Origin of the sequence: Salinisphaera sp. G21_0 (assembly GCF_017744115.1) — a bacterium.
Lineage (GTDB): Bacteria > Pseudomonadota > Gammaproteobacteria > Pseudomonadales > Endozoicomonadaceae > Endozoicomonas.
In genome coordinates this window covers 1-57124 of record NZ_JAGHQW010000016.1, presented here as the reverse complement: position 1 = coordinate 57124, position 57124 = coordinate 1, and the positions used below count along the sequence as shown (strand labels likewise).

Annotated in this window: 54 protein-coding genes, 2 tRNA genes and 1 pseudogene; 30 read left to right on the top strand and 27 right to left on the bottom strand. The window is 48.2% G+C overall.

The window, feature by feature from the left end; translation table 11 throughout:
* Positions 1-157: 157 nt before the first annotated feature.
* The 6 genes from J7439_RS09455 to J7439_RS09430 all read left to right on the top strand — a co-directional run bounded on the left by J7439_RS09455 (position 158) and on the right by J7439_RS09430 (position 4090).
* Positions 158-427, top strand: a complete 270-nt coding sequence (locus tag J7439_RS09455) for a hypothetical protein (protein ID WP_209201580.1) — start codon at positions 158-160, stop codon at positions 425-427.
* Positions 417-1445 (top strand): Tle-like phospholipase domain-containing protein, encoded by a 1029-nt coding sequence (locus J7439_RS09450; RefSeq protein WP_209201579.1) that lies wholly within the window; start codon positions 417-419, stop codon positions 1443-1445. The genes J7439_RS09455 and J7439_RS09450 overlap by 11 nt, the downstream gene beginning before the upstream one ends.
* Before the next feature lie 130 nt (positions 1446-1575).
* Positions 1576-2856 carry an ISKra4 family transposase gene (locus J7439_RS09445; RefSeq protein WP_209201578.1) on the top strand — a complete coding sequence of 427 codons (1281 nt, stop codon included), beginning with the start codon at positions 1576-1578 and terminating at the stop codon, positions 2854-2856.
* 371 nt (positions 2857-3227) lie between these two features.
* Positions 3228-3467 carry a type II toxin-antitoxin system Phd/YefM family antitoxin gene (locus J7439_RS09440; RefSeq protein WP_209201577.1) on the top strand — a complete coding sequence of 80 codons (240 nt, stop codon included), beginning with the start codon at positions 3228-3230 and terminating at the stop codon, positions 3465-3467.
* Complete coding sequence (locus tag J7439_RS09435) at positions 3460-3798, top strand: hypothetical protein (protein WP_209201576.1); 339 nt, start codon at positions 3460-3462, stop codon at positions 3796-3798. The genes J7439_RS09440 and J7439_RS09435 overlap by 8 nt, the downstream gene beginning before the upstream one ends.
* 58 nt (positions 3799-3856) lie before the next feature.
* Positions 3857-4090, top strand: a complete 234-nt coding sequence (locus J7439_RS09430; protein WP_209201575.1) for a hypothetical protein — start codon at positions 3857-3859, stop codon at positions 4088-4090.
* A 31-nt stretch (positions 4091-4121) separates the two neighbouring features.
* Here the strand turns inward: J7439_RS09430 and J7439_RS09425 are convergent, their stop codons facing one another.
* Together J7439_RS09425 and J7439_RS09420 are read right to left on the bottom strand one after the other, a co-directional pair.
* Positions 4122-4406: a type II toxin-antitoxin system RelE/ParE family toxin gene (locus tag J7439_RS09425; RefSeq protein WP_209201574.1), complete on the bottom strand. Its 285-nt coding sequence runs from the start codon at positions 4404-4406 to the stop codon at positions 4122-4124.
* Positions 4406-4690 carry a type II toxin-antitoxin system RelB/DinJ family antitoxin gene (locus J7439_RS09420; RefSeq protein WP_209201617.1) on the bottom strand — a complete coding sequence of 95 codons (285 nt, stop codon included), beginning with the start codon at positions 4688-4690 and terminating at the stop codon, positions 4406-4408. Before J7439_RS09420 ends, J7439_RS09425 begins: the two co-directional genes overlap by 1 nt.
* 418 nt (positions 4691-5108) lie before the next feature.
* Between J7439_RS09420 and J7439_RS09415 the strand changes: the two genes are divergently transcribed.
* The gene (locus J7439_RS09415; protein ID WP_209201573.1) at positions 5109-5717 is read left to right on the top strand and encodes a hypothetical protein; all 609 of its coding nucleotides are present in this window, start codon (positions 5109-5111) and stop codon (positions 5715-5717) included.
* Positions 5718-5775: 58 nt separating this feature from the next.
* Here the strand turns inward: J7439_RS09415 and hutG are convergent, their stop codons facing one another.
* Positions 5776-6747, bottom strand: coding sequence for a formimidoylglutamase (gene hutG, locus J7439_RS27040; protein ID WP_353623031.1), 972 nt, complete (start codon positions 6745-6747; stop codon positions 5776-5778).
* Between the two features lie 6 nt (positions 6748-6753).
* Positions 6754-7995 (bottom strand): annotated as a pseudogene (gene hutI / locus J7439_RS27035) (imidazolonepropionase); the annotation flags it as partial.
* Between the two features lie 194 nt (positions 7996-8189).
* On the opposite strand from hutI, the gene hutC reads away from it, so the two are divergent.
* The 3 genes from hutC (at position 8190) to hutH (ending at position 12296) form a co-directional block, all read left to right on the top strand.
* Positions 8190-8900, top strand: a complete 711-nt coding sequence (gene hutC, locus J7439_RS09405) for a histidine utilization transcriptional repressor HutC (protein WP_209201571.1) — start codon at positions 8190-8192, stop codon at positions 8898-8900.
* A 137-nt stretch (positions 8901-9037) separates the two neighbouring features.
* Positions 9038-10771 carry a urocanate hydratase gene (gene hutU / locus J7439_RS09400; RefSeq protein ID WP_353623030.1) on the top strand — a complete coding sequence of 578 codons (1734 nt, stop codon included), beginning with the start codon at positions 9038-9040 and terminating at the stop codon, positions 10769-10771.
* Positions 10764-12296: a histidine ammonia-lyase gene (hutH, locus tag J7439_RS09395; protein WP_209201569.1), complete on the top strand. Its 1533-nt coding sequence runs from the start codon at positions 10764-10766 to the stop codon at positions 12294-12296. Before hutU ends, hutH begins: the two co-directional genes overlap by 8 nt.
* 146 nt (positions 12297-12442) lie before the next feature.
* On the opposite strand, the gene J7439_RS09390 is transcribed toward hutH, so the two are convergent.
* Positions 12443-12901, bottom strand: a complete 459-nt coding sequence (locus tag J7439_RS09390; RefSeq protein WP_209201568.1) for a hypothetical protein — start codon at positions 12899-12901, stop codon at positions 12443-12445.
* Positions 12902-13287: 386 nt separating this feature from the next.
* Between J7439_RS09390 and J7439_RS26420 the strand changes: the two genes are divergently transcribed.
* The gene (locus J7439_RS26420; protein ID WP_286198269.1) at positions 13288-13779 is read left to right on the top strand and encodes a pilin; all 492 of its coding nucleotides are present in this window, start codon (positions 13288-13290) and stop codon (positions 13777-13779) included.
* Between the two features lie 175 nt (positions 13780-13954).
* Here the strand turns inward: J7439_RS26420 and J7439_RS09380 are convergent, their stop codons facing one another.
* The 4 genes from J7439_RS09380 to J7439_RS09365 form a co-directional block, all read right to left on the bottom strand.
* Complete coding sequence (locus J7439_RS09380) at positions 13955-15664, bottom strand: DNA ligase LigA-related protein (protein WP_209201567.1); 1710 nt, start codon at positions 15662-15664, stop codon at positions 13955-13957.
* 68 nt (positions 15665-15732) lie between these two features.
* Positions 15733-16752: a UDP-glucose 4-epimerase GalE gene (gene galE / locus J7439_RS09375; protein ID WP_209201616.1), complete on the bottom strand. Its 1020-nt coding sequence runs from the start codon at positions 16750-16752 to the stop codon at positions 15733-15735.
* Between the two features lie 32 nt (positions 16753-16784).
* Positions 16785-17681 (bottom strand): carboxylating nicotinate-nucleotide diphosphorylase, encoded by an 897-nt coding sequence (gene nadC / locus J7439_RS09370; protein ID WP_209201566.1) that lies wholly within the window; start codon positions 17679-17681, stop codon positions 16785-16787.
* Positions 17682-17718: 37 nt separating this feature from the next.
* A complete protein-coding gene (locus J7439_RS09365; RefSeq protein WP_209201565.1) occupies positions 17719-18669 on the bottom strand; it encodes a ketopantoate reductase family protein in 951 nt (316 codons plus the stop codon).
* Positions 18670-18780: 111 nt separating this feature from the next.
* Here J7439_RS09365 and J7439_RS09360 point away from each other — a divergent pair, with 111 nt between their 5' ends.
* The 3 genes from J7439_RS09360 to J7439_RS09350 all read left to right on the top strand — a co-directional run bounded on the left by J7439_RS09360 (position 18781) and on the right by J7439_RS09350 (position 21348).
* Complete coding sequence (locus J7439_RS09360; RefSeq protein WP_209201564.1) at positions 18781-18996, top strand: dodecin; 216 nt, start codon at positions 18781-18783, stop codon at positions 18994-18996.
* Positions 18997-19138: 142 nt separating this feature from the next.
* Positions 19139-19624: a YajQ family cyclic di-GMP-binding protein gene (locus J7439_RS09355; protein ID WP_209201563.1), complete on the top strand. Its 486-nt coding sequence runs from the start codon at positions 19139-19141 to the stop codon at positions 19622-19624.
* A 167-nt stretch (positions 19625-19791) separates the two neighbouring features.
* Positions 19792-21348: an AmpG family muropeptide MFS transporter gene (locus J7439_RS09350; RefSeq protein ID WP_209201562.1), complete on the top strand. Its 1557-nt coding sequence runs from the start codon at positions 19792-19794 to the stop codon at positions 21346-21348.
* Between the two features lie 420 nt (positions 21349-21768).
* On the opposite strand, the gene J7439_RS09345 is transcribed toward J7439_RS09350, so the two are convergent.
* Both J7439_RS09345 and J7439_RS09340 read right to left on the bottom strand, forming a co-directional pair.
* Positions 21769-22002: a hypothetical protein gene (locus tag J7439_RS09345; protein ID WP_209201561.1), complete on the bottom strand. Its 234-nt coding sequence runs from the start codon at positions 22000-22002 to the stop codon at positions 21769-21771.
* Positions 21992-22270: an MGMT family protein gene (locus tag J7439_RS09340; RefSeq protein ID WP_286198267.1), complete on the bottom strand. Its 279-nt coding sequence runs from the start codon at positions 22268-22270 to the stop codon at positions 21992-21994. The genes J7439_RS09345 and J7439_RS09340 overlap by 11 nt, the downstream gene beginning before the upstream one ends.
* 182 nt (positions 22271-22452) lie before the next feature.
* Here J7439_RS09340 and J7439_RS09335 point away from each other — a divergent pair, with 182 nt between their 5' ends.
* Positions 22453-23505, top strand: coding sequence for a DUF481 domain-containing protein (locus J7439_RS09335; RefSeq protein ID WP_209201559.1), 1053 nt, complete (start codon positions 22453-22455; stop codon positions 23503-23505).
* On the opposite strand, the gene J7439_RS09330 is transcribed toward J7439_RS09335, so the two are convergent.
* The 8 genes from J7439_RS09330 to J7439_RS09295 form a co-directional block, all read right to left on the bottom strand.
* Positions 23493-23789 carry a hypothetical protein gene (locus tag J7439_RS09330; protein ID WP_209201558.1) on the bottom strand — a complete coding sequence of 99 codons (297 nt, stop codon included), beginning with the start codon at positions 23787-23789 and terminating at the stop codon, positions 23493-23495. The genes J7439_RS09335 and J7439_RS09330 overlap by 13 nt on opposite strands.
* A 226-nt stretch (positions 23790-24015) precedes the next feature.
* Positions 24016-24309, bottom strand: coding sequence for a GDCCVxC domain-containing (seleno)protein (locus J7439_RS09325; protein ID WP_286196386.1), 294 nt, complete (start codon positions 24307-24309; stop codon positions 24016-24018).
* A gap of 311 nt (positions 24310-24620) precedes the next feature.
* Positions 24621-26711, bottom strand: coding sequence for a phosphate acetyltransferase (gene pta, locus J7439_RS09320; protein WP_209201557.1), 2091 nt, complete (start codon positions 26709-26711; stop codon positions 24621-24623).
* A gap of 81 nt (positions 26712-26792) precedes the next feature.
* Positions 26793-27983, bottom strand: a complete 1191-nt coding sequence (locus tag J7439_RS09315) for an acetate kinase (protein WP_209201556.1) — start codon at positions 27981-27983, stop codon at positions 26793-26795.
* A gap of 414 nt (positions 27984-28397) precedes the next feature.
* Complete coding sequence (locus J7439_RS09310) at positions 28398-29216, bottom strand: DUF805 domain-containing protein (RefSeq protein ID WP_209201555.1); 819 nt, start codon at positions 29214-29216, stop codon at positions 28398-28400.
* Between the two features lie 147 nt (positions 29217-29363).
* Positions 29364-29783, bottom strand: coding sequence for a protoporphyrinogen oxidase HemJ (gene hemJ / locus J7439_RS09305; RefSeq protein WP_209201554.1), 420 nt, complete (start codon positions 29781-29783; stop codon positions 29364-29366).
* An 84-nt stretch (positions 29784-29867) separates the two neighbouring features.
* Positions 29868-30953, bottom strand: a complete 1086-nt coding sequence (locus J7439_RS09300; protein ID WP_209201553.1) for a hypothetical protein — start codon at positions 30951-30953, stop codon at positions 29868-29870.
* Positions 30954-31500: 547 nt separating this feature from the next.
* Positions 31501-33258: a chloride channel protein gene (locus tag J7439_RS09295; protein WP_209201552.1), complete on the bottom strand. Its 1758-nt coding sequence runs from the start codon at positions 33256-33258 to the stop codon at positions 31501-31503.
* Positions 33259-33620: 362 nt separating this feature from the next.
* On the opposite strand from J7439_RS09295, the gene J7439_RS09290 reads away from it, so the two are divergent.
* The 4 genes from J7439_RS09290 (at position 33621) to argC (ending at position 36093) form a co-directional block, all read left to right on the top strand.
* Positions 33621-34001, top strand: a complete 381-nt coding sequence (locus J7439_RS09290) for a CidA/LrgA family protein (RefSeq protein WP_209201551.1) — start codon at positions 33621-33623, stop codon at positions 33999-34001.
* Positions 33994-34722: an LrgB family protein gene (locus tag J7439_RS09285; protein WP_209201550.1), complete on the top strand. Its 729-nt coding sequence runs from the start codon at positions 33994-33996 to the stop codon at positions 34720-34722. Before J7439_RS09290 ends, J7439_RS09285 begins: the two co-directional genes overlap by 8 nt.
* Positions 34723-34741: 19 nt before the next feature.
* The gene (locus J7439_RS09280; RefSeq protein ID WP_209201549.1) at positions 34742-34960 is read left to right on the top strand and encodes a DUF3820 family protein; all 219 of its coding nucleotides are present in this window, start codon (positions 34742-34744) and stop codon (positions 34958-34960) included.
* A gap of 89 nt (positions 34961-35049) precedes the next feature.
* Positions 35050-36093 (top strand): N-acetyl-gamma-glutamyl-phosphate reductase, encoded by a 1044-nt coding sequence (gene argC, locus J7439_RS09275; protein ID WP_209201548.1) that lies wholly within the window; start codon positions 35050-35052, stop codon positions 36091-36093.
* 224 nt (positions 36094-36317) lie between these two features.
* Here the strand turns inward: argC and J7439_RS09270 are convergent, their stop codons facing one another.
* Positions 36318-36695, bottom strand: coding sequence for a hypothetical protein (locus J7439_RS09270; protein WP_209201547.1), 378 nt, complete (start codon positions 36693-36695; stop codon positions 36318-36320).
* Between the two features lie 80 nt (positions 36696-36775).
* Between J7439_RS09270 and J7439_RS09265 the strand changes: the two genes are divergently transcribed.
* Positions 36776-37825 carry a hypothetical protein gene (locus J7439_RS09265; RefSeq protein ID WP_209201546.1) on the top strand — a complete coding sequence of 350 codons (1050 nt, stop codon included), beginning with the start codon at positions 36776-36778 and terminating at the stop codon, positions 37823-37825.
* Positions 37826-37967: 142 nt separating this feature from the next.
* Here J7439_RS09265 and J7439_RS09260 read toward each other — a convergent pair whose 3' ends face one another.
* The gene (locus J7439_RS09260) at positions 37968-38969 is read right to left on the bottom strand and encodes a hypothetical protein (protein ID WP_209201545.1); all 1002 of its coding nucleotides are present in this window, start codon (positions 38967-38969) and stop codon (positions 37968-37970) included.
* A 361-nt stretch (positions 38970-39330) separates the two neighbouring features.
* Between J7439_RS09260 and J7439_RS09255 the strand changes: the two genes are divergently transcribed.
* The gene (locus J7439_RS09255; protein ID WP_209201544.1) at positions 39331-40314 is read left to right on the top strand and encodes a M48 family metalloprotease; all 984 of its coding nucleotides are present in this window, start codon (positions 39331-39333) and stop codon (positions 40312-40314) included.
* Between the two features lie 93 nt (positions 40315-40407).
* On the opposite strand, the gene J7439_RS09250 is transcribed toward J7439_RS09255, so the two are convergent.
* Positions 40408-41340: a LysR family transcriptional regulator gene (locus J7439_RS09250; protein ID WP_209201543.1), complete on the bottom strand. Its 933-nt coding sequence runs from the start codon at positions 41338-41340 to the stop codon at positions 40408-40410.
* 180 nt (positions 41341-41520) lie between these two features.
* Between J7439_RS09250 and metE the strand changes: the two genes are divergently transcribed.
* Positions 41521-43812 (top strand): 5-methyltetrahydropteroyltriglutamate--homocysteine S-methyltransferase, encoded by a 2292-nt coding sequence (metE, locus tag J7439_RS09245; protein ID WP_209201542.1) that lies wholly within the window; start codon positions 41521-41523, stop codon positions 43810-43812.
* A gap of 121 nt (positions 43813-43933) precedes the next feature.
* Here the strand turns inward: metE and J7439_RS09240 are convergent, their stop codons facing one another.
* Entirely contained in the window at positions 43934-46615 is a 2682-nt protein-coding gene (locus J7439_RS09240) for a GAS domain-containing protein (protein ID WP_209201541.1), read from the bottom strand.
* Positions 46616-46916: 301 nt separating this feature from the next.
* Between J7439_RS09240 and J7439_RS09235 the strand changes: the two genes are divergently transcribed.
* The 3 genes from J7439_RS09235 to J7439_RS09225 all read left to right on the top strand — a co-directional run bounded on the left by J7439_RS09235 (position 46917) and on the right by J7439_RS09225 (position 49948).
* On the top strand, positions 46917-47738 hold the full coding sequence (locus J7439_RS09235) for a M48 family metallopeptidase (RefSeq protein WP_209201540.1): 822 nt from the start codon (positions 46917-46919) through the stop codon (positions 47736-47738).
* A gap of 406 nt (positions 47739-48144) precedes the next feature.
* Positions 48145-48267, top strand: coding sequence for a hypothetical protein (locus J7439_RS27030; RefSeq protein ID WP_353623029.1), 123 nt, complete (start codon positions 48145-48147; stop codon positions 48265-48267).
* Positions 48209-49948: an ankyrin repeat domain-containing protein gene (locus J7439_RS09225; protein ID WP_209201538.1), complete on the top strand. Its 1740-nt coding sequence runs from the start codon at positions 48209-48211 to the stop codon at positions 49946-49948. Before J7439_RS27030 ends, J7439_RS09225 begins: the two co-directional genes overlap by 59 nt.
* 15 nt (positions 49949-49963) lie before the next feature.
* Here J7439_RS09225 and J7439_RS09220 read toward each other — a convergent pair whose 3' ends face one another.
* Both J7439_RS09220 and J7439_RS09215 read right to left on the bottom strand, forming a co-directional pair.
* Positions 49964-50869, bottom strand: coding sequence for a sulfurtransferase (locus J7439_RS09220; RefSeq protein ID WP_209201537.1), 906 nt, complete (start codon positions 50867-50869; stop codon positions 49964-49966).
* Entirely contained in the window at positions 50862-51551 is a 690-nt protein-coding gene (locus J7439_RS09215; protein ID WP_209201536.1) for a TVP38/TMEM64 family protein, read from the bottom strand. Before J7439_RS09215 ends, J7439_RS09220 begins: the two co-directional genes overlap by 8 nt.
* 372 nt (positions 51552-51923) lie before the next feature.
* Between J7439_RS09215 and J7439_RS09210 the strand changes: the two genes are divergently transcribed.
* Positions 51924-53441: a hypothetical protein gene (locus J7439_RS09210; RefSeq protein WP_209201535.1), complete on the top strand. Its 1518-nt coding sequence runs from the start codon at positions 51924-51926 to the stop codon at positions 53439-53441.
* 43 nt (positions 53442-53484) lie between these two features.
* Here J7439_RS09210 and J7439_RS09205 read toward each other — a convergent pair whose 3' ends face one another.
* A complete protein-coding gene (locus tag J7439_RS09205; protein WP_209201534.1) occupies positions 53485-54033 on the bottom strand; it encodes a carboxymuconolactone decarboxylase family protein in 549 nt (182 codons plus the stop codon).
* 178 nt (positions 54034-54211) lie between these two features.
* Between J7439_RS09205 and grxD the strand changes: the two genes are divergently transcribed.
* Entirely contained in the window at positions 54212-54547 is a 336-nt protein-coding gene (grxD, locus tag J7439_RS09200) for a Grx4 family monothiol glutaredoxin (RefSeq protein ID WP_163369941.1), read from the top strand.
* A gap of 273 nt (positions 54548-54820) precedes the next feature.
* On the opposite strand, the gene J7439_RS09195 is transcribed toward grxD, so the two are convergent.
* Positions 54821-55510, bottom strand: coding sequence for a hypothetical protein (locus J7439_RS09195; protein ID WP_209201533.1), 690 nt, complete (start codon positions 55508-55510; stop codon positions 54821-54823).
* A 462-nt stretch (positions 55511-55972) separates the two neighbouring features.
* Between J7439_RS09195 and J7439_RS09190 the strand changes: the two genes are divergently transcribed.
* The 3 genes from J7439_RS09190 to J7439_RS09180 all read left to right on the top strand — a co-directional run bounded on the left by J7439_RS09190 (position 55973) and on the right by J7439_RS09180 (position 57080).
* A complete protein-coding gene (locus tag J7439_RS09190; RefSeq protein WP_101746706.1) occupies positions 55973-56575 on the top strand; it encodes a peroxiredoxin in 603 nt (200 codons plus the stop codon).
* Between the two features lie 316 nt (positions 56576-56891).
* A tRNA-Asn gene (locus tag J7439_RS09185) sits at positions 56892-56967 on the top strand.
* Positions 56968-57004: 37 nt separating this feature from the next.
* Positions 57005-57080, top strand: a tRNA-Lys gene (locus J7439_RS09180).
* The last annotated feature ends 44 nt before the right edge of the window (positions 57081-57124 follow it).

Below are 57124 nucleotides of genomic sequence, written 5' to 3'. Positions count from 1 at the left end.
TGGCAGCAGTCAGGCAGAGTTTTGGGATGACTAATCAATTACCGTGAAGGAAAATCCGTTAGTGTTGGGTAAAAAGTGGTTGTTCAAAATGAATAGATAAAACGAATCACACCTATTCTGACACAGTACAAGGTTGAAGTATAAAGGAAATCAAGGAATGGTTCAGAGTGTCAATGGTTCTACACCAATCCCATCAAACATTGAAAATAATAGACCTGCATCTGCACCAGTTTATGCTGAAAAAAAATTTGGCCGATTTAACGTATCAAGGAGCTCCATAAAACGCTGTTTCAGTGGAGTCAAAACATCTGGCAAAGCTCCCAAAAAGCCTATTAAAGATCGAAAAATTGCAGCACAAAACGTCATTGAAGCAAAAATAAGAGTTTCAAAAAATCAAAGTGCCGTTGTAAAAAAAAATGCTGAATAGTGAAAAGCCGGATGCTGGTAAGGGCGTCTTTGAAAAGAAGTTTGCAAATAATTTTATTAACAGTCTTCGTAAAAAAGGTTTAATAGGCGTAAAAGGGGCTGACGCTTTATCAAAAAAACAGTTTAACAAACAAGTTAAACAGGCAATAAAGCTTAATGCTTCACTGATAAAACAGCGTGGCCAGGCAGTTACAAACGGAGATAAATCCAAAGATATAAAGCAAGTTGAAAAAGCACCGCACACGAACATACAACAATCTGATGATTTCTCAAATATGGCTACTAACGAACAGAAAAACATCCAAAGCCATATTATGCTCGGAGCGGCAGCATATAAAGGGTTTCAGGAAGCTGATAAAATTCCTCCTGATTGCTCACTTTTGACTCGTGAGGAGTTACCCGTTGAATTGCAAATGCTTTACGATGATAAAACCGGACTGATTCATACAGCTGATAATGCAAAAGCATTGATCGTGCGCAAAGGAGACGAAATCGTGCTGTCATTTGCCGGGACCGAACCCGGCTCTCAACAAGTAACGGGCCGCAGCGGAACAGTAAAAACAGACCTTACTCAGTGGCTGGGCATGGAATCCCCCATGTACCAAAGTGCAGCAGCTATTTTCGATCTTCTTCTCTCACACGAACCTCTATCAGATGCAAAATTCTCGGTTGCCGGACATTCATTGGGGGGTGGCCTGGCACAATTTGCCTACACTGCTGTGCAGGGCAAGCATAACCCTGACCGTTTGGCAGGAGCGATTACGATTAATCCTGCCGGACTTTCACAGAGTACGTTAAACAAGTTAGGTGATGATCGTGTAAATATGGCAAAAGATAATATTCAGAATGTTCGAATCGAAGGTGATCCAGTTTCTCCCAGCGGAAATGGAAAAGCAGGTCTTATTTTAAAAGGTAATTTGATCGGCTCAATTATGACATTACCGGACCCTAAAGGCAGAGGTATGGGAGTTCACAGTAGTGACGTAGCTGTTGAAGTTGTAAATAATCTTATTTCCTAAAAAAGCTGAAGGTCTTTTTGATGACATTAAGGCCAAGAATGGCGGGTGTTCTCTCTGAATAATTGAAACCTATGTGCACCCCAATCACGACTATTATGGGAACCATCTTTCACAGTCTTAATCTGTCGCCATGCCTGCTTCTGTCGTTGCCCATAAACCAAAAACCATTGTGTTGCAAATTGAAGTACCCATTGAATCTGGCAACATGCTGGATCTTGAAGATGGGCTACAGCGAGCATTGAATGAAGCAGGGCAGCTCGGAACAAAAGAGTTGCTTGAACTGTTTGAACCACCCAACAAAGACCCCATTGTCGTAAACCAGCAGAAGTGGAGTTACAAGGGAAAGGTACTGAAGCGATATGAAACCATGTATGGATGTGTGCCTATGGAACGTTCTGTTTATCAGGGGGTCAGAGGTGGTGTTACGCTGGTGCCTCTTGATCTTCGCACTGGTATTGTCGGCTCAGCTACCCCCAAGTTTGCCAAAACACTCGCTTGGAAATACAGCCAGATGCCCGCTCCTGCTGTTAAAGAAGACTTTGCAACCAACCATCAAAGAACTCTGTCTAACTCGTATATCAAGCATTTATCCGACAAGGTAGGTGCATTAATTGAAGACCAGAAAGACATCGAATATGACTTGCCGCTCCTGCCAGAACCTGTCGAAACCATTGCCATAGGTCTGGATGGCACCTGCATGTTGCTCTGTGAACACGGCTGGAGAGAAGCGATGTGTGGAACCCTGAGTCTTTACTCGGCCAATGGTGATCGATTGCACACTATTTATACCGCCAGCTCACCTGAATATGGCAAGCAAAGCTTTATGGGCAAACTGGACGAGGAGATTGCAAAACTAAAACGCCTTTACCCACAAGCGACTTATGTGGGTGTCGCTGATGGGGCTAAAGAAAACTGGCGCTATCTGACGAAGCATACCTCTGCTCAGATACTCGATTTTTATCATGCCTCGGAATACTTGGCCGGGGCAGCAGAAGCATTATTTCCGGACAGTAAAACCAGGAGAAAGCTCTGGTTAGAAGATAGGCTCCATAACCTGAAACACACATTCGGTGCGGCCAGGAAAATACTGAAGGAAATTGAATCAGCAGAACTCCCAAAAAAGACGACAGCACTGATAGAAAAGCGTTACAAGGCAGTGACCTACTTTACCAACAATCATCACTTAATGAAGTATCAAGAGGCTCTGGAGCACAACTGGCCGATCGGTTCCGGAGTCACAGAAGCAGCATGCAAGACATTGGTCAAACAACGGCTATGCGGTTCAGGAATGAGGTGGAAATTAGCCGGGGCAGAAGTACTGCTGGAAACAAGGTCTCTTATCCATAGCAAGGGGCGCTGGGAACAACTGTGGTCTAACGTTATGTCAGGCAAAGTTCTACTTGATTGCTGAGTGAGCTATTAACCTGAGAGAGCACCCTCTGCACAACTCATTCTATCTTGGCTCATTTGAAGCCGTTTTGGGAGCGGGGCGGACCATTCCATTAGGTCTTTATTTTTGAACACATTCAAGATTCAAGACCTGACACCGGTTTTATGTAGATTCAAAGACACCGGTTTTTGACACCGGTTTTGGGAAACAACTGGCGACTGGCGGGCGTTGTGCTTAAGAGCAAAGATCAGCACAACAGCTGCTGGCGCGGTCCTCCAGTCCCTTGAATTGGAGAGGCATTTTTAACGTTAACGGTCGCCCAGCATAACCTGAACTTTTGGGCGCAGTGGTCTATAATCAGACCATTAATAGACCGACAAAAGAGAGAATCCATGGAAACACAAACATTAAGCTACCTGAAACAGAATGCGGCCAAACTGGATGTAGAGGACGGGCCATTACGCATTACCCAGCATGGTTTACCGGTATATCGAATATATTCCGAAAAGGAAGCCTCAATGCGGGATGAGGCAATTGCCCTGCTCAAACTTGCCAATCGTGCTGAGAGAGATATTCGAAACGGGAACACCATGTCACCGGAAGAGGCTCTCCAGAGGTTGCGGAATGAGTAAGCCTGTCACCGTCGAAATCACTGAAACCGGCTTTCTGACCCTGAGCTTGCTTAAAGGGTATATGAGCGCATTTTATAGTGGGGATGACTTGAACCAGTTGTTGACTGAGCTGATTGAGACATCGACAGCGCTGATTCAGGATGTTGCCATAAGACCTGTTTGCCCGGAGCTGGCTCTGGTTGGAATTCACGACTACCGTCAGTTAAATCTAATGAAACACTATAAAGTGTTATACCGATTCGATGATCAATCCGGTAAGGGTTACGTCATTGCTTTTATGAAACAAAAACAGAGTGCAGAAAAGTTGCTGGTTGACCTGGCTTTGATGTAATGCCCGCCATTGCTTTTTATAGCAAGTATTAGCAGCCGAATTACGAGGATAAAGAGCCATGGCTACCACCAATATCTGGCAGCAGTTTAAATCACTCATTCCCGAAGGGGGGCGAACCATCGTTACAATTACCCTCAATAGCGGTGACGGAACCAGCACTGCTACATTTCGAGATGGTACAGTTATCAGAGTTCAGGGAGAGAGTGTACCAGCAGGGAACAATGCACTGATACAAGACCGGGTAGTTAAGGCAGAACTACCAGCGTTAGCGACTTATGAAGCCGAAGTTTGAGTTGGTATAGATATTCATATATGCCCAGACATCAACCCGGATCACTTGAGAATTTTTGTTTCTGATGAAGAACTCGCATTACACGAATATCTTTACCATCCACCCAGGATGAAACAATCATGGATACTTCCGGAATGATCAGCAACCTGCCACGGATGCCTTCACGCTGAACCCCCATAAGCGGTTGTTCTAATAAGTTTTCAACTTTCGTTTCAATGATCAGATCAGTCTTTTCTGCGGCTTCAGGATTAAAATCATAAAGAAACTCAAAGATCTTTTCCCGATCATTCAGAGACTCTTCTTCCCATAAAATCATTAATGGCTGCCTCTGTTGCGAATTTTTGCTTTGCGCTTAGCCATCTCGTCTTTGGCTTTATCGTGTTCAACAAAATCCGCTGCTCCAGAGTCCAGTTTCTCAAATGCCTGGTTGACTTGTTGGGTTAGCCATTGATCGTGGGAGGATAACTTGCGCTGTTGTTCCGCCAGTTGCTCAGTAAACTCCCGGCATGCATCACTGATAGTGCGACCCTGACTTTCAGCCATTTTTTGAGCCAGGCGTTTTGTTTCTTCATCGACTCGAAATTGTATTCTTGTTTCCATCATGGCCCCCTTATTACTGTGAGTACAAATGTTAGCGCGATATAGGGTGGCTCACCAAAAACGAGTTAGGTGATTTGGCTATATCAGCATGGAACACGGTAAATCCAATTAGCCCATCAAACGCCCCTCGTTTGGAAACTCAAAAATTATATGCAGAAAAAATAAGGGCTTATTTAGTTGATGTATTCCTGATAGGGGTTGAAAGGCAGGCGAACTCTCTGTAAAACTCGCTGGTCTTCGACTTATGACTATAATGCTGGACAGACGTAAAGCCTATGACCAGAAGTCGGCATAGATGAAACAACGCTATGCAAAGAAAACCAACCACGGGCAGTGGTTGAGGCCCCGGTAACCAGCCATCAATTTGTTCTGCCTTCGGGATCAAACATCCATAACCAAATCATGGTACTGACTACTAATGAATAACAGTAACCCCCCCGCCAAACCAACCATGGATTATGCCCAATTGCTGGAAGCTCTCAATCAGGCCAGCACCTTTGATCTGTTCCGGCTGAATGCCATGATTGATCGTGAGCTGGAGTCTTCAGAGCGTATTGGCCGGATCAAGGCGGCACTGACCGTTGGACAGAAGCTGAGCTACTTTGACCGAAACAGCAACTCGCTGCGTGACTGCGAAGTGTTGCAGCTTAAGCAAAAGCGGGCACTGGTCCTGGATTTTACCGATGGCAAACGCTGGACGGTGCCCTACTACATGCTCAATCTTGAAGGTGCCGATGCCCGCGTTAATCATGAAACTCAACAAGGCCTGAGTCGCCATGCCATTGCTGTGGGAGATCTGCTGGGTTTTAAAGATAAGCATGGGGAAGAACATTTTGGACATGTCCTTCGTCTGAATACTAAATCAGTCACCCTGCAGGTGGCTGAAGGACAATGGCGGGTCGCTTATTCTCTGCTCTACCGGGTTCTGGATGGGCAGGGTGACCAGGAAGGGGAGCTGTTGATTGACGGTGAAAGGGCAGATCAAAGCGGTGATACTGTTCAGGGTTCATTGCTTGAGCTCAAATAAAATGAAAATCAAAATGAATTCATCAAAGCACTGCTGGCGATGATGCATTCTGAATAATCTACCGGGGTTGCCCAGCCAGCTGATGAATTAACCGCGCCGCAAGCCGGGCCGTGTGTGCATCAATATCATGTTTCGGGCAAGTTTCAGCGATATCAAAGAGTTTCAGCTTGCCGCAGTGTTTGATGATATCCAGCAAAGGTTCAACAACCTCCGGTGGAATGCCTCTGGCAGCGGGTGCGCTTACCCCGGGAGCCAGGGCGGCTGGGAAGGCATCAATGTCGATGGTCAGGTAAATATGATCTACCCGGCCGACAAACTGCTGGAGATCTTGCTGTAACGATGCCAGGTTCAGCAGTGTCATTTCTTTATCGAGTCGATAGGCGACACCCAGTTCATCAGCTCGATTAAAAAGCGCCTGGGTGTTACTGCTTTCACTGATGCCAAAACAAAGATAGTTGAACGGGATGTTGTGCTCCCGGGCGTATTCAGAAGCCTGCCAGAATGGAGTTCCTGAGCTGGGACCCACTTCGGGTAAACGAAGGTCAAAGTGGGCATCAAAATTGATGATGCCGACATTGATCGGGTCTTTACCCTTCCCCAGTTTTTCCAGATGCATCATAAGTCCCTGGTAAGAGGCCCAGCCAATTTCATGACCTCCTCCCAAACCAATCACTAATTGACCATTGTCTAATAGTTGGCACATCTGCCCGGCATATTCCTGCTGTGCCTGTTCAAGGTTGGTGCCATAGCAGCGAATGTTGCCTGCATCCCAAACCGGGGCAGTGCGATTCCAGGGAAGGTTGGTCAGTGCCTGTCGAATATGGTCGGGCCCTTTGGCGGCTCCGGGTCGTCCCTGATTTCTCCGGACGCCTTCATCAGACTCAAACCCCAGTAAAGCAACCCCTTGTTCGCCCCCCGGTGCATAAGGGCGAACTTTCTGGTGCCAGCGCTGTGCAGCCTGTGGATCGGTTTCCTGATCGATACGGCCAGACCAGGAGAATGGTGGGTTTCCGGAGATGGTTGATTGCACAATTTGGCCACTTTTTATGATCAGGGAAGGGGAGATGCCCGTGAGCCCGGCCGCCAGAGAGGCAGGATGGCTGACAGGCCAGAGTAACAGGTCGGCATCCAGTCCTTTTCTGATTCTGCCGGTTTTGTCCTGAAGACCCAGTGCCTGTGCCGCATGGCGGGTACAACCGGCCAGTGCCTCGGAAGGTGTCATACGAAACAGGGTACAGGCCATATTCATCATCAGCCGTATAGAGGCGAAAGGGGAGGTGCCAGGGTTCAGGTCGGTAGCAATGGCAATTGGAATTCCAGCCTCTCTTAATGCTTCAATAGGTGGCAGCTTGGTTTCCCGAAGAAAATAGAAGGCTCCCGGCAACAGAGTGGCTACTGTGTTGCTGTTTTTTAACGCTTCAATACCGGACTGGCTGAGGTATTCCAGGTGATCCACGGAAAGCGCCTGATATTTTACCGCCAGTTGGGTGCCGCCGCTGTCAGAGAGTTGTTCGCCATGGAGTTTGATGTTCAACCCATGGGCTTTGGCTGCCTTAAAAACCCGTTCGGTCTGTTCCGGTGAGAAGGCAATGGTTTCGCAGAACACATCCACGGCATCGGCCAGCTGTTCTCTGGCCACCGCAGGCATCATCTCAGTGCAAACGTAGTCAATATAATCGTCAGCCCGGTTTTTGTATTCCGGTGGCAAAGCGTGGGCACCCAGAAAAGTTCGAACGACAGTGACAGGGTACTCACTGGCCAGCAGACTTGCCGCGCGGAGCATTTTGGCTTCGGTTTCCGTATCCAGACCATAGCCGGATTTGATTTCCAGTGTGGTGACCCCTTCAGCCAGTAGTGCCTCAAGTCGTGGGCGGGAGTCGTCAACCAGTTCTTCAACCGTGGCTGCCCGGGTGGCTTTGACAGTGGAGAGAATACCGCCTCCCTGTTTGGCGATGGTTTCATAGCTGACGCCTTCAAGTCGCTGTTCAAACTCTCTGGAGCGGTCCCCGGCATAGACCAGGTGCGTGTGGCAGTCGATCAGCCCGGGTGTTAACCATTGCCCTTGTCCATCAATGGTCTCTTTGGCCTTGCTGCCTGGTGGTAAGTCGGATTCTACCCCTGCCCATACAATCTTTCCGTCCTGCACCAGAACGGCTCCCTGACGGATGCTGTTATAGGGGCAGGTTGACGTGTGAGCCGGATCCATGGTGGCCAGGTGAATATTCCGGATGAGGAGGTCGCAGGAGGTCAATGATGCGTCAGCGTGACTGTTGTTCATGGTGTCCGGCCGCTATTGGTTGACTGAGTGATGAACGATTGCTTCAAGAATAATCGGCATTTTTAGCAGAATCGCACAAATTGGATTATTATTAGGTTGTATATACAACTATATACAATAAAACTATATGAGCAAGCTGCGGTTCCCCGGGATCGCCGGAACGTCTGAAAAGCCCCAATTGGCACAAATAAATTATGAATCAGAGCCTGTTACCCCGTTATCAGCAGATTAAGCACTTTATTCTGGACAAGATTGAGTGCGGTGAGTGGACAGAATCCCGCAAGGTTCCTTCTGAGAATGAGCTCTGCCAGCAATTTTCGGTAAGCCGGATGACCGCCAGAAAGGCGCTGCAGGAGCTGACGGCTTCGGGCGTGCTGATGCGCCAGCAAGGGCTGGGTACTTTTGTGGCTCCTATTGAGCCACAATCGTCAATACTGACGGTGAAAAATATTGCCGACGAGATCAGGGGGCGAGGGCATGGTTACAGCAACCGGGTATTGCTTCTGTCTGAAGAAAAGGCGTCCGAGGCCATTGCGGTTTCTCTTGAGTTACCGGAGTCAGCGACCGTTTTTCATTCCATTATTGTTCACTATGAAAATGGCCTGCCACTGCAGTGGGAAGAACGTCATATTAATCCGCGGTTTGCTCCGGATTACCTGAAACAGGATTTTTCAAGGGAAACGCCCAATGTTTATCTGAACAGGGTTGCAGCGCTTACAGAAGCGACACATGTCGTGGAAGCGGTATTGCCTTCGGAAGAAGTGGCCGAAGCACTGGCTATGGAAGGTGCTCCCTGTCTGAGAATCACGAGAAGAAGCTGGTGTCGGCACGGTGTCGTCAGTCTGGCCAGGCTAATGCACCCCGGTGACCGATACCGCCTGGGAGACCACTTACAGTTTTCCTGATGACCTGCCGACAAGTCGGATCACAGGAATAACACCGAGAGCCTCCCGGGGCAATAATAACGACTGTGCAGGTGACAGTTCCACAATAAAGCAGCGTAACGTAGAGGACGGTGAATATGGCAAGTGAACAGGCGAAGATGCTTATAGCCGGTGGTAAAGAACCCGTTGGCAAAACCGGCAGTAAAGGGCATCAGCGATTTGATCCGGACCGAATCATTCGGGCTCCCAGAGGTTCTGAGCTGAATACCTGCAGCTGGCAGGTAGAAGCCCCTCTGCGTATGTTGATGAATAATCTGGATCCGGAGGTGGCAGAGCATCCTGAACAGCTGGTGGTTTATGGCGGTATTGGCCGGGCCGCCCGGGATTGGGCTTGCTACGACCAGATAGTGGCCACTCTGAAACGTCTGCAAACCGATGAAACATTGCTGGTCCAGTCCGGAAAACCGGTCGGGGTATTCAAGACCCACCCCGGTGCTCCCCGGGTGTTGATTGCCAACTCAAACATTGTGCCTTACTGGGCAAACTGGGAGTACTTCCATGAGTTGGATAAACAAGGGCTGATGATGTATGGCCAGATGACCGCTGGCTCCTGGATCTACATCGGTTCCCAGGGCATTGTGCAGGGTACCTACGAAACCTTTGTGGCCATGGCCAAAACTCACTTCAATGGTGATGCTTCGGGCAAGTGGATTCTTACCGGTGGTCTTGGCGGTATGGGGGGCGCGCAGCCTCTGGCGGCGACCATGGCCGGTTTTTCCATGCTGGCCTGTGAAGTGGATGAGTCTCGAATCGATTTTCGCCTGAAAACCCGTTACCTGGATAAAAAAGCGGCAACGCTGGATGAAGCGCTGGCGATGATTGAACAGGCCAAATCGGAAGGTAAGGCGATTTCAGTGGGCTTGCTGGCGAATGCGGCGGATATATTCCCCGAGCTGGTTGAACGCAATATTACGCCGGATGTGGTGACGGATCAGACATCAGCCCATGACCCATTGAATGGTTATCTGCCCAAAGGGTGGACGTTGGCACAGGCCTGCGAACGCCGTCAGGCGGATGAAGCAGCTGTTACCCGTGCTGCACGAGAGTCTATGGCTGTTCAGGTGCGGGCCATGCTGGAGCTGCAGAAGCGGGGGGCGGCAACTGTTGATTACGGCAACAATATAAGACAGATGGCGAAAGAGGTCGGGGTTGAAAATGCGTTTGACTTCCCCGGTTTTGTACCCGCTTATATTCGTCCACTGTTCTGTCAGGGGATTGGTCCTTTCCGCTGGGCAGCCCTGTCCGGTGACCCAGAGGATATCTTCAAGACGGACCAGAAAGTCAAAGAGCTGATTCCCGACGATGCACATCTTCATAACTGGCTGGATATGGCCAGAGAGCGCATCGCTTTTCAGGGACTGCCAGCCCGTATCTGCTGGGTTGGTTTGCAAGACCGGGCCCGCCTTGGGCAGGCCTTTAACGATATGGTGGCCAGTGGTGAGCTGAGTGCGCCAGTGGTGATTGGCCGCGATCATCTGGATTCCGGCTCGGTTGCCAGCCCTAACCGGGAAACTGAAGGTATGCTCGATGGCAGTGATGCCGTCTCTGACTGGCCGCTGCTGAATGCCCTGTTGAATACGGCCTCGGGGGCAACCTGGGTGAGTCTCCATCATGGTGGTGGTGTAGGGATTGGTTACAGCCAGCATTCGGGTGTGGTGATTGTTGCTGATGGTACCGATGAAGCCCGGGAAAAACTGGGTAGAGTGCTGTGGAATGACCCGGGAACCGGGGTGATGCGCCATGCCGATGCAGGGTATGACCTTGCCTGTGAGTGTGCTCAGGAGAACGGTCTGGATCTGCCCATGCAGTCGGGAGGGCACAAATATGACTGAGTTAGTGATTTCCCCCGGAAAATTATCGCTGAGTGACCTGCACAGAGTTAGCCGTCACGAGGTTCAGATCAAGCTGGCCCCGGACTGTTATGAGGCTATCCATCAAAGTGTGGCCTGCGTGAATCATGCGCTGGCAGAAAATCGGGTTGTGTATGGTATCAATACCGGTTTTGGTCTGCTGGCCAATACCCGGATTCCGGATCAGGAGCTGGAGGATTTGCAAAGGAGCATCGTGCTTTCTCATTCGACAGGTGTCGGACAGTTTATGGATGAAAGTACTGTCCGCCTGATGATGGTATTAAAAATCAACAGCCTTGCCCGGGGATTGTCTGGAGTGAGGCTGGAATTGATTGAAGCACTGATTCAACTGATTAACCTGGGGGTTTATCCCTGTGTACCCGAGAAGGGGTCGGTAGGGGCCAGTGGTGATCTTGCGCCGCTGGCTCATATGAGCTGTTTATTACTGGGTGAAGGTCATGCCCTGTTGGATGGTCAGCAGTTGACGGCCATGGAAGCCCTGACCTATGCCGGTATGGAGCCAATGAAGCTGGCACCGAAGGAAGGGCTGGCACTGTTGAATGGCACTCAGGCCAGTACGGCCTTTGCCTTGCAGGGACTGTTTGGTGCAGAAGATTTAATGGCATCAGCCATCATCGCCGGAAGCCTCTCCATTGAAGCAGCCATGGCCAGCCGTCGTCCTTTTGATCCTCGCATTCACGAGGCACGTGGGTTACAAGGGCAAATTGATATTGCTCATGCCTACCGTACCATGCTGGATCACAGTGACATTGAGCAGGCACACATAGATTGTGACAAGGTTCAGGACCCCTATTCACTAAGATGCCAGCCCCAGGTGATGGGAGCCTGCCTGGAGCAGATGCGTTATGCCGCCGGACTGCTTGCAGTGGAAGCCAATGGGGTTACCGATAATCCCCTGGTCTTTGCTGAACAGAATGAAATACTTTCCGGTGGCAACTTTCATGCTGAGCCAACCGGTATGGCTGCCGAAGCATTGGCTCTGGCCATTGCAGAAATCGGTGCCATCAGTGAACGACGCATTGCGTTGCTGGTGGATCAACACCTGAGCGGATTGCCGCCATTTCTGGTGAAGAACAGTGGCGTTAATTCCGGGTTTATGATTGCCCATAACACGGCGGCTGCCCTGGCCAGTGAAAATCGTTGCCTGTGTCATCCTTCGGTTGCTGATAGTCTGCCCACTTCTGCCAACCAGGAAGACCATGTCTCCATGGCAACTTATGGTGCCCGTCGTTTACGGGAGATGAACAGTAATACGGCGTCTATTGTGGGTATTGAATTGCTGGCCGCGGCACAGGGAGTGGATATGAGGAAACCCTACAAAACCTCGGAAACGTTGCAGCGGGTGATGAAAACAGTGAGAAAAGATATACCGTTCTACGATCAGGACCGGTATTTTTTTCCTGATATCCAGAATGCATCCGAGCTGGTGGCCAGTGGTGAGTTGAGCGTTTATATGCCAGCAGAGCTGTTGCCAAGCCACTCTTAGTTTGTGCAGGTGGCTAAATCCAACATATGGTTAACCCATTCACGAGTCGGCTCCCTTCGGGGATCGACCTGAGCGCGAGACCAATTTGCGCTATCCCTGTCTATTTTGGAGTTTTTGTTCTGGAACGTGTCAAAACACATGAATAGTTAATTAATCCTTACCTGTCTCGCAACAAGCTTTGTTGACAACAGCCCCTTGAAGAGAAAGGTTTCTTCGCTTACGCCATGCTCATACTCAACTTCATAAAGCAGCGTAAATGGTAGCCCGTCATTGCTGCCCAGCCAGTCGCTAAAACTGGAAAACCAGCCAACGTATTGATGACTTTTATAATTGCCCAGCTCTTTCGCTAACAGCGGCTTGTAGGTTTCCCGGTGCTGACCGGTAGTGGTAATCCAGTGATCTTTGGTTTGGATAATCAGCGCAGACTTATCGGTTGAGAGATTGTTGATAGCCAGATTCGAGAAATAGCTGTCAACTTTCTGCTGATAAAAGAACTGCAGGCTAATAAAGCCAGTGATAAAGGCTGACAGAGCAATGATGGATGCAATACCAATCCGTGCCAGCCATGAGCCTAACTGGTTATTTACCAGGGTTTTATTTTGCATAGCCATGCCTGCCTGTTTTGAACCGTTCTTGAATAAACAGCGTCATTACTTTGGCTATCGGACGAATGGCAAAAAAAAGTAGCTGATCTGTCAAAAGAAGCGTGGCCGGGAGTATTGCACGATAAGCGGCATAGTAGTTTCACTCTATAAAAAGCCGGGTTTAGTGGTTTTATTATTCTAATCAAAGGGATATGTCGTATTTGTGGTGAATTTTCCCTGTCAGCAAAATGACCTGCTGGGTTTTGCTGTCACCGGGTTTGTGAGTGGGTAGCACTGCACCATTACTGAACTTAACTATCCTGTTTAAAGAGCTGCAGGACGGTGCCGAAAGATTGAGCAATGGACTTCAGCGCGCTGTCAAAAACTCATTGGTCGAGGAAAAAATTATGAAGACAAGGATGTCGGAAATCCGTAAGACGTCGGGTTTTACTCTGATAGAATTGATGATCGTTGTGGCGATCATTGGTATTTTGGCATCGGTGGCGATTCCACAGTATCAAGCGTATACCAGGAACTCAACTGCTCAGGCGGCACTGAGTGAAGTGAAAGCATTTCAGACAGCTATAGCGATTTGCGCACAGACAGCTACCATTCAAGCCTGTGTACCTGGTGCCGCCGGCAGTGGTGTACCCACGACGGATGGTACCAGAGTGTCCGTTGGTGCTTATCAAGACAATACTTATGCAGAGTTGATAGTGACGCCAGCGAGTTCATTTGGTACTCAAACTCTGATTTTCCGATCTGATGCTACCGGTGGTAGCTGGGTAATGTCTTGCAATAATGGCGGAGATGATACGGCAAACAATCTTTGTGCTACAGATGCCGTCGTGAAGTACAAGCAATATAATGGCGATACCGGTGGTGCTTTTCCAAACTAACGCTTGCTTCGTTCCCACGCTCTGCGTGGGAACGCCTGACAACAACAGTCCCCCGTCCCCAAATAACCTGAACGCAATCCACCATAACTCCTGAAAAACCGACAGCTCAACATTCGGCTGGTCCGGTATGTATTTCCGGGACCCTCAGGACCTGAAAGCATGACTAACTGTGATTTCACCTGGTTTCCCCAATACTACGCTCATCCAGGAACTCAATTAAGTTTCTGACTTCCTTTCTGTTCACATAACCCTGTAAATCTTCCATCCGTTTACTGCCAATCATGGGGCACCAAACCGACAGCTGCCTGGATAGCAATCCTTGTAAATCCGTTATACACCCAGCCAGCTCACGAGCATTGCTTTTCCCGATACCCGGAATACTGAGCGCACGGATCTGCTGCTCCAGGGGTTTTGGTCGTCGAATGGATTCGAAGTATTGTTGAATTTCATGCGGATGAATACCTGCCGATTGCAGTGAATGGGGTGTCAGCTGCAGAATATCGACCAGTGTCTGGATTGTTCCCGTTTGAACCCATTGATGAATAGCTGGCTTGCTGATCGCTGCAATATCGAGCCCCTGCTTACCGGTTAGCCATATCAGACGGGCGGCAAATTGTTGTTCACAACCTGGTGCAATAGTGAGGCAGGTAAAGGGGGTATAGCGGCTTGTATCCGGGCGTTCCGGGCTTACTCTGTTGGCAGGGCGAAACAGCACCTTACCAAAGACCGGTATGGCATTCCCTTTGAGTTTGATGCTGATTCGATCCCCAACGGCAAGCTCTTTCTTCTCCAGGTTCTGAATACTCCCCAGTGAAAGGGTTGAGATAGTTCTGTTTTTAAGCGTCACAGGTTCAATATGAACCACGGGTGTGATATTGCCGGTTCGCCCAATGGTAAATTCAATCGCCTCCACTTTTGATGTGGTGGTTGCTGGTGGAAACTTCCATGCCATGGCCCAGGCTGGTGTATTACCTGCCCAGCCCAGCTGCTTTTTGAGTGTTTTGCTGTCGACCTTAATCACAATTCCATCCATCAAAAATATGGGTTTTTTGATAGACGCGTAGTGCTCAAGGCGCTGTTTGATTTCAGGGTAGGATGTCGTTCTGTGGGTATGCTCCAGGGTCAGAGGAAAGCCCATGGCTGCTAAAGCTTTTATTGACTGTAAACCGCTATTAAACGGGCTGTTAACCCAGCGCCATGGGAAAAAATCAAAGGCTTTTACGGCTTCCGTTTCTGGATCAGACCGATTGAGCTGACCAGCAACCAGATGCCGGGCACTGGCATACTGCTCAAGCATTGATGGAGAAATAATATCAAGCCGCGCAAATAGCTCTCCATGAAGAATGAGTTGGTTTATTGCATCATTACTCAGTGTTTCAGGGATCAGTGGCATTTGCCGGATATGATGGAGGATATCGACTCCAACCTCGCCATTCCCCCGGGTGGAAGCCTGGATTAACAGTCCGTTTTTATAGACCAGCTCCACCGCAACGCCATCAATCTTCGGCTGTACTAAAAAACCACTGTCAGCTATTCGCTGTAAAAAAATTTTTACTTCTTCTGCAGACTGAGCTTTTTTCAAACTGCCCATTGGAGCCTGATGGTGAATCGTGTACTTACTGTCAGGTGTTTGGGAAAGGGGTTTCTCTGATGCTATGGAAGGGAAGCACGCTTGCCAGTATTTCAGCCTGGCAAGCAAGTCGTCGTATTCACTATCGCTGATGATTGGGGCGTTCTGGTTGAAGTACAGTTCATCATGGTAAGCCACTTCATCCGAAAGCCTGCTGATCTGCTCAGTGGCTTCTCCTTGATCCCACTGAGGGCAGTTCTCTGCCCACGCTGGTAGAAGAAAGGTTATCCACAGGAGAGGTATTATTTTTTTCATGCTTCGATTAAAGCATGAAAAGGCCGGTGGTACCCTTCCTTTTAGCTTTTCAGTCGCCCCAAAGTTGGTTAACTGTGATAACCGTTTGGATTAGCCGACTGCCAACGCCAGCTATCAGACACCATATCTTCCAGCCCTTTTTCCGCTTTCCAGCCCAGTTCACTGAGGGCTTTGTCCGGATTGGCATAACAGGCGGCAATATCACCGGAGCGTCTTGGGGCGATCTGGTAAGGTACTGGCTTTTGTGATGCCTGTTCAAAAGCGGCGACCATTTCCAGCACGCTGTAGCCTGTACCAACCCCCAGGTTCCAGGCATGGATGCCCTCGGTTTTTTGCAACTTTTCGATAGCACGCACATGGCCAATAGAAAGGTCAACTACATGGATATAGTCCCTGACTCCGGTTCCGTCATGGGTTGGGTAGTCGTTACCGAAGACACTGAGCTTGTCCAGCTTACCAATGGCAACCTGAGCGATATAAGGCATCAGGTTGTTGGGAATATCATTCGGGTCTTCACCAATTCTACCGGAAGGATGTGCACCAACCGGGTTGAAGTAGCGTAGCAAGGCGATTCGCCAGCTATTGTCCGATACATAAAGGTCCTGAAGGATTTCCTCTATCATCAACTTCGAACGACCATAAGGATTGGTGGCCGAGGTCGGGAAGTCCTCGCTGATGGGGAGGCTGGCAGGGTCACCATACACCGTGGCAGAAGAGCTGAACGCCAGGGTTTTCACATTGGCCTGTTTCATGGCTTCCAGCAACACCAGTGTTCCGTGCACATTGTTATCGTAGTAAGCCAGGGGCATGGAGACGGATTCACCAACGGCTTTCAGACCGGCGAAATGGATAACAGAGGATATCTCATGGTTGCTGAACAGCGAGTTCAGCAGTTTATGGTCGCGAATATCTCCCTTCACAAACTCCAGTGTCTTGCCGGTGATCTCCTGAACCCGCTTCAGGGATTCCTCACTGCTGTTACTGAGATTGTCCAGAACAATGATTTCATAACCATCGTTAAGGAGTTCGACGCAAGTGTGGCTGCCAATATAGCCAGCGCCCCCGGTTACCAGAATTTTTTTGTTCATTGTGTTGTTGCTCAAGGCTGCCTCCGTGTGGTTTAAAGCTGCTCAACGATCCGCATGGACAGATCCACAGACTGGCAGTCTTTGGTTAGTGTGCCAATAGAGATAAAGTCGACTCCGGTTTCGGCAATGGGTACCAGCGTCTGATCATTAATACCACCGGACGCTTCCAGTTTCGGGGCTTTGCCGGGAAGTTTCCGGTTCAGCCGGACGGTTTCGGCTAACTGGGTCAGCGGGAAGTTATCGAGCATGATGATATCGGCTCCAGCCTCTCTGGCAATATTGAACTCTTCCATGCTTTCCACTTCGATCTCTACCGGTTTGCCAGGGGCGATTTCGTGAGCTTTGCCGACCGCCTGGGCAATGCCACCACAGGCGGCAATATGATTTTCCTTAATTAAAAAGGCATCAAAGAGTCCGATTCGGTGGTTGTGGCAGCCTCCGGCAGCGACGGCGTATTTCTGGGCAACCCGCAGGCCCGGCAGGGTCTTGCGGGTATCCAGCAATTTGACGCTGGTACTACTGACCAGACTAGCATAGCGCTGGCAGCGGGTTGCGGTGCCGGAGAGGGTCTGCAGGAAATTCATGGCGGCCCTTTCGCCGGTCAGAAGGCTGCGAGCAGCACCTTTCAGAACTACCAGCACCTGGTTCGGCTCAACTCGTTCACCTTCTTCAATATGCCACTCCAGTTGGACATTGGGATCAATCTGACGAAAGACCTCGTCAAACCAGGGGCGTCCACAGATGATGGCATGGTCTCGACAGATAATTCTGGCGACAGATTGTTGGGTTCTTGGAATCAGGGATGCCGTAATGTCTCCGGAGCCTATATCTTCAGCCAATGCCTTGCGAACATTGGTTTCTACGGCACCTTGAAGCTGGTCTCGCAGAACCGGGCTCAGGTTTTCAGGCAGTGTATAGGATTCTTTCATGGTCATTCCGGAGGTTGCAGGTGTTCTTTGGCGAGGATTATATACACAAAGAAGAAGCCGTTGCAGGCTGCCCTGTTTTGACGCCTGTAGCATTTAACTGGTCCATCAGTTGGTGATGGCTGTTGACGGTGACTCCCAGGGAATTGGCCTGTTGGATCAGAAAACCGTTAATAAAGGAGAGTTCCGTGGCTCTTCCCTTTCGTGCGTCCTGACAGGTTGATGATAGGTTGCTGGCGGTGATCTGGCAGACACCGTAAACGCTCTCTTTGAGTGCGTTGGCAGGCATCCCCAGCGCAGCCAGAACCTCGCTGGTCTCGGTAATTAATTGATCCAGCCAGACCTGCTTTTCGCCATTATCCAGCAGCTCGCCATTACGGCAGTCGAACAATGCCGTGAGGCCATTGATACAACTGTTAATGGCCAGCTTTTCCCATAACTTCTGCTCAATGGGATCGCACTGGCTGACCTTTAATCTGAAATTGTTGCAAAGGTCATAAAAGCCTTGTTCGGATTGTTGATGACTGCTGAGGGGGCCAATCCAGGTCTGACCCTGGCCAGCTTGACGTACCTCAAAGGGGGCTGACAGATAAGCACCATCGGTACTGGAACCTGCCCAAATCGCTTGTGTTGGTAAAGCGTCCCTGATGGCCTGCTGGCTCCCCATGCCATTTTGCAGCAACAGTATTTGGCAGTTATCCGCCAGATGTGGCTTTACGCTGTTCAGTGCGGACAATGAATCCTGTGCCTTGGTACAGACAATCAGCCGGTTGATTGGGCTGTGGATCGTTTCAGGCGAGACAATATCCACAGCAAACCGGGAGGTCTGCTCTGGCGTTAACAACTTGAGTGGAATGCGTTTCTGGTCAAATTGCTGATAGCTGCTTTCTCTCAGGATCAGGCGGGGGCTTTCCCCCTTATGGCAAAGGCTGGCGGCCCAAAGGCAACCGATGCTGCCTGCGCCCAAAATATACCAGGGATCATTGTGCATGAATGTCTAAAATCTATCAGAGGATGAAGATACGCCGAGTCTACCATTTGCTGCCTATACTCAAACAGCTGGTGTTTTACAGCTTTTCTAAACAAGAGTGGGAGATAGACAATGAGTCATACCTATAAAATGACTGAACTGGTAGGCAGTTCAACGGTCAGTAGTGATGATGCTATTCAAAATGCCATCGCCGCCGCTGGCATGACCCTGGATCATATGGGTTGGTTTGAAGTGGTGGAACAGCGTGGCCATATCGAGGATGGCAAAATTGCCCATTGGCAGGTGACGGTAAAAATTGGCTTCAGGCTTAAGGGTAAAGATCAGTAGTCGCCGTTAAAGGGCCCTGATCCTGCATATTCACCTGAACCTTGTCGCTGGTGTATTGATTTTCTCCATGGTCTTTCCAATACAATCATGGATACAATAGTTGTTAATTGTTTCTTTCGATTTCTCAAGGAGATCATTCGCTATGCCTTCATTTGACATTGTCTCTGAAGTGGATATGCATGAGCTGGCCAACGCTGTCGACCAGGCAAATCGTGAACTGACTACCCGCTTTGACTTTCGGGGTGTTGCTGCCAGCTTTGAGAAAAGTGGTGAAAAACAGATTGTTATGACCACCGATGCCGACTTTCAGCTGGTTCAAATGGTAGAAATGCTGAAAACCAAGATGGTCAAACGGGGTATTGATGTTAAATGCCTTGAAGTAAAAGACCACTACGGTTCTGGCAAACAGGTCAAGCAGGAAGTGGTGGTTCGGCAGGGGCTGGATAAGGATGTGTCCAAAAAGATCGTGAAAATGATCAAGGATGCCAAGCTGAAAGTTCAGGCCGCCATCCAGGGGGATCAGGTTCGGGTGACCGGCAAGAAAAGGGACGATTTGCAAACTGTGATTGCCTTTTTGCGGGAAGCCGATTTGGACATGCCGCTGCAGTACAATAATTTCAGAGATTGATTGACTGCTTGTGACACAGAAAATGTGGCACAGAAAACCGTTTTCATTGGATGGTGGAAACGGTTTTTTATTTCCCGGTTAAGCTGATATCTTCTTTTTTAAAATAGAATTTTTATTTCAAGAAGCATGGCGCTGTAAAATTTCATATTTGCGATGGAGCATATTGCATGGGGCTGGCAGCAGATTCTTCGAAGAATTGGGGTGACGCCTGTAAAAGCTTTTTTAATCGTCGGGTGATTGCACTTCTTTTTCTAGGTTTTTCAGCAGGCCTGCCCATTCTGTTGATTTTCAGTAGCCTTTCCCTCTGGCTTCGTGAGGCTGGGGTAGAACGCAGTGCCGTCACTTTTTTCAGCTGGGCAGCGTTAGGTTATTCCTTCAAGTTTGTCTGGGCACCGCTGGTTGACCGCATTCCATTGCCGGTTTTGCACGGTCTGCTTGGGCGTCGCCGGTCATGGTTATTGTTATCCCAGGCCTCGGTTATTGCCGCACTGTTGTTTATGGCAGCCCATAACCCTGCTGATGGTCTGTTCTGGATAGCCTGTGGTGCGGTAATGCTTGGCTTTTCCTCGGCCACACAGGATATCGTTATTGATGCCTATCGAATAGAAGCGGCGGATGATGACCTGCAGGCCATGATGTCCTCTGCTTACATTGCCGGATATCGAGTTGGTATGCTGGTGGCCGGGGCTGGTACCCTGGCACTGGCCAGCTGGTTTACCATGACGGACGAAGGCAACTACGACTATTTGGCCTGGGCCTGGGCCTATCGCTGTATGGCCGTGTTTATGCTGATTGGGGTTGTTACCACGCTGATGGTTGCTGAGCCGGATGTTGATCGTACTTCCGAGTCGTCGCACAGTACCGTTGATTATCTGCGTTTTCTGTTGCTCTTTGCCCTGGCGGCAACCGTATTTGTCATCTCTTTTACTCAGCTGGCTGATGCTTTTGGTGCTCTGAAAACCTTTTTGGTGGAGACCGGGTTGTCTGTGCCCATTGCTGCTTTTCTGGCCGGTGCCGGACGATTTGCAATCAGTGTAGCTGCATCAGGGGTTACCGCCTGGTTGCTGGTGAAAGCTCATTTTGCGCCAAGGGCAATGGTGAAGGAGACTTACGTCGCACCCTTTGCTGACTTCTTTGACCGTTATGGCAAAGTAGCTATCTATATACTGCTATTGGTAGGGACCTACCGTATTGCTGATATTGTTATGGGCACGATAACCAATGTGTTCTACAACGATATGGGCTATACCAAAGAGCAAATCGCCACCATCACCAAAACCTTTGGCCTGATCATGACCATTGCCGGTGGCTTTTTGGGCGGAGTGTTGGCTATTCGCTTCGGTGTGTTGCGAATTCTCTGGGTAGGTGCATTGCTGGCGGCATTGTCGAATGTGCTGTTTGCGTTTCTGGCCAATCTTGAACCATCCAGCCTCTATTTAAGCCTGGTGATTGCGGCAGATAATCTCAGTGGTGGCATGTCGTCCGCCGCGTTTATTGCCTTTTTGTCCAGCCTGACCAACCGGGCCTTTACGGCCATGCAGTACGCTATTTTCAGCTCCCTGATGACGTTGCTGCCCAAGCTGCTGGCCGGTTATTCAGGCACCTTTGTGGATTCCCTGGATTATCCGGTATTCTTTATTGGTTCAGCGTTGCTGGGGCTGCCAGTTTTATGGCTAGTGTCGTATGTAGGACGGTTGCTGGAACGTCATCAGGCGGGTAACTAAGGAGGCTGTCCGAGAATAGACTGCCCTACTGCGGCGACAGCAAATTGGTCTAAAAATCCGCTTTTGTTCGGCAAATAGCCCCGCTATTCACCTCACAAAACCGAATTTTTATCCTCAATTTTCTGCCGTCCTCGCTACGGGCGCTATTCTCGGACAGCCTCCTAAGGAACTGTCCTGAAATAACTTCTACATCCGATGTTGCCCAGTAAAGAAAAAACCTTGCCACGGAGTCACGGAGGCACGGAGAAAAGAAAAAATCTTTTCCTCTGTGACTCCGTGCCTCCGTGGCGAAAAAGAGGAAGTTGTTCAGGGACAATTCCTAAAACCTGGTGAGGGCTGCATCCTGAAGAGGATAGCTATTCCTGCGGCAAAAATTCAGAGTGTGTTGCAAAATGCTTTTCAGCCTTTTGCAACATCCTGTTAATGGGGTTCAGCAGGCTTGTCGTTTGATGTGTCCATGAGTTCGGCAATCAGTCTCTGCCGCCAAAACTCCCGGGTTTCATCGTTGGGCAGTTTGTTCAGAGTATCCTGGCAGATATGAACCATCGCCTTGAGAATATTTTCTTCAGGGTAATTCAGATTTTCCAATTGGCGAATAATTTCGACGGCCAGGGCAATATCTTCCGGCGCTCCATCCATGTATTTACTCTCCATGCCATTGATGCGCTTTCAGGTTGATTTTTCCGGATGAGATGGTCACTCCCTCCTGCTCCAAACGCTGTTTTTGCTGGCTGTATCGACTCGACCCATCAGGGAATGAAATCTGACCTTTGCCGTTAATAACCCGGTGCCAGGGAAGGTCGGTCCCGGCGGGCAACTGTTTCAGGATATTACCCACAACACGCGCATAACCGGGGGCTCCTGCCATATCTGCCAGTTGGCCATAGGTTACCACACAGCCTTTCGGAATCCTGCTGATCAAATACCATATTTCCGAAGGAGTAAAGGGGGCGGTCAATGTTGGTTCTCCACGATACTTTCTATGATGATCGCCATGATACTCTTCATCATAAGACCGACCATAAATAATAGATTTCAGGATATTTGAAAAGTTTGGAATGGGAAAGGAAATTGTGGATTCTGTCGTATTTATGAATTTTACAGGTGGATAATCTGTCCGGGAGAAATCCTTTTATGTTGCTCCAAAGGAGCCTTCTATCCGGGCTGCTGGGAATATTGTGTCTGTTTTCTATCAGTATGACATGGGCTGATACCGTCTGGATGAACAATGGTGATGTGCTGTCTGGCGATATTGTCAAGCTGGATTCTGGCAAGCTGAGTCTACAAACAAAGTATGCAGGTACTATTGAGTTGGACTGGCGCTATGTCACGGCCCTGGACTCGGATAAAACATTCTGGGTTAGCCTGATTGGTGAAGAGAAGGCCAGATTGCGGCGGTTTGAAGGCCAGCAGACAGGCGTTGCGGTTATTGATGAGAGTGGTCGAAAGCGCTCTTTCTCAGCAGTATGGCCGGTTGCCGCTATCCATATTGAAAAGCCGGTGATTGCTGATACCTGGGCGCTGGGAGGTAAGCTTGTTGCCACGCTGGACAGCAAGTCCGGCAACGATGATGAGTTGTTGGTTGGTGTTGAAGGCAAGCTCAATATTGATGACCAGTGGAATAAAAATGCTTTTTACTGGGATATTGAAGTGGAAGATGATGACGGCGTTGAAAGCTCCGAGTGGCAGGTTGGCTACTCATACAGCCGTTACCTGGATGAGCACTGGTTTGTGCAGGGAGCGGCAGAACAGGAATATGACTCGGAAGAAGATCTGAGAACACGTACATCAGTGGGTGGTGCCTTGGGCTATCGTTTTTGGGAAACCGCTGAAAGGGCGCTGAAAACCAGTGGGGGTATCAGTCAGCTCTGGGAGGACTATATTACCAATGAATCGCAGCGGGATTATGCCTTGACCTGGATCTTTAACTACCGAACACGGCTCATTAACAACTGGGAATATTTTGCCAACAGCAGAACGTTCTTCCGGCTAAAACAGTCTACGACGCTGGTTAATGTTAATCAGGGGTTAAATATTGGACTGACTGATCGCATTACCTGGAATCTGACGCATATTGTTGATTACGACAGTGACCCGGTTGATAAGACCCGGAATGTCGACAGCCGAATCAAAATGGGGATTGGTTACCAATGGTGAGGTCCGGGGCGCTGCAGATGGGTGCACACTGGCAGTCGTCCTCTTATGGGCATAAAAAACCGGGTTCTTATCAGGCAGCGCCTGAACGGGTACTGCCTTGAGAGTGGGAAGGCCGGTTTCTGTTGCTCCGACTGCTCAGTAAGTTGCTTCTCTTCACGCTGTTCCTGTAAAGCCCGCATAGTGGTTTCCAGCCAGTTGGCTGCACGATAAAGCAGCGAATGTCTGGTTAAATTATCACAGTGTTGATGTTCAAGGGGAAAAATCAGGGTTTTTCTGACTTTCATTGCTACCGGGTACTTTTTCAGAATTACTTCTGTTAATAGCGGCAGCAGGGCGTTTTGATTGATGACAGATTACAGTTTTTTGCCCTCTCGCCTTTGGCAATGTACAGTTACGCTAGGCGGGCTCCCGGAAGTAAAGAGGTGCTGCCCATACAGTAAGCAGACACTCCAAAACCTCGGGCTGTTAAAAGACGGGATCGTCAATTTGGCATAGTACGGGCTATTGGGGTCATAAACCTGAGGCAGAGACGCTTTCAGCCACTTCTTCACCGTGGGGCGTCATTTCAGCGTAGGCTTTTCTATCCCGTTGTGATGTAGGGCAGGGTTGATTTCCGTGTGAACAGAAAACACAGCAATCGCCTTCCTGTGGGGTAATCAGTTTCTGGCAGTTTCTGCATTCGTAAAGGTAAACACAGGCATCCTGAGGCATGGTTTCAACCGCATGGTGAAGACAGTCCGGGCAGGTGATGATGGACGTAGATACAAGAGTTTTGGCGCTTAAGGTATAGTTTTTACTGGACATACTCTTTCTCCTGGCACTTCCTGTGCCGTTCGTTGCATTTTTCTCTTTGGGCATAGGATAGAGTTATCGGCCTCCGTGTTGGTTTATTGACAATGAATACTTAAATCAAGGTGCACTGTCGTTTTTTGACGGACAAATACGTAACAAAAGCACCTCTTTTCAAACTACCCTATCTGACTTTTTATAAAAAGAGCAGCATGAATCAGGCCAGTTACGATACAAGCATAAAAGGGAAATATGACCGTTTACTGACAGCCATAAAAAAACCGGACATTTCTGTCCGGTTTTTTTATGGGAACAATTAAACGAACTTAGTCGTTTTCAGCCTGAATAGCAGTCAGGGCAATGGTGTAAACGATATCGTCGACCAGTGCACCACGGGAAAGGTCATTCACTGGCTTGTTAAGACCCTGAAGCATTGGACCGACACTGATAACATCTGCACTGCGCTGTACCGCTTTGTAGGTAGTGTTACCTGTGTTGAGATCCGGGAAGATAAACACGGTCGCACGACCCGCAACGTTACTGCCGGGAGCCTTGCTCTGGGCTACCGACTCAACGGAGGCCGCATCGTACTGCAGAGGACCATCGATAATCAGGTCAGGGCGTTTGGCTTTAACGATTTCAGTTGCCTCGCGCACCTTCTCGACATCGGCACCGATGCCAGAGGTTCCAGTGCTGTAACTGATCATCGCAATACGTGGCTCAATACCGAACGCAGTGGCTGAGTCGGCGCTCTGAATGGCGATATTGGCCAGCTGTTCTGCATCCGGGTTTGGATTAACGGCACAGTCGCCGTATACCAGAACCTGGTCAGGCAGCAGCATGAAGAAGACGGAGGAGACCAGCCCGCCAGCATCTTTCTTCGTCTTGACCAGCTGGAATGCCGGACGGATGGTGTTGGCGGTGGTGTGTACTGCACCAGAAACCAGACCATCTACCTCGTTCAGAGCCAGCATCATGGTACCGAGGACTACGGTATCTTCCAGCTGAGCTTCCGCCATCGGGGCGGTAAGGCCTTTGTTCTTGCGCAGCTCGACCATCGGGTCAACATAACGGGCGCGGATGCTATCAGGTTCCATGATGATCAGGCCATCCGGCAGGGTGATGCCGTTGTCTTTAGCGACCTGTTCAATAACGCTGCGCTGCCCGAGAAGGATACATTGGGCGATACCACGCTCCTGACAGATAACGGCAGCCTGAATAGTGCGTGGCTCATCGCCTTCTGGCAGAACAATACGCTTATTGGCACCCTGGGCTCTCTGCACCAGCTGGTAACGGAAGGCAGGAGGGGAGAGTCTGCGCTCTGCCAGGGCAGAACATTGTTGCTTAAGCCACCCGGTGTTCAGGTTGGCCGCGATGGTGTCCATGACCAGTTCAACACGAGCAGCGTCGTCAACCGGCAGTTCGTTATGGCGACGATCCAACATGGTTGCCGTGGTGTAAGAGTCTTCTCCGGTCATCATGACAGGAAGACCTGTACCAATGGCCTTGCTGCACAGTTCCATCACAGGTTTGGAGGGCGTGATACCACTGGTCAGCAGAAGACCTGCCAGGGGAACACCGTTCAGGGCCGCCATACAGGTGGCCAGAATGATGTCATCACGGTCGCCCGGAGTAATCACCAGATTACCTGGCTTCAGGTGATGAATCATATTGGTGGGCGTTCTGGCACTCAGGGTGTAAGAAGTCACCCGACGGGTATCCATCTCACCGGCATTGATGATGTCTGCTTTCAGGTGCTCGGCAATATCCATGGTTCTTGGTGAAGCCAGGTTATTGTCAAACGGAATATAGCCCAGTGGCTGGAATGGCTTGCGGGCAAATTCTGGCAGACTCTGGAAATGGCCATCTTTATTCAGACTGGCAACCGCTTCCGGCGTCAGTTTATTCAGGGCATAACCGACAACATTCGGGTTCTTGATGCCACCAAAGCTGTCGGCAGCGATTTCCAGTTTGTCGGCCAGGTCTGCCAGAGAGTCATTACCGGGCTCAGACACCAGAATGATGTCAGCATTAATGGTTTTGGCAATGTTGCTGTTCAGGCGATTGGCGTAGGGCATTTCCCGGGTCGGAACCAGACCTTCTACCACCATCACGTCACAGTCCTGAGAAGCCTGTTCAAACAGGGCTACGATCTCTTCCATCAGGACATCGCCCTTGTTGTCACCAAGCAGGTCTTCAGCACGATGGGAGGCAATGGGGGTAGGTGGCTCATGGTCCATGATTCGCTGAACCAGTTTGGTGGAACGCTCTGGTCCAGTGTCGCCTACATGCAACTGGGCAATAGGCTTGAAGAACTTGACTCTGAGACCGAGATTATCGAGTGCTCGAACCAGGCCCAGGGTAACGGAGGTCAGGCCAACACCATAACGTGTTGGTGCCAGGAAAAATGTACGCATATCCGGACAAATCCTTCTCATGAAATACTGATATAAAAACAGGAGGTGAAACCTCCTGTTGCTTACATCCAGACAACCAGTTTAGCCAGCAATCAGTGCTTCGGTATCACGGGCAATCATCAGCTCTTCATTGGTCGCGACAACCATGGCTATGGTTGAGCCGGGCTTGGTGATAACACCTCTCTTGCCACGGAAGGTCTCTTCGTTGGCCTGTTCATCAACCTCAAAGCCGAAGATGGACAGACGCTCTATTACATTCTTACGAATCGTGCTGGAGTTCTCACCGATACCGCCAGTGAATACCAGTGCATCAATGCGGCCCAGTTCAGCAGCAAAACCGGCCAGTTTTTTGGCCAGAACGTGGCAGAAGATGTCCAGAGTGAGCTGGGCACGCTCATGACCTTCTGCTGCGGCATTTTCAAGAACACGACAATCGTTGTCCAATCCAGACAGACCCAGCATGCCGGATTTTTTGTTCAGGAGGTCGATGATCTCGTCCAGGGAGTAGCCGCACTGCTTGTTCAGGAAGCTGAATACGTTCGGGTCAATATCACCGGAACGGGTACCCATTACCAGCCCTTCCAGCGGCGTCAGGCCCATGGTGGTATCAACGGATTTACCGTTTTTGATCGCACAGGCACTGGCACCGTTACCCAGGTGCGCAACCAGGATAGCACTGTTGTCCAGGTCCAGACCCAGCATGTCGGCAGCGGTTTTGCTGACATAACGGTAGCTGGTGCCGTGCATGCCATAACGACGCAGACCGTGCTCTTCGTACAGGTTGTAAGGAACTGCGTACAGGTAGCTTTCTGCTGGCATGGTCTGGTGGAATGCTGTGTCAAATACTACGGACTGTGGCAGCTCCGGGAAGTATTTTATGCAGGCACGGATACCCAGCAGGTGAGCAGAGTTGTGCAGAGGTGCCAGGTGGCTGCAGTCTTCGATGCCCTGGATCACTTCATCAGTGATCAGGGTGGATTGGGTGAACTTCTCACCACCGTGAACAATACGGTGACCGATGGCTTCGATGTGTTCCATCAGGTTGTTCTCACGGAGAATGCCCACCAGTGCTTCGATAGCACCTTCGTGGCCAGCAGCGCCAAGATTCAGGGTTTGCTTCTCGCCGTTCAGTTTCCAGGTGATGGAGGCTTCGTTGCCCACGAGACATTCAGCAATGCCGCTGATGCTTTCCTCTTCGGTTTTCGGGTTGATGACTGCGAACTTCAGGGAAGAACTGCCACAGTTGATAACCAGAACGCTGTCTTTGCTCATAGAATCTATTACCTGTGAAAATGACCGCGCAGTTTCCAAAAATGCCCGTGTAATGCTTTTAATGTAAGCGTATTGTCACGAATATCGTCAAACGCCACGGCCGGAACCAATCACACAAAGACTCCCCGGGAATAATATCCGTAATGGAGATGGCAGAACATTGAGGAGGAAACATTGTTTTTGTATGGTGAATAGTGGTGCTATTTACCGGAAAAAACGAATGTCTGAACTCATGTGCTGTCACTGCAGCAGAACGGTCTATTCCCGGGCAACCTCCCGGATGATCATGGCTTGTATAAAGTAGAGAAGCGGTATGAAAATATTATAACCATTGACCTGTGTCGGTGGACTGCGTATTGATGCGTATATCGTAACAAGGCTGTGGTTAATTGTTCTCCAATGTGTCAGATAATATCAGAGGTTTTGTTCCAGTGCCGGAAGAACCAGCTGATCGATCATCTCCGGAACATTGGCAGCCAGCTGCAGCAGCTCATTCTGGTAAAGCCAGCCATAGCTTCCTGCGGCAATCAGGGCCAGTAATGGAATCCACAGGCCAAAAACCTGGGCAATTCTTCCGGCGGAATAGGGAGTTGGCCCAAACCGGTTGGTATTTTCAGTACCTGAAGAAAAGGTCAGCCATAACAGAAACAGAAGGTTGATGCCCGGGACCACTAACAGCAGGCTCTTCCAGCCACTGCGGTCAAAATCATGAAGCCTTCTGGCTGCCATGGCCAGCATAAAGAGGCAGGCAATAGTCATCAGGCCCAGTGTCAGGTGCAGTGACTCCAACGGTGGGTAGAAAGGCGTCAGGTGAGGGGTTAAAAGCCCCGGAACCCAGCAGGCGCAGACGACCAGCAGCGCAATCACCCAGAGGGAGGCGATAAATCGCACTCTTCCCATTCTGGGGAGCAGTTGAAACTTCCCGGATGATTCGGCCGGTTGTTTCTGCTCCTGCTCCGTGATGGTTTCCGGTGGCGTTTGGGGCAGTTCTTCATTATTGGTCATAGAGAGAATCCGGCAATGGGCTCCTGCCTTCATCATGGCTCTTTCATAAGGACGGATTTCACTGGCGGTCAGATTCTTGCGAATAATAACCGGCTTTCCTGAGAATAGACTTTTCAGTTCTGCCTTGTCGGCATTCAGGAGCTCTTTCAGGTTTTTTCGAACCTTTCTTTCCTTAAAGCCTGGCAGTATTTCTCCTTCGAAAACCAGTTTATAGAATGAGTCATCCATGGCGGCCTGTCCTGAAATATGTCCTGAGACAGGTTATCGGCGGGCATGGTGGAGACTGAGGCTTTTTTGTGGTTAACCCCAGAGAGTATAAAAATCGTAAAGAAGCAGCGGGTTCCCTTGGATTTTATGCTCCAGATGGTCAGCCTCCTAAAAGGGCTTAACAACCACCAGAATGACAATACCCACAAGGAAGACCACAGGAATTTCATTGAAAACTCTGAAAAACGTGTGGCTATGGGTACTGGTGCCGTTGGCCAGTTGCTTCATATAGCGGGCACACATATGGTGATAGCCCACGGTCAGAGCTACCAGGGTCAGTTTTGCATGCATCCAGGGGGCACTGATGTAGCTGGGAATGTAGTGTAACAGCCACAGGCCAAGAGTCAGGGTGGCAATCATGGAGGGGGTGGCGATGCCGCGCATCAGCTTTCTTTCCATGATGACAAAGCGATCTTTGCTGATCTGGTCTTCACTCATGGTGTGATAGACGAACAGCCTCGGCAGGTAAAAGAGAGCTGCAAACCAGCAGGTCATGGCGATAATGTGGAAAGCTGTTACCCAAAGCATGGTTAAACCCGATTGTTATTGAATTTGTAAGCATTCTTACAGGTTAGAAAAGTAAATCAAGTTGCACGCTTTGAATTTCTTGATTTAGCGCTTTTGGGACTGTGGATTTATAGCAGTTACTGTTTTTTCCTCGCCGCTTGCTTTCATATAATCAGCGTACAGGTATGGCCAGTTTTTCGACCACCATGGAGGGTTTGGGATATCTCGAAGAGCTGCCCGTAAACCGTGATAACATGAGATGACAAAGTCATTTGTTGCCAGCAAGTCTTTATTCCGAATTCTATCGCCCAGAAATGTTTCTGAATCTGTTTTGAGTTTGACCAGTTTTTTTCTGATATCTTTCCTGCTGCTCATTAACTCTGGTCTGCTGATCATCAACTCGGAGATTTTGTCGCAGAGAAGCCTGAGATCCTCCCGGAGCCCCTGAGGTCTGCCGATGATGTTTTGCAGTAATGTGGGGTCAGTTTTTTGTTCTTCCAGGACACAACGGCCTCTGGCCAGTTTGGCTTCTGCTCTGTATTTATCCTGACGGGTGGTAAGCCAGGAGTGAGAAGTCCTGTTGTTCAGGCTTTCTTCCATAAAGTGGTCGCATATCAGCGTTGCCAGCTGTGTTATCGCCTGTTTCTGAGGTTTAACTTTTTGTAACGGGTTGATCAATTGAATATCGTCAGATTCCCAGACACAACAGGCGAAAAAAAAGCGCCTGCACTCTTCCCTGGAAAAACCTTTTGGGCGAACTCTGCCCCCCGTTAAAATTCTGGTTTCGCACTCTTCCATTAACTGTGTCAGTTCGGAGGTGATTGTTTTATAGGTATTTGGATGCTCATGTAACTGAAGAGTAAGCTCCGGGCTGCTCAACAGTCTGAAGCATGGAGAACCGGGTACTTCCGGGCTGTCTTCTTCACGTTGCTCATCAAATGATGGCCACCAACCTGAATCATGTTGAATTGGCGAATCTGCTTCTTCTGGTAAACAGTCATGGATGGTTTTTATTTCATGAAAGATTTGATGGATTGATTCTAAAATGACCTTTTGTTTTTCGTCGATGTCTGGCATTTTCTTAGGTATGTTGAGCAGTTCTTCAAAATCTTGAGCGTTTTTTTCTTCTGCTTGTCCGTTTAAAAGCGCAAGCTTGTCTTGTGAGAGGTTGGTTGCTTCTGGTAACTGCATTAATTTCGCCAGCTGTTTTTTTATTTTATCGAAATTAGTGTAAAGAGCTGCCGGGGAAACGGCGGTTCTTTGCTCAGGCTCATACCATGACATGAAATCAGTAACGGTTATCTGGCCAGTAGCTAACGCTTTAACTTTAGCCCTGATCAGTGCTTCAGCCGAAATGCCCTGTACATCAATAGAGAGTGCTGAATAAAGTTCGGGTCGACTTCGTTTTCTGGCTGAGGCAGGCGTTGATGTCGTTGCTGAAATATCGGGCGCTTTTATGGTTCGCCTGAAAGAGTTACGAAAGCCCTTGACTGCACGCCCCATGAAACCCGGCCTGGCAGAAGGCTCAGTGGTATTATCTTGACTTGGCGTTCCTGGCAGAGCGCTAATGTTTGAGGTTGCTCCCAACTGGTTGGCATCCATCGGTTACACCTTTTTATTGATCTTCTCGTTTTCTAATCGTTTAAAAAAATGGCTCATTTGCCCCAGATAGACGTGAATCTATCCAATATTCTTGCTGGCTGAATGTCTCAAGCATCATCATTAGTCATTAATGCAACTACTGTGCGTTACTGAGAAAACGCTCAATTGATTGCAGAGTAATAACACCAACAGCGTTGCATATCTCTACTTTTTTTCGCCCGTTCTTTTCCATGACCAGCAATACATCGAGACCTTTATCAAGCATGGTTTCACGAGCTTCATATAAGGTAGACTGCATATCAATGGGCAGTGTCTGTATAACAACGTTGCCTCTTATCTGACTGGTTATATCCTCCCCTCTCTTTTGACATTCAAGCAAGTCTTTAGTTCTGATAATTTGCCCTGATTGTTGATCGCCCAGGACGACCCAATGACTGCTTGTGCCGTTTATCTTCTTGAGCTCATTTGGTGCAGGCTCTGACGATAATGTCACCAGCTGTCTATCCATCAAACCCGCCACCCCTGTTCGATTCAACAACTGGGCCATCGGGGAAAGCTGAATACTCTGTCCACGAGCCAGGAACTGCATGGCAAAGATACTCTGTTGTCCACAGATCTGGCTGGAGGTCAGACAGGCAATCACGATAGCCAGCATGGCTGGCAGAATAATCTGGGAACTGTGGGTCAGCTCCAGCACGGTAATCAGGGCCGTCAACGGAGCCTGAAAGATCGCCGCCATCATGGCGATCATCCCGGTGATGACATGAAAGGTGATATTGGTAGAAACCCCCGGAAACTGCTTAGCCAGTATAGCACAGCAGGCACCGACTGCGGCTCCTATCATCAACGATGGTCCGATCATTCCTCCGGGAACGCCCAGACCGATGACCAAGGGCGTAATCACCAGCTTGGCCGCCAGCAGGATAAAGAGAAACTGCAGATTGACCTCGTCGCCATTCAGCAGGGCTTCAATGGTGTCATAGCCAATGCCCATGGCTGCTGGGACCAGAACGGCGACTACGCCCATTAGAAGCCCTGCGATTAACAGTGGCAATACGACCTTATTCTGGCGCTTTTGCATGGCAAAGATATTAATTTGAATAAACGCTGCGGCAAGAAGGCCAATAATGACCGCAGTGATTGCCGTCACCACCAAGTCTTCGGGTACGGCAGAAGGAATGATCGGGATCTGAAAAGCCGGGTTAGGGCCGTAAACCGTTTGGGTCAGAACGGAAGCCACCACAGCGGATGCCATGACCGGAATAAAGCTTTCCAGTGAATACTCTTTCATAACCACTTCCATGGCGAAGATCACCCCGGCCATGGGCGTATTGAACAGTGCGGCAATGGCTGCGGCAGTACCACAACTCGCCAGTACTCCCAGAGTGTTGGCAGGCAGTTTCAGGATCTGGCCCAGAAAGCTGCCAACCCCTGCGCCCATATGTACCGCAGGCCCTTCACGCCCCACCGAGAAGCCACTGACCAGCGCAATCAGTGCCGCCAAAAACTGGGTGATGGTGCCGGTAATGGGTAGCCAGCCCCTGTTCAGGGTTAGGCGCTCGATCACATGGGCAATGCCAAAGCTTCTTTGCCCGGGGGGACAGCGCTTGATTAACAGGATCAGGGCAATGGCTCCCCCGATAGGTGACAGGAAACGAACCAGGAGAGGGAGAGCTTCATAACCACTTTCCACCGATGCCAGCGTTGCAAATACATGTTCAGGTATCAGGGCACGCTGAGAAACAACGCCAAAGTAAAACAGCAAATCCTCAAAGGCGATAAGAAAGCCTCCGGCCAGCAGTCCGGTCAGCAGTGCCATCAGCGTCAGTTGTGGCAGAGCTTCTGATTGCGCCAGACGCAGCCTTAAATTCTGTATCGAGGGGTTGTTGAACATAGACGCAGTCTGGGTAAAGTTGATCCGTTGCTGAGCGGTTATCGGGTGATTTTGTTTCCTGGCATGGGGGTGAAAATATGACTTTTTCAGGGTTATGGGCTTCAGTAATTGCTTATGCCGGAATCAAACAACGTCGGTTGACGTATGTAGTTTGCAGTTTACCGGATTGTCATTGTGTCTCTCTACCTGTTAAAACAGTGTTTTTACTTTTCAGGTATGATTGAACAGTCTTTGTACAGTATTTTTGCACATTTTGTCCCATGAGCAGTGGATGTTTCGTTGCATCGGCTCATAGAGCGAAGCAGGATCGAAAGAAACGAGTTTTTAGCACGCAGCATAGCTGCTTCAGGAGAGATCGAGCGATGTCATCAGGAACGCTGTCAGGCATTGTTATTTTGCTGTTTTTTACCGTGCTGGGTGATGTATTAAGCGACGCATTCAGTCTTGCAGTTCCGGGCTCTGTGATGGGGTTGATACTTCTGGTTATTTATCTTCAGTTGTCTGGCGGTGTCAGTGAATCGCTGGATAAGGTGAGCCAGTTCTGTATCCGTTACCTGGCCGTGCTGTTTATCCCGGGCTGTGTTGGTATTTTCTTCCTGAGTGACCTGCTCTTGCAGCAATGGCTGCCTATCGCTCTGGCCATGTTGGTGGCGACCCCTGTTTCCCTGGTGTTAACGGCTGTTCTCCTGCAATGGCTGCTGAAACGCTTTGCCAGCGGCAGCGGAGAGAATCATCATGGATGAGGTGATCAGTTTCTCTTACGGACTATTACAGCGGCAATTGAACAACCCGGTTGTCATTTTGTTGATCAATCTGGGCGCTTACCTGCTGGCGGAAAAGTTGTTTAATCGTATGGGGCGCAAAGGGTGGTTTCACCCGCTGTTTACCACCAGTCTGCTGGTTTTCCTGGTGATTCGCTGTTCTCCACTTGAGCCCGATGTGTATACCAGGCACAGCGAGTTGCTGAAGATGTTGCTGGCACCATTTACGGTAGCGCTGGCGGTTCCTCTTTCACGACAGCTGCACACTCTTCGTCAGTTAGCGGGACCTCTTCTGTGTTCATTACTGATTGGTGGATTGCTGGCGGCGTTTATGGGTATGGGGATGGCTCTGGCAACCGGCGGCTCAAGAGACGTGGTGTTATCCATTTCTACCAAGGCCGTAACCACAGCGGTTGCCCTGGTGATGGGCGAACAGTATGGCGCTATTATTCCCCTGGTGGCGGCGGTGGTCATTATTTCCGGCGTTTATGGATCGCTGGTGGGGCCGGCACTGTGTCGCAAGTTTGGCGTGACTGATCCAAGGGCCATTGGCTTTGCCATGGGCGTAAACGCTCATGCAGGTGGCACGGCCCGGGCTTTTGAACTGGATCTGACCATGGGAGTCTATTCCAGCCTGGGAATGTGTCTGTGTGCTGTCTACATGCCGCTTCTTGTGCCATGGCTGATCCGCCTATTATTGTAATTAGCCCTGAGAAAACCGGATGTTCGAAAAAGAAGACCTGATCAAAATCGCCAACCAGACCATGCCTTTCGGGAAGTATCAGGGCAGAAGGCTGATCGACCTGCCAGAGCCCTATCTTCTCTGGTTTGCCGGCAAAGGGTTTCCGGAAGGTGAGCTGGGTAAACTGCTGGCATTGACTCTGGAGATTCAGGTCAATGGGTTGAATGATCTGATTACGCCATTAAAAAACACTCAGTAGTCTCCTTCAGAAATGGAGCGACGATATCCCGGAGAGTTCTGGTAAGATCGCCGGGTCAAACAATAATCCAGACGTAACGGAAGCAACAGATGATTAAAGTGGGGATTGTCGGTGGAACGGGCTATACCGGAGCGGAGCTGTTGCGGTTGCTATCGGTTCATCCAAATGTTGAGTTGCGTATGATCACCTCCCGTTCTGAAGCGGGAAAGCCGGTCAGTGAACTTTTTTCCGGGTTACGGGGAAAGCTTGATCTGAACTTTTCGCGTCCGGATAACCAACAGCTGACCTCATGTGACCTGGTGTTCTTTGCCACACCCAATGGTATTGCCATGGAGTCTGTGCCGACATTACTGTCTGCCGGCGTTCGGGTGATTGATCTGGCGGCTGACTTTCGTTTGCGCGATTCAGCGCTGTGGCAGCAGTGGTATGGTATTGAGCATGCCTGCCCGGAGGTATTGGCAGAAGCGGTCTATGGCCTGCCAGAAATGAACCGTGTCGATATTGCCAGCGCCCGGCTGGTGGCCAATCCCGGCTGCTACCCAACGGCAACGCAGCTGGGTTTATTACCCCTGGTGAGGGCAGGGCTGGTCAGTGGCAATATCATTGTTGATGCCAAATCGGGAGTCAGCGGCGCCGGCCGTGGTGCCAATGTGGGCACTCTGCTCTGCGAAGCCTCCGAGTCTTTCAAGGCCTATGGGGTTGTCGGTCATCGTCATTTGCCGGAAATTCGCCAGGGTATTGAGCGCATGCCAGAAACGGGTGTATCGCCATTTACCGGCGATCTGATATTCGTTCCCCATTTGACCCCAATGATTCGCGGTATCCACTCCACGCTGTATTGCACCGTCAAAGATCATAGTATTGACCTTCAGGGCTTGTATGAAAGTACCTTTGCCGATGAGCCCTTTGTTGATGTTATGCCGGTGGGTAGCCACCCGGAAACCCGGTCGGTTCGTGGATGTAACCAGTGTCGTATAGCGATCCATCGTCCACAGGGTGGGGACACGGTGGTGATATTGTCTGTTATTGATAACCTGGTCAAAGGGGCAGCAGGCCAGGCCGTTCAGAATATGAACATAATGTTTGGACTGGATGAAATGACCGGCCTGGACTTCCCTGCTGCTATGCCTTGATAAGAGACGGTATCATTATAGTCATAAAAAAGCGCTGCTCCTCTCTGGTTTAGCAATCAGAGGGGGCGTTGGGTTTTGTCTGATTTCAAGTTAATTGTAAATTTTTTATTTTCTTTAACAGAAATTTTATTCTCTTATTTTTTTGTCTATTTTTGATGGCCTAAAGAAAAAATAATATACAGAGGTTTTAGCTATGGACACGAAAGGTCATCAAGCAAATCCTGTTAATAACCAGCAGGTAACCTATCCACAATCACAACCGCCTCTTTCCTCATCAGACGCATGTCGATTACCCGCTGGTTCTGGTCATCGAGCACCAGTGAATTACTTTGGATACTCCTTAAATTCACAAGATCCCAATAGACAACATATGGCACATGCTCCCGATGACCGTCCGCATACCAACCCGGGTCACGTAAGAAACGTTGACTCTCTGGCACAAGGTGTTGCATCAACAGCCACTGTTCACCCGCAACTATACCCGGACCTTCCTTCTCTATATCCGGATCTTCCTCCATATTCGGATCTTCCTCCATATTCGGATCCTCCGCCTCCATACCCCGGAACCGATGACCAACCTTCCGGGCTTGGCTCCCAACCATCAATAACCACCTCGTTTCCCTCGCCGATAGAAAAGTTTCGGCGAGCATTTACACCTGAGCAGCAATATGCGATCCAGCAGGTGCTGGGTGGTTCAATCAACGGATCAACCTGGCTGGCCTATCGACTGGCCGCCCTGAAAAATTATGAACTGCATTTTATTATTGATAACAGCATGTCAATGGATATTCAGGATGGCATGGTACATCCTGAGGTCGGAGTAAAAATGACCAGGTTTGAAGAGGCGGTCTATCGGTTGAGTCATGTTGCCGATTTATTAGCCCATATTCCGGTGATGGGAATAAAAATTCAAAGTTTCACTCATGAATTCCCACCAATTGATACCGGCGGCTCGCCAGCCGAGGTTGCGATGCAGATGAAGAGGTGTCTGGACAGTATTTTCATGGCTAAGAGACTCCCTTCAACCCCGCTCTATCCTGCTATGTTAAAAAGCATAGAAGAGTCTGAACGTTCTGTGCAATCTCCCCCCCGTATTATCTATGTATTTAATGATGGTGAGCCCAATAAAGGAGGCTCTAAAGAGCATATTTTTGAATTACTGAAACACCGAAAGGCTGAGAGGAGTCCGGTGTGCCTGGTTGCCTGTACTGATGAACAGTCATCAGTCGAGTGGATGAACGAGGCAGATGAGCAACCAAACGTTCATGTTGTTGACGATTTCCAATCAGAAATGAAAGAAGTGAAGGAGCACCAGGGAGCAGCTTTTCCCTTTACAGAAGGCTTCTACCTAATGTCCACTTTGCTTGGTCCCATTGACCCACTGTTTGATAAAGCTGATGAAAATCACATCTTTGATCATGCGGATTATCAGGAGATCTGTGGCTATAGCGTATCGCCAGCGGAGTATGACTTATATCGAAATGAAGCTTATCGACTGCAAAACAGGCAGGCTGGAAATGAGTCTTATCGACAGCAAAACTGGCAGGCTGGAAATGCACCTTATCGACAGCAAAACCGGCAGGCTGGAAATGAGCCTTATCGACAACAAAACTGGCAGGCTGGGAATGAGCCTTATCGACAACAATACCGGCAGGCCGAAAATGAAGCTTATCGATTACGAAACAGGCATAATGAAAATAATGAAAGTTCTGATTACTGTTTAATTTCATAGCGTTACTGGCTGTCTGCAGGAAGTATGTATTCTCTGTCGCTTAACGGCTTGACCAATTCAAACAGCGGATGGCAGTAGCCCAGCAGCCAGGGAATAGCGACTTGCCATCAACTTTTGACAAATAACGCAGGTTAACGATGACCTAAGTTTTTGTTTTTGTTTCTGATGATGGATAGACCCCCATAAGCCTGGCAAAAACCTCTTCTGCCTGTTTAATTTCTTCTTTTTTAAAGCCCGGAGTCATAGAGGGATTAAGACCGTTAAACCAGCGTTTCAGGCTGGTTCTCAGAGATGTCAGACTCTTCCAGTGATTGCCTCGACTAAATATACGATTAATTGTACATTCAATATCTTTTTTTGAGGTTGGCTCTTGCAGGCAGGCATTAATAGTGTCTTTAACCGCATCTAATCTTGCTTTAGTTCTTTTAAAGTGATTTCTATAAGGTTCTTTTCTGCAAGTTACCTTTCTCTTCTTAATTGGCCGGCAGTTTGTTTCTTCTTCTGAGTGTGATTTACCCCGGCTACTGACTGGGGATGTTGTTTCCGCTAAGGGATCTTTCCGGAATCTACGAGGTACTATTTGAACTGAACTTTGGCATTTCAGGAGGCCTGTTTCAGAGTTTGCTGCATGGGGAGCTGCTTTTACTTTACGGGGGATAGCATTTCGTGCTGCTTGAATACCTATGATATTATCGTATTTTTTTAAATAAATTAATGCTTTCAGAGTGTCTATGGTATTTTTTTTATCTTCAAAGGTGACTCCAATCGTATCGGTAATATCACTAAAAAGGCTTTCGTGGGTATGGCTGAACAATCGCATTATACTGCAAAAGTCTGTTACTACAATATCAGCATCCCCGGGGTATGGTTTGTCCAGAAATTTACTTCTTCTACTGTCGACGGTTGAATGAAAAGGACTTGAACAAAATTTTGAAAACTCAATTACGGTTCTCTCTTGTGGTGATATATATCTGGGCTTTGACTGCTCTACATCTTGTTGTGGCTCTGAACCTTCTTTAAACATGAATGTACAGGATTTTGCTGGTATTATCCGGCCATTTGTCATGGTTTGTCCGTGGAACTCTTTTGCAAGATGTCGTTGGGTGTTGGCATCGGGGGTGATTTGTGTGGTGGAAATATCCATAATGACTGCCTTTAGCGAAGTTTAATTAAATAATGATATAAATTAGTTATCTTATTTGGTGAAAAGTTCCCTGCTGGTGAAATTTAATTTTATTTGTACATATTCAAGAGAGTTTTTTAGAACAAGATGGTGTAGGTGGTTGGCCAAAAGGAATCATATATTTCTGACTAACTTGCCGGTTAATTTCGGCAACTACTCCTTATAGGTATTGATGATGGCTAAACCTGATTTAATAGAATGATGGAACCAAACTATATTTTTCTTGTCTGAACTCCGTAGCAAGACGAATCATTTTAGAGGATTGAAGGTGTTTTTCAGAGTCAAGTGCTTATCCATAACCTCATTAACTGTATGTATTTACTTGCTTTCCTGTGTCTCCAGTGCTCATGGGAATCAAGACGTTCATTCATTAAATAGAGACGATGTTATCAATAATCTCCATCGGGTCGTTGACAGAAGCCTGCAGGAAGAGTTTGAAATTAATGGCCTTGCATCGGCTGCCAGTGGCATTGTTGGTTCAATGATCGGGGTCAGTTGGTCTGGTCTTGCATCGGCAATTACAACAAACAGTGCCAACCCGTTTTTTATTGATTTTACGATCAAGGCATTCCTCACCGGGGCTGCGCTGGGGACTCTTTCCGTGGTATCCAGAACGTATTTAAAGACTCCTTTCGATTACCTTCACCTGCCACTTGGCTGGGGGTTTTACCAATTAGCACAATTGAAGGACCGGGTTTTGCATGAAGAGACATCCTACGAGCTGAAACAGAAATACTCAGAATTTCTCGACCCGGTTGCCGAACGTTTAAAGGCTGTTGCTGAGCAGGTTTTTGATATCCCTGCCGATTACTGGACAATCACAGTCATGAATAGTAGCGTCCCCAATGCCTTTGCAACCAGTGGCTATAATATTGCGGTTTATCATTCTTCTTTTCCTCTGGCGAAAAATCAGGCTGGCATGGCCTGTTTTCTGGGGCATGAAATGGGGCATGTATTGGCAAAGCACATGGGGCAGGGTTTGAGTGATGTCCTTTTTCTGAATAAGCTGGCCCTGGCCAGTATTCCCTTTGCCAACTCAATTTTGCAGAATCGTGAAACTCAAGCTGACGAAATAGGCATCTATCTGACAGCCTTGGCGGGATATGATCCTTCAGAATGCTCCAGAGTCTGGAACAGGGCTATCGCTTTTAGTGGAAGTCTGCGAGAAGTGGTCAATATATTCCTTTCAGTACACCCGACCAACAAGACCCGCATGAATGCTCTGAAACACCATGGTGATGCTTTACAGGCATATTATTTGAACACGTCAGAGGTGCTTGGCCTGGGGCTCGAATATGAACTTTAATGGCTGTTTGGTCAGTCTCTCGGGAGTAACTCAGTTGTAGTTGCCGAAGTGACCGATCATCTGGTTAAAACTATGATCCCTGTGGTTACCTGATTATGCTGGCTTTATCGCATTCAGGGTTGCAAAACAGGTTTCTCTTGCTGAGGCAATAAAGCTGGCAATATAGGGTTGCTCCTTTTGTTCCGCTCTGATCGCTGCATACAGTGTTGACCACAACCCCTCTTTACCAAGTCGAACTGCAGCAACGTGTCCTTTATCAAGATATTCCGCCAGTGCCCAGCATGGCAGTGCAGAAACACCTCTCTGGCTGGCAACCAGCTGCAACATCATCAATGTTAACTCAGCAGTACGGATATCAGCAGGCTCAATATCTGCCGGGTCAAGAAAATCGTAGAAGACTGCCAGACGACCTTGTTCAACAGGGTAGGTGATCAGTACTTCCTGTTGCAGGTCAAGAGGTGTGACAAACTCTCGTTCCTTTAATGGGTGTGTTCTGGCAATGGCCAGTAGCATCTCATAACGAAAAAGGGGGATGTACTCGATGCCATCAATGGGCACTGGGTCAGAAGTGACCACAAGATCAAGTTCACCCCTGGAAAGAGCTGGTAAGGGGGCAAAATTAAAGGCGGTGGAGAAATCCATTTCTACTTCTGCCCAGTGTTGCCGGTACTCTGTGATGGTTGGCATTAGCCACTGGTAACAACTGTGACATTCAATGGCAATATGCAACCGTCCGGCTTTGCCGCCCGCCAATCTCATCAGGCGTTGTTCTGTAGCCTTGAATCTTGGCAGCACTTCTTCAGCCAGCTCCAGAAGATTTAACCCGGCAGTGGTAAACCGGGGTGGCCGGGATTTACGGATAAACACTTCCATCCCAATACGATGCTCCAGCTCTTTCAACTGATGGGACAAAGCGGATTGGGTGAGATGTAAACGGCTGGCGGCTTCTACCAGGCTGCCGCTTTGGTGAATGGCTTTCAATGTTTTAAGGTAACGTAACTCAAGACCCAGGTTTTGCTTTGTCATTATTTGCCTTTCTTCTGTCGTCAGTTCACAGTCAGTTCACAAGAGCATCATTATTAGTTTTTTTCATTTTTATTATTAGAAAAATGAGTTTGATTCAATTATAACTCTCCAACAGAATCATGACTACTCTTTGATCAATCCTGAAAACAATAAGTCTGACGATCAGCCCGGAGTTATTTCATGATCACTACCCATAACCTTGGATTTCCCCGAATAGGTGCTAACCGTGAGCTGAAGAAGGCTCAGGAAAGTTACTGGCGCGGTGGCCTGTCCAGGGCAGAGCTTTTGGAAGAAGGCCGTCGCCTGCGTAAGCGACACTGGCAGCTGCAGAAAGAATCAGGGCTTCATCTGATTCCGACGGGTGATTTTGCCTGGTATGACCAGGTGCTGAGCCACTCTTTGATGCTGGGTGCGGTGCCGGAGCGATTTTCGGAAGCGGACCCTGGTGATATTGATACCCTTTTTCGTATGGCCCGTGGTCGAGCGCCAACCGGAGAACCTGCAGCAGCCTGTGAAATGACTAAATGGTTTGATACTAACTACCATTACATAGTGCCGGAGTTGCACAAAGGCCAGAAGTTCCAACTGTCTAACACCGCTATTCTGGATGAAACTGCTGAGGCTATTGAACAGGGCCTCAGGGCAAAACCGGTACTGATTGGCCCGCTGTCCTGGCTGTGGCTTGGTAAAGTTAAGGGCGAGTCTTTTGACCGACTGGAATTGCTTGACAGTGTTGTCGAGGTTTATGGCAAAGTTCTGGCCAGACTGGCTGAAATGAATGTGGAGTGGGTACAGATTGATGAGCCCATTCTGGCTCTGGATCTTCCCCTGGAATGGCATCAGGCGTTTGAATCGGTATATAACCGGTTGCAAAGTTGCCATGTAAAAATTCTGTTGGCCAGCTACTTTGGTGGTCTCAATGGTACTACGACCACGGTCGTTAATCTGCCGGTGGATGGCCTGCATATTGATCTGGTCCGGGATCCGGATCAGTTACCGGCACTGCTTGATCGCCTGCCTGCCTACAAGGTTTTATCAGCGGGGGTTGTTAATGGTCGGAATATATGGCGCTCCGACCTGCAGCAGATAGTGCGGCAATTGAAGGAGGCAGAAGAGCGGCTGGGTGATCGGCTGTGGGTAGCGCCAAGCTGCTCATTACTGCATGTTCCGGTTGATCTGGAGCAGGAAACCGAGCTTGATGACGAGCTGAAATCCTGGTTTGCCTTCGCCAGGCAGAAGTGTGAAGAAGTATCCGTGATTGGTCGGGTGTTATCCGGAGGGCAGCAGGCACAGGATCCGGCGGTGTTGACATTGATTTCCGAGGCCGAAAAAGCGGTATCTGCCAGACAACACTCTCAGCGGGTTCATAATTCAGCGGTTGAACAACGGTTGACGTTATTGAATGATGACAGGGATATTGATCATCGTCGCTCACCTTATGCGGTCAGGGCAACGCTACAGCACGAAAAACTGAATCAGCCTGAATTTCCTACAACCACCATTGGCTCTTTTCCCCAGACACGGGAGATACGACAGAAGCGCTTACAGTTTCGCAAAGGGGAGCTGGATGAGCAGTCTTATATCGAAGCGATGCAAGCGGAAATACGCAAGACCATTAAAAGGCAAGAGTCGCTTGGTTTGGATGTTCTTGTCCATGGCGAAGCAGAACGTAATGATATGGTTGAGTACTTTGGCCAGCAGCTGGAAGGGTTTGCCTTCACAGCCAATGGCTGGGTACAGAGCTATGGCAGTCGCTGTGTAAAACCCCCCATTATTATTGGTGACATCAGTCGCCCTGAGCCGATGACCATTGCATGGAGCCGCTATGCCCAGGAGCAGACCAGCCAGCCGGTTAAAGGCATGTTAACCGGGCCGGTAACCATTCTTTGCTGGTCATTTCCGAGAGATGATGTCAGCAGGGAAACGTCCTGTCTGCAGTTAGCGTTGGCCTTAAGAGATGAAGTTGTTGATCTGGAGAATGCGGGTATTGGGATTATTCAGATTGATGAGCCAGCCATTCGGGAAGGCTTGCCGTTGAGAAAAGCAGACTGGCCTGCATACCTGGAGTGGGCGGTGAAGAGCTTTCGCATTGCTGCCAGCGGCGTTAAAGATGAAACCCAAATCCATACCCATATGTGTTACAGCGAGTTTAATGACATTATTGAATATATTGCCGCCATGGATGCGGATGTCATCACCATAGAAACTTCCCGCTCTGATATGGAACTGCTGGATGCTTTTGAAGCGTTTGAATACCCGAATGAGATTGGACCCGGAGTTTATGATATTCATTCGCCAAATGTGCCCAGTATTCAGTGGATTCAACAGCTGATGACTAAAGCGGCACAAAAAATACCCAAACAACGTTTATGGGTAAATCCGGACTGTGGCTTAAAGACCAGAGACTGGCCGGAGGTAGAAGACGCTTTAAGAAATATGGTTGCAGCTGCGAAAATATTAAGATCCGGTTAAGTGAGGTTACCACTGCCTAAAGAAAAAAAGCTGGGTCATGAGTAGTAAATCTGAAAAAGAGCCCAGCTTTTTACCCTTGTTTAAATTGAATAATATAGGAAAAGTATCGTATTTTTTTATTTTATAGTCTCAGGCTTTTATAAATCTTATTTTGCTGTGTCTTTTTTGTTCTGGGTTGATTGTTTTTCAGGGCTTCTTTTAATTGGTATTTTTCTCTATCTGATTTTTCTATTTTATCAATCATCAGCTGTCGTTCGGCCTGTAAAGAGTTGAGTTTTTGTTGAAGGTCAGCCACCTTTTTTTGTTCATCATGGAAAGCAAATTTCACCAGGCTCTCTGATAATTGATCTTTTTTCTGGAGTAGTGCAAATTCTTTTTTAAGCATTTCCAGATCCTGTTCAAGTTTTAATGATTTTCTTGATAATTGCAGGTTTTCGTTTATAACTTCATTTAAGAAGTTTTTATTTTGCATGTCTTGATATTCTAGGTCTGTCTGGCTCATCTTCAGTCTGACAATCTGATCTTTTAAATACGTTATCAGTGAGGTATTTTGGGGGGCTACCTGAAATAGCTCTGATGGTGAAGTTTCTGTCATATCATACAGTGCAGCCTCTCTCCCTTCAGGTAGGGGGTGTTGAAAGCCAAAGGGTGTTGCCTCATGTCCTGAAGCTGGAGCACCCCGGGCATCACTAGGAACATCCCTGCTCCCTTCAGAGTTGTGTTGTTGAAAGCCAAAGAGTGTTGTCTCTTGTTCTGAAGCTGGAACACCCCAGGTCGCATCAGGTACACCACCTCTCCCTCCCGGGCTGTATTGTTGGAAGACAAAGGCGGTAGCTTCATCTTCTGAAGACGGTTCTTCCCCAGTATGTGATTGTAGAGTGCAGGATGATCCTGAAGAAGAGTGGTCATCCTGCATCTGTTGAGAAGGTACCCATGGGAAAATTTCCTGCGGAGCAACGGCTTGCATTATAGATAAGTCACCTGTTGGATGCAGTTCTTCACTGGTACCGGCTTGTGGTTTGTATATGCTGATATCAGGATGAGATGGTGGTGATAGAATCCAGGTATGGGATTGCTCCTGTTCGTTTTGCTCCTTTGGACTTGGAATAGCGGAGCAGGGTGGGGTAACAAGAGAATGGGTATCTTTAGTCGCCTTCGGACTGCGCCATGAACATTCATCAACGGTTTTGCACGGCTCTTTTTCATGGCATACCAAATCCTGCTCAAGAAACTGTAAATCAGGGGCTGAAAACCAGGGTTGCTCAGAATGCTCGAGTGTTTTTCCTGTTTCCCCTGGTTTTTGCAACATTTTCTGTATCAATATGGAGTTAACTTGGCTATTATTGTTTGCTGGCTCTTTAATGACATGTAAAGAGTCAGAAGTAGCTGTCTTTATATAAGGTGAATCAGGTTCTATTATACTGTCGGGTTCTTCTAAGGGGGTTGTTGCTGAAACTTCTGCTATTTTAAGATTTATTGCTTTATCTGTTTTTTTATCTAAGTGTGTTTTTTGGCTAGTTGTCAGGCTTGCTTTTGTATCTGTATCTAAATCTGTTTCTGAATCAGTTTCTGTTTCTGAATCAGTTTCTGTTTCTGTTTCTGTTTCTGAATTAATTTCTATTTCTGGATTAGTTTCTGTTTCTGGAACCATTTCTGGCTCTTTGGTTTTGTCTTTTCTTGTGGTTGCTTCTTCGTTTGTATCTGTTTTAGCAGTTTTTTCTATTTTCGTATTAAAACATATTTTTTCATCTATGTTTGCTTCTGATCTTAAGCTAGATTCTGGTTTTAATTTTAATTCTGGTCTTAATCTTGGTTTTGCTCTCGATTTTAATCTTGGCCTTAATTCCTTATTTATTACTGGAGATAAGTTTTTATTTGACTGGATTTTTGATGTTTTTAATTCTGGGTTCTTGGTGATAAATGACAGGAATTTTTTGAGCGTGATATATTCGCTGTTTTTTTTGCGGTGTGCTCCCGGAATGGATTGGTGAAGTTCATCAATTAGTTCACGAATTTCTTTTCGACGATTGGCCTCATTAAAATTTTTTATAAATTTCTTTGTTTTTGGGTTAGTGTTGACTGGGTAGGATAATATAGTCCTGTTCTTACGATTAGGACAGATATAGTTGGGGGCACTTTCCTTTTTTACAATCCCGATGCAGGTTAATAGTAAATTTTTTTTTGTTGGTTTGATGCTTATAGTTGTTATATCTTTAAGAGCATGATTGATGTCAGAATATAGTTTGGTCAGTTTTTTTCTTCTTTTGCATTCAGCGATGGCATTAGCTATTCTTCCAGATTTATTATTATTCATTTGATCAATTGAGATGCACTCTTTATCCTTTTTGTCTCTGTTATGGTATTTAAGCGATGAATATTTAATGTCCGGTTTTACTATTTTTTGTTCATGTGATCTCAATCTTTTGACTGAGGTTTCGTTTGAAGTATTTAATGGTTCCTTGTTGCATTGTTCATTTCTTTTATTTGCTGAATAATCAGGGTTTGTTCTTTTACGATTTGTTCTGACTGCATCATTTGAGGCTTTAATAGATGCCAGTATTGGAGAGTCAACTGCGCTATCATTGTGAGTTGTTGAGTATGAGATTTCCTGGTGTGGCATACCAACAGATTGATGAGTGAATGACCTGAAAAATGGGTTTTCACCCTGTGCGCCCGGTAAATATCTGGTTGGGGCAATACTAATGACAGAAGGCTTTGATGGTCCCGCTTTCTGAAGAGGTTTTTTTAACAGTTCAACCAAGGGAGAGGTCTGTTGATAGTTTTTAGAGAGAATGCCGTCCATTTTACTACCCTTAATGGTTTTTAATTGTTTGATGAAATAAGAATATTAGGTGGCGAGTTAGCCAATATTTAGTATGTGTGTCTTGATGATCTCTTTACCTATAAATGTTTAGTCATGTGTCTTTGAAACAATCAGGAATTAAAGTAGTCTGGAATTGTATAAAAGTGTAATTCTTAATTATTTTTATTTCGCTACGGACGCTTAAGTCCGACGGCCTCCTGGATAGCCGTGCTTACCGGTAGTGATTTTGGTTTAATGGCAGTCTGGTTACAATAACGTTTTGAAAAAACAGGTACTGGGGATGAAGTGGTTAAAAGTTCTGGTCGTGAGCCTGAGTGTTTTTCTGGCAGGGTGTCAGACGGTATCAACAACCAACTCAGGGACTATTGGTGTTCAGCGTGAGCAGAAAATGTTCTCTTTGCTCTCTGAAAGCCAGGTGAATGCCATGTCTGCCAGGGCTTATCAGGAAGCTCTGAATCAAGCTCGGGAAAAAGAAGTGCTGAACCGCAAGCCAGCAGATGTGAAACGTCTGCGCAGGATTGCTGACCGTCTGGTGTCCCATGTTGGTGTGTTCAGGCAGGATGCCCGAAGCTGGCAGTGGGAAGTTAATCTGATGACGGATAAACAGCTTAATGCCTACTGCATGCCCGGGGGCAAGATTATGTTTTATACCGGCATTATTGACACTCTGAAGCTGACGGATGATGAAATTGCCGCCATTATGGGACACGAAATGGCTCATGCACTCAGGGAACATGGGCGGGAGTCTATGTCTCAGGCGTATGCAGTGCAGTTGGGGCAGGATACCCTGGGGATTCTGCTGGGGGTCAGTCCTGAGTTAATGAGTGTTGGCAGTACCGTGGTAAATTATGCGCTTACCTTGCCTAATAGTCGTACCAATGAGGCCGAGGCTGACCTTATCGGTTTAGAGCTGATGGCCAGGGCTGGATATAACCCGGAGGCTTCTGTCAGCCTGTGGAAAAAGATGTCAGCGCAAAGTGGTGGCAGTGTGCCGGAGTTTATGAGCACACACCCGTCCCACGATACCCGTATAAACGGGCTGAATGCCAATATCAGGAAAGTGAATCATCTCTACAGGCAGGCGATTAGCAAAAGCAATTAATCCATAAGTTCTACGGGATTGGCCGGATCCATACCGCTACTAAAAACCTGTGGTAATCATAGATTACTCAACACTGTTATGAGCCCCGACCAATCCATTCTTCGTCAAAGACACTGATTTCTTTACAACCATTTTCGCGTATTTTCGATCGATGCTTCTGAGAAGTAAGGGGCCCGGCTTTTTCTGCATGAGGAACTGAACTAATAGCCGATGGGTCAGTCAGACCCATTAATCAGACAGTTCAAATTATAAGTTAGAACGGGGATATTTAAGTGTGAATACCTTCTCATTCAACGATTGTAATCGGATACCACCAGCAGCCCCGTTAGTCTCTGAACGAGAGGGTAAAGAAAATGAAAAATGCGTTATCTGCCTTGATGGTCTGGATAAAAGTCCCATTGCAGCAATGTTTCCCTGCACCCATATCCATCACAAGTCGTGCATTGATAAGTGGCTAAGTGGTCCAGGTCATGCCGATATTGGTTGCCCAATGTGTAAACGTAAAATTACTCATTGGTTTGTACCCTGAGAAGACGCCACTCCACGTGGCAGCCGCCGGAGGTCGCTCTGATATTGTCAATGGCTTGCTTGAACACGGTGCCAATGCCAATGCTAGCACCAAGGACGGGATAACTGCCCTCCACTGCGCCGCTGGCAAAGGTGATGAGGCGACTATCAGGCATCTTGTCAAACATGGTGCCGACGTCAATGCGCTCACAACAGCTGATTACCCTGAGACTCCGCTTCAGCTTGCCGTATTTAATGGTCATGAAGAGGCCATAACAGCTCTTATTGACTGTGGTGCCGACATTAATGTCCACGCCCCGGATATAAGACGCCCACTTCACTTTGCAGCTGCAAATGGTTTCCTCAATATCATTGATGTTCTGCTTAACAAAGGTGCTGATATCAACATCGGTAGCAGGACCCCTTTGCATTTTGCGGTGGAACATGGAAAACATGATGCCATCCGGCTGTTGCTTGGCAGGGGTGCCAATATCAATGCCCAATCCTCACGGTTGTCAAAACAGTTTGGGCTTGAAATGGTAAGACACCTACTTATGAAAGTGGAAATGGGGGAGAGAACCGACAAATCGAAGGTAAGTAACGGTGAAAGGGAAGGCTGCCAGAGACTGTACGGAAAAACACCGCTTCACATTGCTATTGACACCGGCCAGGCAGAGATCGTTGATCTCCTGCTGACTGCTGGTGCAGCCACCGATGTACTTATTGGCAGCGGTGAGACGCTATGGAGCTGGATAAACAATGTAAACAAACTGACTGTACCCATAATCAGGTCGTTAACCCTTGCCATATGTAACTCTGAGGCACCCTGTGACGATATGCGTGCAGGATTACTTGGTGCATTAATTAAAATCAATGACTGGAACTTATTCGACCAATTGTTCGCCAATACCCCGAATGCTGACATTAACAAACTTCATTACCCGGGTTCCGGTCAATCAGCCTTTTACGAGGTGGTTAAAGAGGGGCAAAAAGACAAAATCCAGGCCATGATAACCCGGCGTGCCGATGTTAATGCCCGTGACCACCGTGGATGGACGCCCCTGCACTGTGCAGTCTACAGTCGCCATCCGCAAGACGCCACTGAGTTACTGGTTGGCTCTGACGTTAATGCCACAAACAACGAGGGACAAACGCCTCTGCATCTTGCGGCTAAATCAGGTAAGTCAGAGGTTATTGATCAACTGATTGACCGTGGTGCTTTTGTCAATGCTACCACTGGCAGGAGGGGCTGTGTTACAGGGCGGGCGGAGGAGTATAAGGGGTTTCAGTCAACCGGGGCAGCACTGAGGCTGAAGTGTTTCAAACAGGAGGTTTGCCTGAGAGGCTTACTATTAAATGGCCAACCGGTCAGATCGGATGCGATGGTTAGAATAGACAACACCGGCATCATGACCCCCCTTCATTATGCAGCCCAGGGAGGTCATGTAAAAGCAGTTCAGCACCTGCTTGTCAGAGGAGCTTCCATCAACGAAAAAGCCCAGAACGGAATGACGCCACTGAAACTTGTAGAATCTGAGCTGATGAAAGCTAAAAAAATTAAAGTGTTAGGCCTCGCCTCATTCCTTGGGGGACAACAGGGACCAGGCTTTAACGCCGCAGAAGCAGTTAAATCCTACTCAGACATCATCAGCCTTCTAAAGGCTCAGTCATCACTAACCTCCGTACCTTCGGTACTTATCTGAGGACCTTCAATGTTGTCATTCAATCGGGGTGTAGGATAACGCAGCCCAATGGTAAAACGAGGGCGTATAATTCCTGACATTGGTGTAGCCAGCCGCCTTCAGCACCATCACCATGTGTGCGGACCGGATACCGGCGGTACAGTAGACGACAATAGGGCTATTTTTTTGAATATCCTGATCCGATAACATTCGGCTAATGTCGTCAAATGACTTCAAGGTGCCACTGGCGGTGAACATCTGCTGAAATGGTAAGCTCACTGCCCCGGGAAGATGCCCTTTGCGCTGTTCACCCAAGTCCATTTTGCCGTGGAACTCTTCCGGTGATCGCGAGTCGATCACGCGAAACTGAGAGTAGTCCCGGTAAAGGGCTTTGGTATGAATGGTGGCTGAGGAATCCCGCTGGGTTATCGTGAAATCACTTTTGGTATTGAAGAAGGTTGGGATGATGGTGGTTTTCAGCCCTTTTTCTTTCCAGTGAGAATACCCGCCATTAAGAATGCGGACATTCTTTAACCCTGCTACGTGCAAACTCCAGGCAATTCGGCCATCTTCACCCCACCCCCGTTGAGCATCGGCATAAACGACAATATTGTCTGTTGGGCTCAGGCCCAGCTTCTGTATCTGGTATTCCAGCTCCTTATTGTCAAGAACTGTTGCCCAGTTCTCGCTACCGGCCGCCCCGTTCATATCAGAAAGTGATTGCCACTGAACTGAGCGGGCTCCCGGGATATGTCCCTTGAGATACTCAGAGTATGCCCGGGCATCGATCAGCAGGTAATGGTCGGGATTGCTGGCAACCGTTTCTGCACTGATAAAATAATCCTCCGGTACTGCATAGGCGAATCTGAAGGGCAGAATCAGTAACAGGAAGAAGAAAATACATCTTTTGAGGTATTGGGATAATACTGGTTTCTTATTCATTGCCAACAGCCCTCGATTCACGGAAATAGACAGACTTCAGGAAAAAAATCAGTACGGAGATGGCAAACAGTGTTAACAGTGCCATCACGGCAAGACGGCTGCCACCGGTCAGCATTTCCCCAGCATAAGAATAAATCAGTGTGGCTGGCAGTTGCCCGATACCGGTAGCCACAAGAAAATACCGCAATTTCATCGATGTCAGGCCTGCTCCATAGCTGACCAGATCAAAGGATATAAAAGGCAGCAGTCTTGCAATGAGTATGGTGTATTGGCCATGTTTGGCAAAAAAGTCATCGACCTGATCAAGGGCAAAGTGACTGGTCAGCCTGGCCACTCCCTCCCGCCCAAACCAGCGGGAGATAAAGAAACAGAGTGTAGCCGCGATCATGGCGCTGCTCCAGGATAGCAGTGCCCCCTGCCACCAGCCAAAAATGGCGGCGTTGGCAAAGGTAAGAATAAAAGCAGGCAGCGGCGCTGCTACTGCCTGGATAACCATCAGTAGTCCTGACACCAGAGGGGCCCATAGTCCGAAACTGAGAATGTAGGTGCGTACCTTGTCGATATCCAGCGATGAAAGAATTCGGATCATCTCAAATAGCCACTCACGGGCTGGCGGGATAGCCAGAATAGCGGCAGTTATCAGCAGAACGATCAGTGGTTTGGTAATAGATTGAATAGTCATTAATCGGTTGTAAACGCAGTTATTTCAGGAACCCTTCCATGTCTGGTTGAAGTTTCTCAACTGCCAAAAGATGTGAACGTTGAAATTGGGTCGTTGGCCACTGTGAAATCAGCAGCTGTGGGTTTTTTACCGTTTGAAGATAAACTATTCGGTTTTTATATTTAAACTCCGACGTTTACTTCAAACATTGATTCCAAGGAGTTAATCGGTCCTCAAAGCGCGAGAGAGGGTACTCGTGCATGAGCCCTGTGTCAAACCGGGGCCGTTCGAGAGATCGGCGGTGAACTTTATTCTTCAGCAGTTGTCAGAATATCGGTAATATTCAGGATTTTGCCCAACTTTCACTCGTTCTGTGAAGATAAGAGGAAAGGTATGTCAAACCCATCTTCGCAACCGGCAATCTCTGGTGCAGTGAACTCTGGCTGGAATTTCCCTCCCCCTGATGATCCGTCGGCAAGTTCCGCCGCCACCCACTTGCCGGATACCCATAAAGCTACGGCGTTTTGTCGGCGAAATACGACGTTGGTTTCTCATGAAGAGCAGCACCTGAAGATTCATGGCTATTCCACCGAGGAAATCGCCAGGTCGGAAAAAGCCCTGGTCCAGCGCAATATCACCCCAAGCAACAGTGAGATCATTGGTCATCTTCAGTCAGACAACGGTGATACACTGGGCACCATTAAACAGTGCATTGAAAACGGGTTGAGTTCAACAGCAGGGGTTCAGGGCAAACTGCGATTGTTGATGGAACTGCAAAGCTACACCAAATCATGTGTAAAAACCGCCGCTGAGAATCTCAATCGTCAATACTCTTCCTTCTGGCCAGATCGCCAGAGCATCGTAACTATGGTCAATAAATGGCCCAGCACATTGCAACGACAGGGCGCTGTTATTTGCAAAAGCTGGCCAGAGCTGCTTGTTGACAATGCTGTACAAGTGGATTTCAGCTCCAGCATAAGTATCTGTTCCAATGAACTTAACTTTCAGTTAGAGCCACTGGATTGCCTGTCATTTTTACGACTTGTCAAGGATATCTGGTTTGATGCCTTGAGTGGTGGAAATATCTGTGCCATCGACAGAGTCAGTCACCTGCTGGTTACGTTTGCCTGGGAAATGTCTTTCAATCTCTATTATTTGCGCGGTAGCTCTCCCACGCACGACCGTCACGAGCGATTTGAGCAAGTGGTTCAGCAAATGCTGCAACAAGGTATTCACTGCATTGATGATATTGACGCGTTTGCATTTATGCTGGTAACCAAACCCCACATCTGGCGCAATCATCAAAGTGATGTTCTGCAACTGATGGTCTGCAGGGCGTTCAAAGGCCGGGACCAGCAACTGTCTCCACTCTGTGCCCGGTGGCGGGAGGATGCAAAGAGCCACGAACAAATCGCTAAAACAGTAGAAACAGAGATCATCCCTGACACAGCTTCCGCCATGCATTACCTTAACGACATACACGGTTATCTGATGCAATACAGGGACAGGCACCCTAACTGCAGCGACAGCAGCCAAATACATAACGCGAAATACTTTGATCCTGTCACCCTGCAATTAATTTCACCAATCCTTGCCCCTGACCTGACAACCACACCCGCTCTTGAGGTGACAGGTGCGACTCTCTCGGCCTATTTCAATTTCTGTCTGGACCATCAGGCGTTGTCATCAAATAAAACATTTGAGGACTTCCTGACGAACAGAGTCGTACCGGATATCAGCGTGCCGGGATATTTTGGACTTCTGGAAAGTACGGACAACGCCGAAAGCATGGCATCGAGACCAGGCACCAGCGCAGAGTTGAGTACCATCCGTAGTCACGGTGAAATGCCCAAACGCAGAAAGAAGTTGGCCAAATCACCCGTGGTGCCAAGAAGCCTCACTAGGGATTGATGATCCTGTCGGGTTTATTGGTGCCAGCACTTGCAGGAAATGTTCATTTCTTCGGAATTTTGCAGAAACCTTCTGCTGGCACATCCAGGGCGGCGTTGAATTTGCTGGACATGTTCTGGAACGCGATCAGGCCAGTCAGTTCAATAACAGCGTCATTATTGAAATGCTCTTTTAGCTGCTTCATCAGCTCAGGGGTTACCTGTCGGTCGCTGTAGGTAACAGCCTCGGTATATTCCAGGGCAATACGCTCCTGAGCATTGAAAAGGTCAGAGTCTTGCCAGTTATCCAGTGCTTCTACTTTATCCATGCTGCCTGCACGTTTTGCCAAGGTCATGGCATTGATGTCAACACAGAAGGCACACCAGTTGACCTGAGATACTCTGACGGTAACCAGCGAACGCAGCTCCGGTGACAGGGGTGACTTTTTTCGATCCAGCACGCCGTAGAGTGTGGCTACAGCGGCAAATAACCGGGGAACTCTTGCCCATAACAAGCCCGGCTTAAGGACTTTTCCATAGCGACGCTTCTGGCTCCAGAAAAAAGGCATTAGCCACCAAGGATAAGAGCGAAGGGGTTTATCCGGTACATACATGGCTGATTCCTAACTTGCAGTTCCATAGTAGGTCAGCCGATGGTGGCAGGAAAGTTGGATGTCTACAATCCTGTTGTTGGTTTTTTCTATTCGACTATATGTAATAACATATGGTGACAGTCAGGTATTTTCTTTAAAATATCCTGCTTTATGATTCCAATGAAGAAGAGGTCGTCTCATGGACGTAATGGAGCAAATAAAAGAACAGGTTGAATCCCATACTATTCTGCTGTACATGAAGGGCTCTCCCAAGTTGCCCCAGTGTGGTTTCTCTGCCAAGGCGGTTCAGGCGTTGATGGCCTGTGGCGAACAGTTCGCTTTTGTGGATGTTCTGGCTAACCCGGAGATTCGTGCCAATCTTCCCAAGTATGCTAACTGGCCGACCTTCCCACAACTGTGGATTAAGGGTGAGCTGATTGGTGGCAGTGACATCATTATTGATATGTTTAACAGCGGTGACTTGCAGCAGTTGATTGCTGAAGCGGCTGGTTCTGCTGAAGGTGCAGAAGACTGATTTTGCAATCGTTTTTATCCTTCCCTTCCGGTGTGATAAAACCGGAAGGCTATCTTTCTCCTGGGAGGCTGACCGAGGATAGCGCCCGTAGCGAGGATGGCAGAAAATTGAGGATAAAAAGTCGGAAATTTTTAGTGAATAGTGGTTCTATTTACTAAAAATTTCCGACTTTTTAGACCAATTTGCTGCCACCGCAGTAGGGCAGTCTATTCTCGGACAGCCTCCTAGTACCTGACTCATTGAGTCCCTGTCAGTATCTCCTTTCTGCTGTAATTACTCCAAAGGCTCCTCTCCCGGGGCAAAGTCATAAGGTAAGGAGTGAAAACCAGGTAAGCCTGACTGTTCAGCCATCGGAGTATCCTGAGGCTCTTGCCAGTTTATGGCAGCATTTACCGGAGGTGCTGAATTGCACAGCTTTTTGGGTGAAGGTTCAGTATTAGTATTGCCCGGGCTGAACATTGTTGCATCTGTTGTTACAAAGGCTATGGGTAAAGTTGCTGCGGATATTACCTGCTGCCCTGAAGTACCGGGATAAGAGTGGAGCCTTACCGGTTTTGGAGGGCTATTTTTTTTCTTGAACGATAGCTTTGATTTGGCTTTTAACATGACCCTTTCATTTAAAGGTTCAGGTTTGTGCCCGGGGCGTTGATCTTTATCGATATTAGTGTGATCTGGGATTGATATGCCAGCAAATGCTTCCAGTATTTCCTGATCACACTCTGAATCGCTTTCTGATTCATTTTGCGGCGTTTTTGTTGTCTGTTCAGATTTCCTGGCAAGGGGAGCAAATGCAGAGTCTTCTCCAGACAGTACGTAGCTTGATGGCGGATGTGGGGTAACCTTCAGCCCTCCGCTGGTATGTCCGATATCTGGTTTTCTTGTGGGATTTGGTTTTTTGACACCATCATTCGGTGCTACATTCCAGAAGAGCACCGTCCTTGCAGGAACGCCAGTATTTTGCATAGACACACGCCAGAAGAAGTTATTTCTACACACACTATGATATTTTAATTCCCAATTAGTTCATTTTCTTTATGCGAAAAAATGAAAGCTGCCAGATCCCTGTCTTCGTTCGGGGTTAGCTACCTCGATAAACTGAGCTTTGGGAGTGTTGGGAAGGAACAGAGTGGGTTCCGGGTGAACCAGTCTTTAGTATAGGGGGGCACAGGCTCCGGGTTGTATTTTTCTTCTTGCTCCTTTATCAATATGCGGCTTGTGATAAAAAAGTAGTCATTTGTTTCTACTGCGGTAGGCGAAAACCGTGGTCATGTGTATCATTGTATGCGCAGTTTTTGTGATGCGTGATTCAATGTGAGATGACATATTACTTGTACTCTCGTATTAATACGCACAACTTTGTAAATGATAGCTTTTTATATGACAGCTTTTTAAATGACAGTTTCATAAAGCGTAGGAGAAATACTTATGGGCGTTTTAGTAGGCAAAAAGGCTCCTGACTTCACAGTCCCTGCTGTACTGGGTGACGGCTCTATTGTTGATGCTTTTACCCTGTCCGAAGCCATTCGTGGCAAGTACGGTTTGCTGTTTTTCTACCCTCTGGACTTCACTTTCGTATGCCCTTCTGAACTGATTGCCCTGGATCACCGCATGAGTGCTTTCCAGGAGCGAGGTGTTGAAGTGATCGGTGTTTCTATTGATTCTCACTTTACGCACAATGCGTGGCGTAATACGCCTGTGGACCAGGGTGGTATCGGTCAGGTGAAATATACTCTGGCTGCTGATATGACACACGACATCTGTAAGTCTTATGACGTTGAATCAGAAGGTGGTGTGGCATTCCGTGGTGCTTTCCTGATCGACAAGGAAGGTCTGGTTCGCTCACAGATCGTCAATGACCTGCCGCTGGGTCGTAACATGGATGAACTGATTCGTCTGGTTGACGCCCTGCAGTTCCACGAACAGCACGGTGAAGTTTGCCCGGCTGGCTGGAACAAGGGCGACAAGGGCATGACAGCGTCTCCAGACGGCGTGGCCCAATACCTGTCAGAGAGTGCGGATGGTCTCTAGGAGGCTGTCCGAGAATAGCGCCCGTCTAGGCGACCCCGTAGCGAGGACGACAGAAAATTGAGGATAAAAATTCGGTTTTGTGAGGTGAATAGCGGGGCTATTTGCCGAACAAAAGCGGATTTTCAGACCAATTTGCTGCCACCGCAGTAGGGTAGTCTATTCTCGGACAGGCTCCTGGAACCTTATAACGGTTGGAAAATGCCATATATACAGTCTTTTTAAAAAGTTTTTTGCAGTGGAATACTTGACTCACGGCAAAATAACCTTATCATTCGCTGCCGTTGGTTGGTGACGAGATGTTGCCGCCAAGCATAGTTCCCTGATAGCTCAGTTGGTAGAGCAAATGACTGTTAATCATTGGGTCGCTGGTTCGAGTCCAGCTCGGGGAGCCACTTACTCTGTATATTAGCTTGTGGCTGGTGTAAGAATGGGTCGTTAGCTCAGTCGGTAGAGCAGTTGGCTTTTAACCAATTGGTCGTAGGTTCGAATCCTACACGACCCACCATACAGCATTGAGACTCATAAAAAGTCTCTTGTTGAAGATACTGT

What these genes read in the sequence shown, in the direction of transcription:
- J7439_RS09300 (WP_209201553.1), bottom strand. Translation starts at nt 30,953, where the DNA reads ATGCAGTTACCAGAAGCAACCAACCTCTCACAAGACAAGCTTGCGCTT.
- J7439_RS09430 (WP_209201575.1), top strand. Translation starts at nt 3,857, where the DNA reads ATGGCTACCACCAATATCTGGCAGCAGTTTAAATCACTCATTCCCGAA.
- hemJ (WP_209201554.1), bottom strand. Translation starts at nt 29,783, where the DNA reads ATGCTTTGGGTAACAGCTTTCCACATTATCGCCATGACCTGCTGGTTT.
- J7439_RS09220 (WP_209201537.1), bottom strand. Translation starts at nt 50,869, where the DNA reads ATGAATAAGAAACCAGTATTATCCCAATACCTCAAAAGATGTATTTTC.
- hutU (WP_353623030.1), top strand. Translation starts at nt 9,038, where the DNA reads ATGCTTATAGCCGGTGGTAAAGAACCCGTTGGCAAAACCGGCAGTAAA.
- galE (WP_209201616.1), bottom strand. Translation starts at nt 16,752, where the DNA reads ATGAACAAAAAAATTCTGGTAACCGGGGGCGCTGGCTATATTGGCAGC.
- J7439_RS09345 (WP_209201561.1), bottom strand. Translation starts at nt 22,002, where the DNA reads ATGGAGAGTAAATACATGGATGGAGCGCCGGAAGATATTGCCCTGGCC.
- hutC (WP_209201571.1), top strand. Translation starts at nt 8,190, where the DNA reads ATGAATCAGAGCCTGTTACCCCGTTATCAGCAGATTAAGCACTTTATT.
- grxD (WP_163369941.1), top strand. Translation starts at nt 54,212, where the DNA reads ATGGACGTAATGGAGCAAATAAAAGAACAGGTTGAATCCCATACTATT.
- J7439_RS09360 (WP_209201564.1), top strand. Translation starts at nt 18,781, where the DNA reads ATGAGTCATACCTATAAAATGACTGAACTGGTAGGCAGTTCAACGGTC.
- J7439_RS09215 (WP_209201536.1), bottom strand. Translation starts at nt 51,551, where the DNA reads ATGACTATTCAATCTATTACCAAACCACTGATCGTTCTGCTGATAACT.
- J7439_RS09285 (WP_209201550.1), top strand. Translation starts at nt 33,994, where the DNA reads ATGGATGAGGTGATCAGTTTCTCTTACGGACTATTACAGCGGCAATTG.
- J7439_RS09235 (WP_209201540.1), top strand. Translation starts at nt 46,917, where the DNA reads ATGAAGTGGTTAAAAGTTCTGGTCGTGAGCCTGAGTGTTTTTCTGGCA.
- J7439_RS09250 (WP_209201543.1), bottom strand. Translation starts at nt 41,340, where the DNA reads ATGACAAAGCAAAACCTGGGTCTTGAGTTACGTTACCTTAAAACATTG.
- J7439_RS09325 (WP_286196386.1), bottom strand. Translation starts at nt 24,309, where the DNA reads ATGTCCAGTAAAAACTATACCTTAAGCGCCAAAACTCTTGTATCTACG.
- J7439_RS09425 (WP_209201574.1), bottom strand. Translation starts at nt 4,406, where the DNA reads ATGATTTTATGGGAAGAAGAGTCTCTGAATGATCGGGAAAAGATCTTT.
- J7439_RS09280 (WP_209201549.1), top strand. Translation starts at nt 34,742, where the DNA reads ATGTTCGAAAAAGAAGACCTGATCAAAATCGCCAACCAGACCATGCCT.
- J7439_RS09225 (WP_209201538.1), top strand. Translation starts at nt 48,209, where the DNA reads ATGCCGATATTGGTTGCCCAATGTGTAAACGTAAAATTACTCATTGGT.
- J7439_RS27030 (WP_353623029.1), top strand. Translation starts at nt 48,145, where the DNA reads ATGTTTCCCTGCACCCATATCCATCACAAGTCGTGCATTGATAAGTGG.
- J7439_RS09240 (WP_209201541.1), bottom strand. Translation starts at nt 46,615, where the DNA reads ATGGACGGCATTCTCTCTAAAAACTATCAACAGACCTCTCCCTTGGTT.
- J7439_RS09260 (WP_209201545.1), bottom strand. Translation starts at nt 38,969, where the DNA reads ATGGATATTTCCACCACACAAATCACCCCCGATGCCAACACCCAACGA.
- J7439_RS09415 (WP_209201573.1), top strand. Translation starts at nt 5,109, where the DNA reads ATGAATAACAGTAACCCCCCCGCCAAACCAACCATGGATTATGCCCAA.
- J7439_RS09445 (WP_209201578.1), top strand. Translation starts at nt 1,576, where the DNA reads ATGCCTGCTTCTGTCGTTGCCCATAAACCAAAAACCATTGTGTTGCAA.
- J7439_RS09440 (WP_209201577.1), top strand. Translation starts at nt 3,228, where the DNA reads ATGGAAACACAAACATTAAGCTACCTGAAACAGAATGCGGCCAAACTG.
- J7439_RS09390 (WP_209201568.1), bottom strand. Translation starts at nt 12,901, where the DNA reads ATGCAAAATAAAACCCTGGTAAATAACCAGTTAGGCTCATGGCTGGCA.
- metE (WP_209201542.1), top strand. Translation starts at nt 41,521, where the DNA reads ATGATCACTACCCATAACCTTGGATTTCCCCGAATAGGTGCTAACCGT.
- J7439_RS09450 (WP_209201579.1), top strand. Translation starts at nt 417, where the DNA reads ATGCTGAATAGTGAAAAGCCGGATGCTGGTAAGGGCGTCTTTGAAAAG.
- J7439_RS09420 (WP_209201617.1), bottom strand. Translation starts at nt 4,690, where the DNA reads ATGGAAACAAGAATACAATTTCGAGTCGATGAAGAAACAAAACGCCTG.
- J7439_RS09380 (WP_209201567.1), bottom strand. Translation starts at nt 15,664, where the DNA reads ATGAAAAAAATAATACCTCTCCTGTGGATAACCTTTCTTCTACCAGCG.
- pta (WP_209201557.1), bottom strand. Translation starts at nt 26,711, where the DNA reads ATGCGTACATTTTTCCTGGCACCAACACGTTATGGTGTTGGCCTGACC.
- J7439_RS09290 (WP_209201551.1), top strand. Translation starts at nt 33,621, where the DNA reads ATGTCATCAGGAACGCTGTCAGGCATTGTTATTTTGCTGTTTTTTACC.
- J7439_RS09330 (WP_209201558.1), bottom strand. Translation starts at nt 23,789, where the DNA reads ATGAAAGTCAGAAAAACCCTGATTTTTCCCCTTGAACATCAACACTGT.
- J7439_RS09315 (WP_209201556.1), bottom strand. Translation starts at nt 27,983, where the DNA reads ATGAGCAAAGACAGCGTTCTGGTTATCAACTGTGGCAGTTCTTCCCTG.
- J7439_RS26420 (WP_286198269.1), top strand. Translation starts at nt 13,288, where the DNA reads ATGAAGACAAGGATGTCGGAAATCCGTAAGACGTCGGGTTTTACTCTG.
- J7439_RS09310 (WP_209201555.1), bottom strand. Translation starts at nt 29,216, where the DNA reads ATGGATGACTCATTCTATAAACTGGTTTTCGAAGGAGAAATACTGCCA.
- hutH (WP_209201569.1), top strand. Translation starts at nt 10,764, where the DNA reads ATGACTGAGTTAGTGATTTCCCCCGGAAAATTATCGCTGAGTGACCTG.
- J7439_RS09435 (WP_209201576.1), top strand. Translation starts at nt 3,460, where the DNA reads ATGAGTAAGCCTGTCACCGTCGAAATCACTGAAACCGGCTTTCTGACC.
- nadC (WP_209201566.1), bottom strand. Translation starts at nt 17,681, where the DNA reads ATGAAAGAATCCTATACACTGCCTGAAAACCTGAGCCCGGTTCTGCGA.
- J7439_RS09365 (WP_209201565.1), bottom strand. Translation starts at nt 18,669, where the DNA reads ATGCACAATGATCCCTGGTATATTTTGGGCGCAGGCAGCATCGGTTGC.
- J7439_RS09190 (WP_101746706.1), top strand. Translation starts at nt 55,973, where the DNA reads ATGGGCGTTTTAGTAGGCAAAAAGGCTCCTGACTTCACAGTCCCTGCT.
- J7439_RS09455 (WP_209201580.1), top strand. Translation starts at nt 158, where the DNA reads ATGGTTCAGAGTGTCAATGGTTCTACACCAATCCCATCAAACATTGAA.
- J7439_RS09350 (WP_209201562.1), top strand. Translation starts at nt 19,792, where the DNA reads ATGGGGCTGGCAGCAGATTCTTCGAAGAATTGGGGTGACGCCTGTAAA.
- J7439_RS09295 (WP_209201552.1), bottom strand. Translation starts at nt 33,258, where the DNA reads ATGTTCAACAACCCCTCGATACAGAATTTAAGGCTGCGTCTGGCGCAA.
- J7439_RS09205 (WP_209201534.1), bottom strand. Translation starts at nt 54,033, where the DNA reads ATGTATGTACCGGATAAACCCCTTCGCTCTTATCCTTGGTGGCTAATG.
- J7439_RS09195 (WP_209201533.1), bottom strand. Translation starts at nt 55,510, where the DNA reads ATGCAAAATACTGGCGTTCCTGCAAGGACGGTGCTCTTCTGGAATGTA.
- J7439_RS09210 (WP_209201535.1), top strand. Translation starts at nt 51,924, where the DNA reads ATGTCAAACCCATCTTCGCAACCGGCAATCTCTGGTGCAGTGAACTCT.
- argC (WP_209201548.1), top strand. Translation starts at nt 35,050, where the DNA reads ATGATTAAAGTGGGGATTGTCGGTGGAACGGGCTATACCGGAGCGGAG.
- J7439_RS09270 (WP_209201547.1), bottom strand. Translation starts at nt 36,695, where the DNA reads ATGGTTGGGAGCCAAGCCCGGAAGGTTGGTCATCGGTTCCGGGGTATG.
- J7439_RS09355 (WP_209201563.1), top strand. Translation starts at nt 19,139, where the DNA reads ATGCCTTCATTTGACATTGTCTCTGAAGTGGATATGCATGAGCTGGCC.